Genomic DNA, 57,413 nt, shown 5'->3' with positions numbered 1-57,413 from the left:
GTCCTCCTCCAGGGCGTCCCCCACCCCTTGGCGCACGTACAGCACGAACCAGGGGAGCTGGGAGATGGCGAGCACCAGCGCGGGCAGCACGACGTGCCGCGCGACCTGGCCCGCCGTGGCGATCTCGCTGCCGGTGTCGGTGAGCCCGCCGGCCGGCAGCACCCCGAGCTTGAGCGCGAACAGCCACACGGCCAGCAGCCCGAGCCAGAACGGCGGCGCGGCCTCCAGGGTGTAGGCGGCGGAGGTGACGACGCGGTCGAGCCAGGAGCCGCGCCGCCGGGCCGCGAGGACGCCCAGCACCGTGCCGAGCAGCACGGCGACGACGAAGGCGAGCGTGCACAGCAGCACGGACCAGCCGACGCGTTCGCCGATGACCTGCGAGACCGGGGCGCGCAGCGACGCGGAGTCGCCGAGGTCGCCGGTGAGCGCGCCGGTCAGCCAGTGCCACCAGCGGGACAGCAGCGGCTGGTCGACGCCGAGGTTGTGCCGGATCTGGTCCAGGTTCTCCTGGGAGGCGGTCAGGCCCGCGGTGCCCGCGTAGGCCTTGACCGGGTCGAACGGCGAGGCGTCTGCGATGGCGAACACGCCGAGGGTGACGGCGAGCAGGACCGGCACGGCTAGCAGCGCCCGCCGTGCCGTCATCCGCGCCATCGGACCCCAGGGCAGGGAGGTCAGCGCACTCACTTCGCCGGCTGCCAGTCCTCTACGTTCCACCAGGGGCCGGAGGCGAGGCCGTGGTCGTGCGGCTCGACCTGGGTGGTGAGGTCCTTCCACTGGTCCTTGACCACGTACAGGTGGTCGATGTGGGTGAGGAAGACGTACGCCGGGTCCTTGACCAGTTCGCGCTGGACGGTGTTGTAGGCGTCCCGGCGCTTGGTCACGTCGTCGGTGCGACGGGCGTCGACCAGCGCCTTGTCGACGGTGTCGTTCTTGTAGCGCGACATGTTGTTGAACCCGTCGCCGGCGAGCGAGGAGTGCAGCAGCAGGTACTGGTCGAAGTCGGGGTCGGCCGGGCTGCCGCCGCCGGCGAGCACGGCGTCGTTCTTCATGTTCGGCTCGATGGCCTCCCAGGTGCCGGACTCGACCTTGGCCTCGATGCCGGCCTTCTTGGCGTCGGAGGCGAAGGCGAGCGCGTGCTCCTGGCGGAGCTTGTCGCCGGAGAGGTACCAGAGCGTGAAGGAGGCGCGCTGCCCGTCCTTGACGCGGACGCCGTCCGAGCCGGGCTTCCAGCCGGCGTCGTCCAGGATCTTCTTGGCCTTGTCCAGGTCGTGGGGGCGCTCGGTGCCCTTGGCGAACCAGGGGCTGTCGGTGGGCACCGGGCCGTAGGCGGGCTTGCCCGCACCGTCGAGGATGCCCTTGACCATGGCCTCGCGGTCCACGGCCAGGTCCAGCGCCTGGCGCACCGCGCGGTCGCCGGTGACCTTGTTGGCGGTGGGCAGGGTGACGTTGCGGTAGTCGAAGGTCTTGGCGGCCAGCGTCTTCTTGTCCTGGTCGGACTTGAAGGTGGCGGCGAGGTTGGGCGGCAGGATGGCGCCGTCGAGGTCGCCGGAGCGCAGCCGGGTGGCGCGCACGTCGTCGTCCTTGATGATCGCCATGGTGAAGTTCTTCACCTTGGGCGCGCCGCCCCAGTAGTGCGGGTTGGCCTTGAAGACGAGCTTCTCGCCCTTGGACCACTTGGTCAGGACGTACGGGCCGGTGCCGATCGGGTGCGTGGTGAACGGACCGCTGTTGACGTCCTGCTTCTCCGCGACGTGCTTCGGGGCGATGGGCAGGACGGTGCGCTCGGCGAACGGCGCGTAGGGGTACTTCAGGTGGAAGACGACGGTCCGCGCGTCCTTCTTCTCCACCTTGTCCAGGGCGTCCAGCTCGGCCTTGGAGGCGTTGTTGGTCTTCTCGTCGAGGATGGTCTCGTACGTGAAGACGACGTCGTCCGCGGTGAACGGCTTGCCGTCGGAGAAGGTCACGCCGTCGCGCAGGGTGTACGTGTAGGTCTTGCCGTCGGCGGAGACCTCGGGGAGCTTCGCCGCGAGCGCGGGGCGCAGCTTCATGCCGGCGTCGTGCGTGAGCAGCCCGTCGAAGATCTTCGAGTTGCCGTCCTTGCCGTAGCCCAGCAGCGGGCTGAGCGTCTCCGGCTCGTAGGCGATGCCGACGACGGCGGAGTCCTTGCCGCCCGCGGCGGTGCCGCCCTTGCCGTCGGAGGGCGTGGAGCAGCTCGCCACGGCCATCGCCATCGTCCCCGCCAGCGCCGCGGCGGCCACTCCCCGTATCGACCGGGCCGTCATGCCCACACCTCAATTGAAGATCGACTGTTGTTGCGAACAGATGGCAATTAAACAGCATGTCAACCCACACCCCCAGGAGACCCCGACCGGGCCGGGGCACGGCGGGTGGGGGCCTGGCGCGGAGGCGGCCGGTGCGGCCCGGCAGACGGCCGGTGCACCACGGGCGGAGCCCTGGCGGGGAGGCGGCCGGTGCACGGCGGGCGGGGCCCTGGCAGGGAGGCGACCGGTGCGGCCCGGCAGACGGCCGGTGCACCACGGGCGGAGCCTTGGCGGGGAGGCGGCCGGTGCGGCCCGGCTGACGGCCGGTGCACCACGGGCGGAGCCTTGGCGGGGAGGCGGCCGATACTCGGCAGGAGGGGCCCGGCCGGGCAGGCGGCCTGCGGACCACAGGCGGAGCCCCGCCGGAACGGGCGACCGGTCCACCACGCGCGGCGCCCCGCCCGGGTCGGCGCACCATGGAGGCATGGCCGCCGACGCGCTCTCCCACCTGCCCGCCGCCCTCCGGCACACCCCGTACGCGGGCGCCCGCCACCCGGGAACCGTCGTGGGCGCCGACGGCCCCTGGGACGCGGTGGCGTCCGCGGCCACCGGCGCGAACTGCCAGCTCTACGCCTACGCCGTCCTGGCCCACTTCGGGCACCGCCTGCCGCCCCTGCGCTCCGCCGAACTCTGGGCCGACACCACGGCCACCGCCCCCGTCCACCCCGCCCTCCCCCCGGACCTCGTCCCCCTCGACCTCGTCCTCTTCGACGGCGGCCCGGTGCCGGGGCGGCCGGACGGCTACGGCGCCCACGTCGGCGTCCACCTGGGACCGGACCGGGTCCTGCACCTGTGCCGGGAGGTGGGCCGCCCCGCCGTGTGGTCGTACGCGGACTTCTCGGCCCGCGCCCGCTACGCCCGCTTCCTGGGGGCGAAGCGGGCGCACCGAGCACGGCTCCCCGACCGGAACGGGCTCACCCCGCCCGGTTCACCACGATTCGGGTAGCGTCGTCAATATGAAGATCGCATTCCGCCGCGGGCTCCTGGGACCGGTGCTCGCCCTGTCGGTCGTCCTCTGGGCGCTGCTGGCCACGCTCGCCCCCGGCGCGCACGCGGCCGGCGGGCTCGACGAGGCCGCCGACGCGCTCCGCAAGGGCCCGGTCTACGTCGACCCGCGCGCCGCGAACCAGCTCTCGGCCGCCGACGCCGACAAGCTGGCCCAGAAGATCAAGGACGCCGGAAAGCCGGTCTTCGTCGCCGTGCTCCCCCGGAACGCGGACTACCCGCCGACGAACCTCCTTAAGGACCTGCGCTCCAAGGTCGGCGTCAGCGGCGTCTACGTCGTCCAGCTCGGCGACGGCTTCAACGCCGGCGCCGACCACCGCGTGATGTCCGTCAACGCCGTGCGCAACCTCGTCGGCGCCGTCAAGCGATCCGACTACCCGACCACCGACCAGCGGCTGACCAGCTTCGTGGACTCCGCCGTCCAGCAGGCGCGCGGGCACGCCCCCGACGCCTGGGGCGGCTCCTCGGACGGCGGACCGGGCGCCGGCGCCGCCATCGCCCTGGGCGCGGTCGTCGTGGCGGGCGGCGCGGGCGCCTACGCCGTCGTCCGCCGCAACCGGCGCAAGCGGGCCGAGGAGGAGCGGGCGGCGCTGGAGTCGCTGCGGGTCGTGGTGGACGAGGACATCACCGCGTTCGGCGAGGAACTGGACCGGCTCGACTTCCGCCCCGGCGAGCCCGGCGCCGACGACGCCATGCGCGCCGACTACAGCCACGCCCTGGACGCGTACGAGAGCGCCAAGTCGGCGATGGCCTCGGCCCAGCGCCCCGCCGACGTCCAGGCCGTCACCAAGGCCCTGGAAGACGGCCGGTTCTCCCTGGCCACGCTGGCCGCCCGGCGCGAGGGCCGGCCGCTGCCGGAACGCCGGCTGCCCTGCTTCTTCGACCCCCGGCACGGCCCCTCGGTCGCCGACGCCCAGTGGGCCCCGCCCGGCGGCGCGGCGCGCACCGTCCCGGTCTGCGCCGCGGACCTCACGCGCCTGGAGTCGGGCCAGGAACCGATGACCCGCACGGTCGACACCCTCGACGGCCGCCGCCCCTACTGGGACGCGGGCCCCGCCTACGGCCCCTGGGCGGGCGGCTACTTCGGCGGCGGCATGCTCCCCGGCCTCCTGATGGGCACCGTCCTCGGCACCATGATGACGAGCCCCGCCGCCTACGCCTCCGACTTCGGCGACGGCCTGGGCCCCGGCCCCGACGGCGGCGACATCACCGGCTCCGACTTCGACCCGGGCGACTTCGGGGGCGGATTCGGCGATGGTGGCGGATTCGGTGGGGATGGTGGGGGGTTCGGCAGCGGGGATTGGTGAGGGGGACTGCGTGGAGGTGAGGCGGGTTCGCGGTGGGCGTCCCGCCTCACAGGTTGTCGGGCAGGAGACGGAGGGCGGGGCGCCGGGTCGGCGGGCGCCCCGCCAACGCTCAGCCTGGTACTGACAGGAACAGGCTCCCCGGCCCGTCGTCCCGCACACTGAATGGCATGGACACACCCGCCGAGTTGGGACACTTCCTGCGCACCCGCCGCGCCCGGCTGCAACCGGAGGACGTCGGGCTGGTCTCCTATGGGACCCGTCGTCGCGTGCCCGGGCTGCGCCGGGAGGAGCTGGCGCAGTTGGCCGGTGTCAGCGTGGCGTACTACACGCGGCTGGAGCAGGGGCAGAGCCGCAACGCGTCGGACGGCGTGCTGGACGCGCTGGCCCGGGCGTTGCGGCTGAGTGAGGACGAGCGGGCGCACCTGCGCGCCCTCGCCCGTCCGGCGCCGGCCAAACGGCGGCCCGCCGCGCGCGCCGAGCACGCCCGGCCCGGCACCCGGCAGCTCGTGGCCGCGTTGGAGGGCGTGCCGGCGCTGGCGCTGGACCGCCGCTTCGACGTGCTGGCGTGGAACCGGTTGGGGCACGCCTTGTTCGCCGGGCACCTGGACTTCGCGAGCCCGGACCGTCCGGAGGAGCGCCCCAACACGCAGCGGCTGCTGTTCCTGGACCCGCACACCCGCGAGCTGTATCCGCGGCGGGAGGAGGAGACCCGGCGCGCCGTGTCCTCGCTGCGGCTGGCGGCCGGGCAGTACCCCGACGACCCGCGGCTGGCGGAGCTGATCGGGGAGCTGTCGATGAAGAGCGAGGAGTTCAGCGGGTTGTGGGCGCGGCACGCGGTGCGCGCCTGCGCGTACGGCGTCAAGGTGTTCCACCATCCGCTGGTGGGCCGCATGGAGCTGGACTTCGAGGTGGCGCGCACACCGGACGGTTCGGGGCACGGGCTGCTGATGCTCAGCGCGCGGCCGGGTTCGCCGTCCGAGGCGGCGCTACGGCTGCTGACGGCCGACCACACCGGCCCTTTGGATCGTGCGCCAGAACGCGGGGTCTTCGAACCCGAGCGCCCATAGGCCCGTGGCGCGGACGCGGTACTTCCTCAGTACCGGGATGTGGGCCGCGACCCCGCGGGCGTCCTGGTACCAGACCTCGTGGGTGGTCGTGCCCTCCCGGTAGGTGAAGTGCGGGGTGCGGGAGGCGGGGTCCAGGCCGTAGGGGGCCTTCACGCGTTTGCGCAGGGCCTCCGCCTGATGCCAGGTGAGGTGTTTCGCGGCGGACTTGGCGCCCTTCGTCCAGTCCCATCCGTAGCCGGGGAACGCCATCTCGATCTTGCGGACGGGGACGGTGGCGACGGCGTGCCGCAGCACCTTGCCGTACCAGGAGGGCGAGGAGAGCGGGCCGGGGGCGCCGCCCGACCAGTGCAGGTCGTAGCCCATCAGCCGCAGCCGGTCGGCGGCCCTGCCGAGCCGGGCGTAGTCGTGCACGCCGGTGTCGTCGGCGCGCGCCGTGGCGGTGATCACGCACTGCTTGCCCCGCGTGCGGAGCCTGGCGCACAGGTCGGCGACCAGCGCGGCGTAGCCGTCGCGCACCCGCCGGCGCTGGGTCGCGTCGCCGCCGTTGGCCATCGTCTCGTAGTCCAGGTCGAGGCCGTCGTACCCGCCGCCGGTCGCCAGGCGGACGAGCGCGGCCACGTGGGCGCGGCGCCGGGCGGGGTCCTGGAGGAGGGCGGCCATCGCGGGGGCGTTCAGGGTCTCGGTGACGGTGGGCACGACCTTGATGCCGACGGCGCGCAGCCCGTCGACGATCCGCCGGGCTCCCGCGCCCTTCTGGCGCTTGATCGCGGTGTCGGACGTCGTCTCGTACCAGAAGGGGCTGACGGTGTGCAGCTGCGCGGCGTGCCGGCGCGCGTCCTGGTAGGCGGCCTCGGTGTCGCCCCAGTACGGGAGCCAGGCCGATACGGCGCGGCGGGGTCTGGTGGCGGGAGCTTGCGGCGCCTGGGGGCCGCCGGTGGCCCCCTGCCCCGCGAGGGCGTCGTGCCGGAATCCCGGCGCCTCGTCGGGGGACGGAGTCCCCGACGCGCCCGCGGCGGATGTCGGGAGGCCGGTGAGCGCCGCCGCGGCCAGCACGAGCGCGAGGGCGCGGCGGGCGCGGAGCGGTGGTGGGAGATCCATGGCCCAAGCCTCACCCGAACCTGCGGGGCGCGGCGCGCCGGTTGCGCCGAATGGAGGTGTCCATGGCTGTCCGGCTCCCGCTGTCCCGGGACCCGCGCGCCGATCGCCCGGCTCGTCGATGCCGTCGAGCGCGCACCACGCCCCGGCCCCCAAGCCGCCCTACCGGACGGCCTCCAGCCTCCACCACTGCCCCGGAGTGTCGCGGTCCTCCCACTGCTGCACGTTCGCGCCGTGTTCCGGGCTGTCGTCGGCGACCTCCAGGAGCAGGCCGCTCGCGTAGTTGATCAGGGTGAAGGTGCCGGGCGCGTCGACGTGCTGTTCCAGGAGCCATTCCTGGGCGCCGTAGTTGTTGGCCTTCCACTGCTGGACGTTGGCGCCGTTCTCGGTGGAGGCGCCGGTGACGTCCAGGCGCTTGCCGCTGCCCACGTTGGTGACGTGCCGCAGCGCGCTGCCCGGGTGGACCTCGGTCACCCGCCACGCCTGGGCCGGGGAACCGTCCTCCTTGCCCTGCCGGACGTTGGCGCCGCTGCCCTTGCGCCCGCCCTCGACCTCCAGCAGCAGGCCGCTGCCCACGTTGCGCAGGAGGTAGGTGCCCTCCGTCACCGCCGCCAGACCGTCCGCCCCGCTCACGTCTCCGCCCTTCTTCCGCCCTGGCCCGTCGCGTTCCCATCAGGTCCACGACCGGGCGGGAAGTCGCTCAAGTGTACGAACACCTGGTGGGTGCTCCGTCCCCCTCCCCCGTCGACCGGCCCGGCGACCAGGCGTACTTGAGGACGCGACCGTCAGGGGATTAGGTGGAGTCCGGCAACCACTCCGCCACACCCGGAAAGAGGTCGGAGCCCATGCCCGGACCGGAAGCCATCACGGGCGCGAAACTGGAGGCCCACCTGCGCGGCATCTGCTTCAAGACAGGGCCGCCCCGGCGCATCGGAGTAGAGGTCGAATGGCTTCTGCACGACGCGCGTGAACCCCGATGTCCTCTCGAACCGGCTCGTCTGCACGACGCGGCCACCGCACTGCGGGACCTGCCCCTGCGGTCGGCCCTCACCTTCGAACCCGGCGGCCAGCTGGAGCTCAGCTCGCGGCCCGCCACCTCCCTCACCGACTGCGTGGAGTCCGTCCGCGCCGACCTCGCCCTCGTCCGCCCCGCCCTCCGGGCCCGGGGACTGGGCATGGCGGGTCACGGTCACAACCCCTGGCACCCCCCGCACCGCGTGCTGGCCAGTCCGCGCTACGACGCCATGGAGACGTACTTCGACCGCTGGGGCACGGCCGGGCGGGCGATGATGGGCAACACCGCCTCCGTCCAGGTCTGCGTGGACGCCGGGTACGAGGAGCCGGGGCCGCTCGGCCACGGACGCCGCTGGCGGCTGGCGCACCTGCTGGGCGCGGTGCTCGTCGCGGCCTTCGCCAACTCGCCGGTCAGCGAGGGGTGCCCGACGGGCCACCGCTCCACCCGCCAGCTCGTGTGGTCCCAGCTCGACCCGGCCCGCACGCTCGCCCCGCCGGAGGAGGCGGACCCGCGCGCCGCCTGGGCCGCGTACGTCCTGGACGCGCCCGTGATGTGCGTCCGGTCCGAGCGGGGCCCCTGGGACGCGCCGGCGGGGCTCACCTTCCGCGAGTGGGCGCGCACGGGCGTGCCCCGGCCCCCGACCCTGGAGGACCTCGACTACCACGTCACGACGCTCTTCCCACCGGTACGGCCGCGCGGCCATCTGGAACTGCGGATGATCGACGCGCAGCCGGGCGACGGCGGCTGGATCGTGCCGCTGGCCGTCACGGCGGCGCTGTTCGACGACCCGGAGGCCGCCGAGCGCGCCTACCGGATCGTCAAGCCGCTTGCCGAGACGGCCGGTGCCCGGCCCGCGCCCCGCAATCCCTTGTGGCGGCACGCCGCGCGCCGGGCGCTGGGCGACCCGGAGCTGCACGCCGCGGCGCTCGCCTGCTTCGAGACGGCCTTGGAGGCGCTGCCCCGGAGGGGCGCCTCCGCTGAGGTCACCGCCGCCGTGGCCGCGTACACCGAACGGTACGTGGCCCGCGGGCGATGTCCGGCCGACGACCTCCTCGACGCGGCGGACGACCCGCCCGGCGCCTCCAGCGGCAGCGCGGCCCCGCCCGCGCACGACCCCCGGACCACCTTTGGGAAGGACACCCCGTGGCATTCCTGACGGACGACCCCGAAACCCTCCGCGCCCGCGCGGCCGACGCGCTGCTCGCCGCCCGCGCCCGGACCGAACTGCTCACCTCCTGCGTCGAGGAGGACGACCTCACCGCCCAGCACTCGCCCCTGATGTCCCCGCTCGTGTGGGACCTGGCGCACATCGGCAACCAGGAGGAACTGTGGCTGTGGCGCGCCGTCGGCGGACATGACCCGCTCCGCCCGGAGATCGACTCCGTTTACGACGCCTTCCAGCATCCGCGCGCCGAGCGCCCGTCCCTGCCGCTGCTGGCGCCCACCGAGGCACGCGGTTACGTGGCCGACGTCCGGGGGCGGGTGCTGGACATCCTGGAACGCGCCGAGTTGCGCGGCGGGCCGCTGCTGGACTCCGGCTTCGCGTTCGGCATGATCGCGCAGCACGAGCAGCAGCACGACGAGACCATGCTGATCACCCATCAACTGCGCCGCGGGCCCGCCGTGCTCACCGCCCCCGACCCACCGGTGACCTCGGACGGGGTGCTGCCCCACGAGGTGCTGATACCGGCGGGCGCCTTCACGATGGGCACCTCCGCCGAACCGTGGGCCCTGGACAACGAACGGCCCGCGCACCGCCGCCTGGTCCCGGCGTTCCTCATCGACACCACCCCCGTCTCCAACGGGGCGTACCTGAACTTCATCGAGGACGGCGGGTACCACGACCCGCGCTGGTGGGCCGCCGAGGGCTGGGACCAGATCCGCCGGCACGGGCTCCAAGCCCCGCTGTTCTGGCGGCGGGAGGGCGGCCGGTGGCTGCGCCGCCGGTTCGGCGTCATCGAGCCGGTCCCGCTCGACGAACCGGTTCTGCACGTGAGTTGGTACGAGGCCGACGCGTACGCCCGCTGGGCCGGGCGCCGGCTGCCCAGCGAGGCCGAGTGGGAGAAGGCCGCCCGGCACGACCCGATCGCCGGCCGGTCGCTGCGCTATCCGTGGGGCGATCAGGACCCGACCCCGGACCGCGCCAACCTCGGCCAGCGGCACCTGCGCCCGGCCCCCGTCGGCAGCTACCCGGAGGGCGAGTCGCGCTACGGCGTGCGGCAGATGCTGGGGGACGTGTGGGAGTGGACATCCAGCGACTTCCTCCCCTACCCGGGCTTCAGGGCCTTCCCCTACCGGGAGTACTCGGAGGTGTTCTTCGGCGGCCCCTACAAGGTGCTGCGCGGCGGCTCGTTCGCCGTCGACCCGGTCGCCTGCCGGGGCACCTTCCGCAACTGGGACCTGCCGGTGCGCCGCCAGATCTTCTCCGGCTTCCGCACCGCCCGCGACGCCGAACCGGAGGCCTCGTGAGCGCCCCTGTCAGGCACCGCCCCACCGGGCGGTGCCCCTGATGTGCCGCCACCTCGCCTACGTCGGGGCGGACGTGCCCATCGGCGAGCTGATCGTCCGGCCGCCGCACGGGCTGTACCGGCAGTCCTGGGCACCCCGCCACCAGGCGCACGGCACCGTCAACGCCGACGGCTTCGGCATCGGCTGGTACGCGCCGGGCGACCCGGTGCCCGCCCGCTACCGCCGGGCCGGGCCCATCTGGGCCGACGGCTCGCTGCTCGACCTGGCCCGGGTGGTGCGCACCGGCGCGCTGCTCGCGGCCGTGCGCGACGCCACCGAGTCCGGCGCGGACGCCGAGGCGGCCACCGCGCCGTTCGCGGCCGGGCCCTGGCTGTTCAGCCACAACGGCGCGGTGCGCGGCTGGCCCCGGTCCCTGGCCCCGCTGGCGGCCGGGCTGCCGCCCGAGACGCTGCTGGGCCTCCAGGCCCGCTGCGACTCCGCGTTCGTGTGGGCGCTGGTGCACGGCCTGCTGGCGGACGGGCTGGACCCGTCCCAGGCGCTGGCCGAGACCGTCCGCCCGGTGGCCGCCGCGGCCCCCGGCTCACGGCTGAACCTGCTGCTCACCGACGGGACCACGATCACCGCCACCACCTGGGGCGACACCCTCTTCTACCGCCACGAGCCGGGGCGCGGCACCACCGTCGCCTCCGAGCCGTACGACGACGCGCCGCACTGGGTCGAGGTCCCCGACCGCACGCTGCTGGCCGCCACCCCCACCGACGTCCTCCTCACCCCGCTCAAGGAGCCCACCGCGTGAGCCTGACCGTCACCCGCGTCCTGCCCGCCGACGCCACCGCCGCCGCCCTGCGCGCGGACGTCACCGAGGGGCTGACGCGCACACCCAAGCACCTGCCGCCCAAGTGGTTCTACGACGCCCGCGGCAGCGCCCTGTTCGACCGGATCACCACGCTGCCGGAGTACTACCCCACCCGGGCCGAACGCGAGATCCTGCGCGCCCGCGCCGCCGAGATCGCCGCGGCGACCGGCGCCCGCACCCTCGTCGAGCTGGGTTCGGGGTCCTCCGACAAGACCCGCCACCTCATCCGCGCGCTGCCGACGCTGGAGACCTACCTCCCCGTCGACGTCAGCGAGACCGCCCTGACCGCCGCCGGCCGCGCCCTGCTGGCCGACCACCCCGGCCTGACCGTGCACGCCCTGGTGGCCGACTTCCAGCGGGGCCTCACCCTGCCGGCTGCCCCGGGGCCGCGGCTGCTGGCCTTCCTGGGCAGCACCATCGGCAACCTCCTGCCCGGGGAGCGGGCCGCGTTCCTGAAGTCCGTCCACGCCATGCTGTCCCCCGGCGACGCCCTGCTGCTCGGCACCGACCTCGTCAAGGACGAGAGGACGCTGCTCGCCGCGTACGACGACGCCGAGGGCGTGACCGCCGCCTTCGACAAGAACGTCCTGTCGGTCCTCAACCGCGAACTCGGCGCCGACTTCGACCCGTCGGCCTTCACCCACGTCGCCCTCTGGGACGCGGAGCGGGAGTGGATCGAGATGCGGCTGCGGGCCCGCAAGGAGCTGAGCGTCAAGATCCCCGCGCTCGACCTCGTGATCGGCTTCGAGGAGGGTGAGGAGATCCGGACGGAGGTCTCCGCCAAGTTCCGCGAGGAGGGCGTCCGCGCCGAACTCGCCGCCGCCGGGCTCACCTTGCACCGGTGGTGGACGGACACGGCGGGGCGGTTCGCGCTGTCGCTGTCGGTGCGGGAGGAGTAGGGGCGAGGGGGCGGGAGCAGGGGGCGCGGGTCGGCCTGGTGCCGTCCGCGCCCCCCTCCGGTCGCGCCACGGGGGCGTCCGCTTCCCCGTCCGGTCGCGGTCCGGCCCGGTGTCCCAACGGGCATCCGCCCCCGGTCCGGGTCAACGCCCCCTTCCGCCCGCCCGGACCGGCAGGTGCTTGAGCCCGTTCTGGAAGTTGGACACCAACCGGACCGGCTCACCCGCGAGTTCCAGGCCGGGCAGCAGGTCCAGGACGTGCCGCAGGACGGCGCGCATCTGGAGGCGGGCGAGCCGCGCGCCCAGGCAGAAGTGCGGGCCGTAGCCGAAACTCAGGTGGTCGTTGGGGGTGCGGGCGATGTCGAACCGGTCGGGGTCGGGGAAGACCGTCTCGTCCCGGTTGGCGGACGCGTGGTAGACGACGACCTTCTCGCCGCGCGCGATGCGCTGCCCGCCGAGTGTGGTGTCGGCGGTCGCGGTCCGCCGGAAGTTCATCACGGGCGGCCAGTACCGCAGCATCTCCTCGACGGCCGGGGCGATCAACTCGCGTTGCCTCTGGAGGCGCGCGAACGCGTCCGGGTGGCGGAGCAGGGTGAGGAGCCCGCCCGGGATGCCGTTGCGCAGCGTCTCGTTCCCGGCCACCGCGAAGAGGAAGAACATGTTCTCGAACTCCGCCCGGGACAGCCCGCCCTCCCGCATCCGCGCCATGATGCTGCCCGGCTCCGGCCGCTCGGCCAGCGCGTGGGCGTACGCGAACATGTCGGCCAGCGCTTCCCGGGAACGCGGGTTGACCGGCCGGCCGTCCGGACGGACCCCCAGGGCTGGGCGGTGCTCCAGGGCGAACCGGCCCAGCGGACTCAACAGCGCGGGGTCCGCGGTGCTCGCCGCGGCGTGGTCGGCGTCCTGGTAGCCGATGATCCGGTCCGCCCAGTCCTGGAGCAGCCGCCGGTCCTCTTCGGGGACGCCCATGACGCGGGCCAGCGTCCACACCGGGAGGTCCGCGGCGACCGCCACGAAGTCCGCCTCGCCCCGCTCGGCCACCTCTCCGACCAGCTCGCGCGCCCGCGCGTCGATGGCCGCCGCCAACTCCCCCAAGACGCGCGGCGTGAAGGCCGCGGCGACGACGCGGCGCGTCCGGCTGTGCTCGGGCGGGTCCTGGTTGAGCATCATCGAGCGGACGAACCGCAGGTCCCGCTCGGTGTCCGGGTCGCGTATCTGGGTCGCCCCCAGGTGCGAGGAGTACAGGTCGGGCGACCGCAGGACGTGCCGGACGTCCGCGTACCGCAGCACCGCCCAGTAACCGGGCCCGGCCGGCCAGCCGTCGACGGCCGGCTCGTCGATCCGGCACACGGGACGCGTCGCGCGCAGCTCGCGGAACAGCGCGTACGGCACGTCGGTGGCGTAGGTCCGCGGGGTGAACACCTCAACTACCGTCACACACGCGACCGTACGGGATGTCGCCCTTCGGGGGAATCGGCTGGCTGCGGAGGCTGGCCGCCGCCGGTCTCGCGCAGGATTTCGACGTGCATGTGCTTAACGGATCATCACGCGCCGGCCGCCACTCCCGGATGGCCGCCGCCGCGGCCGCCCTCGCGGTCCTGGCCCTGAGCGGCCCGGCGTACGCCGGGGACGACGGCGGCGGTGGCATCCCTCCCGAAGGGGCATGGGCCGGGGAGGGCAGGGGCGACGCCCTCGGCGCCCGGCCCGTACGGCCGTCCCCGCCGCCCACGAGCGGCGACGGACATGGCGGCAGCGGCGCCGACGACGGGCAGGGCAACTGCGCCTGGGCCGGGGCGCCGCCGCCCGACGAGGAGTCCTCCTGCTCCTCCCCGAGCCCGACTCCCCCACCTCCGTCGCCGCCTCCCTCTCCGTCGCCGCCTCCCTCTCCGTCTCCCCCGGCTCCGCCGAAGCCGCCTCCGCCTCCTCCCCCGTCCCCTACGCCCTCCCCGCCCGCGCCGCCGCCGTCCCCCACCGCACCCCCAGCCCGGCCCGCGCCTCCGCCGCCTCCGAAACCGCCCCGGCCGCCACGGCCCGCGCCTCCGGTGGCGCCCCGGCCGCCGTCGCCCGTTCCCGCCCGCCCGGTGCCGCCCACTCCACCGGCGCCACCCACCACTGCCCCGCCGTCGCCCTCGCCCCGTCCCCGGCCGCCGTACCACCGGCCGGCGAGCGCGGAGCCGGCGCACGGCGAGCAGTCGATGGTCACCAGCCTGCTGCTGATCACCGCTCCGGCCGTGCTGGCCGCGGTGGCCCTGCGGCCCCGTTCACGTTCCTCGTCCGGTTCCTCCGGACGCCGCTCCTCGTAAGGAGGTCCCCATGTCCGAATGGCTGGTGCTGAGCATCGCCATGGCCGCGGCGTGCGCCGTCGTCCTGATCATCATCGTCCTGCGGCAGCGCCGCATCGGTGAGGACGAGGACACGACGGAGACGCCCGACGTCATCGAGTACATGACGATGATGGTGGGCGTCGTGTACGCCATCGTCCTCGGGCTCGCCATCGCCGGCGTCTGGGAGGCCCGGGGCGCCGCCGAGGACACCGTCCGCAAGGAGGCCCAGGCGCTGCACGAGGTGAGCGAACGCGTCCGGGTATACCCGGCGCCGGTGCGCGACCACATCCGCGCCGACATCGACCGCTACGTCGCGCACGTCGTCCACCGCGAATGGCCGGTCATGGCCTCCCGGCAGCAGGTGACCCGGCAGGGCACGGTGCTGCTGGGCAAGGTGCGGGCGGACGTCACCGACCACCGGCCCGGCAACGACTTCGAGAGCGAGTCCTACCAGCCCCTGCTGGACCAGGTGGCGGCGGCGGACGACGCGCGCAACGCGCGCGCGGACAGTACGGGGGCGACCCTGCCGTCGGTGGTGTGGTTCGGCCTGATCATCGGGGCCGTGATCACGATGGGGATGCTGTTCGCCCTGCAGATCCGCCGGTCGGCGCGCGAGCTGGTGGTGGCAGGGGTGTTCAGCGCCCTGATCGCCTTCCTGCTCTTCCTCGTCTGGGACTTCGACGCCCCGTTCAGCCGCGGCATCGCGGCGACCACGGAACCGTTCACGGAGCTCTTCCCTCACCTGTGAGCGCGCCTTCCCGGCGCCGGGACCGCCGGACGGCATCGCGGCCCGCGAGGAAAGGGAATGCCCCGGCCGGCGGGGGGACCGGCCGGGGCGGCACAGGGGTGGCGGACGGGACGCCTCGCGTCATCCGCTCACTCGTTAAGTTTAACCATAAACCAGCGCACAACGGCGCACGCCCCCGCAGCACGGCGTACGTGCACAAACAACGGCGCTTTCTCCAGCGCCTCACGCCCCCACGGCACGCCATCGCAGGCCCCACATAGGGGCTTTTTTCTCTAAATCTCACATAATGGGAGAAAGGTACCGCGCCGTGTCCCGCACCTCCGCGTCACCGTCTCCAGTGACCCGGCGTGCCGGGTCGGCGAGAAGGCGGAGAGGCGGAACGCGATGTTTGCTGCGTGGACGACCTGCGGGGTGATCGCCGGGGCCGGCGGGGTGGCCACCGACGAGGTCGGTCTGATCAACGGCGATGTCACCGTGCACACCACTTGGACCGAGGGGCAGGCGCACCTCGCGGTGCAGTACACCGGGGCGCAGGACTGGTTCACGCTGCGCGGCAGCCCCGTCCCGGCGGCCTCCGAGGCGGAGAGCCGCGCGCTGCACCAGGCGACCGTGGACGCCGTGCGGGCGGGCGGCGGCGCCACCGCCCCGGCGGGATGCGTGACACCTGAGATGCGGTGATCCTGGAGAGGCGGGGGCGCCCCACACCGAAGGAGGACGACGATGTCGGTGATGGACAAGCTCAAGCAGATGCTCAAGGGCCACGAGGACCAGGCCGGCAAGGGCATCGACAAGGCGGGAGACGCCTTCGACGAGCGCACTCAGGGCAAGTACAGCGGTCAGGTCGACACCGCGCAGGACAAGCTCCGGGGCCAGTTCGGCGCCGGTGCCGGCGGAGACAGCGACCGCGACCGTTCGCAGGGTTGACGCCCACCCCGGCCGGCCACGTCGCGCGGGCGCGCTCGCTCGTCCGTGCGGCGGCCCGCCCCGTTCGGCGGAGTTGGCCGCGATCACTGCTCCGACCGGGTGAAACAGCCGTACGAAGGGCCGTGGCCGGCGGCTAGGGTGCCGGCCATGACCTCACCCCGGACCATCGGCGGCAGCGCCCAGCGGGGCCCCCTGGGCACCTTCCTGATGATCGCCTGGAGCGGCGAGCACTACTTGGACGGACGGGATGTCGCCTTCCTCCTGACGTACTCGCTGGGCGACGGGTGCGACGGCCCGGAGGCGGGCACGGCAGCGATGAAACGGCTGCTCGAACGGGCCAGGCTGCCGATCGGCGACGACGTCACGGACGGCTCGGAGGTGCCCGGCCTCCCGGTGACGCTGCTGGCGCAGGCCGACCGGGCGGTGCTGACGCTGCCGGGCACGACGTTGCAGTCCAAGGTGACGGCGGAGTGGCTGGCGGCGGTGCGGGCGCGCGGCCGGGCGTACGCCGTCTTCACGACCCGGCCGTGGCCGCAGGCGGTGCCGCGCCGGCCCGTCTCCGAAGAGGCGCTCAAGGCGTTCGCGACCGACGAGGAGATGCTGCGGACCAGCGCGCACTGCTGGCTGCCCCTGACGCGGCTGCGCGGCGCCGCCGCTTGCTGAACGGGCCGTCTCGGGCCGTCCGCGTTCGTTCGCGCCCCGTCCGCCTTCGCACGTTCCCGCCTCGCGGGTTCCCGTCCCGTCCGGACGACCGCGCCCCTTCCCGTCCCCCGCGCCCGCCCGATCACCGTCCCGCCCCCCGGTGTACGGTCTGGTGGTGACCGGCGCGGGCGCGCCGACGTGCGAGGACGTCCGGGAGACGGGCGGAGAGGCGAGGGTGGCGAGACGATGACCGGTCCGCGCGGAGCCGGTGCCGATGCCGGGAACCCCACCTTCACGGAGCGGGCCCGCCGGGAGCAGCTCGTGCAGTGCACCATCGACCTGATCTCCACCCGTGGCTACCCCGCCACCTCGCTGGCGGCCATCGCCGAGCGGGCCGGGATCTCCAAGGCCGCCGTGCTGTACCACTTCTCGTCCAAGGACAATCTGACCCGGGCGACGCTGGAACACGTGCTGGAGCGGTTCACCGCGCACGTCACCGAGCGGGTCGCGGCGGCGCCCGACCCGCTCGCCGCCGTCATCGCCTACGTCCGCGCGATGATCGGCTACCAGCAGGCCAACCGCCGCCACGTACGGGTCATCACCGAAATGCTGCTGGACGACGCCGGCGGCACGCGTCTGAAGACGCCGGGCTCCCACGACACCCACGACCGCTGGCAGGAGCTGGCCCGGCTGTTGGCGGCGGGCCAGGAGACCGGTCAGCTGCGGGACTTCGACACTCAGGCGGTGGCGCTGGCGATCGGCGGCGCCATCGACGGCGTGATCTCCCACTGGCTCGCGCACCCGGAACTGGACCTGGACGCGGCGGCCGACGAGCTGGAGACGTTCACGAGGTACGCGATCGAGCACCGGGGCGGTTGACAGGCGGGGCGGGGGCGCTGGTTCGTTCGGGACGCTTTCCGGCCTGGCCGGTCAGCCCGGCCGCCCCTCCCCCACTGTGAGCCGCCCCCGCCCGGCCCGCGTCACCTCCGGGCGAAGTCCGGCGCGTGCTCGGGGCGGATGCCGATGCCGCCGATGTAGCCCGTCACCGTCCGCAGTGCGGGGACCCGGCGCAGCAGTCGCAGGGGGGCCGGGAGGCGGTCGCCGCTCAGGGTGTCGTCGAGGGCCGGGCGCAGCAGCATCTCGTGTTCGCCGATCTGGGACTTCTGGGTCACCGCCATCGGGAGCCAGCGCCGCTTCTGCACCCGGGCCAGGTCCGCCGTGGTCACCCGTCCCCGGCGCAGCGGCCCGGCGAGGAGGCGGGCCGCCGCGACCGCGTCCTGGACGGCGAGGTTGACGCCGACGCCGCCGACCGGGGACATGGTGTGGGCCGCGTCCCCGATGCAGAGCAGGCCGGGCCGGTGCCACCGGGGCAGTCGGCCCATCGTCACCTCCAGCAGCTTGACCTCGTCCCAGGAGCCGATGGCGTTTGTCACATCGGGGCCCCAGTCGAACAGTTCGCCGAGCCGGTCCCGGAGCCACTGGATGTCGCGGGCGCGCAGTTCCCGGTCCCGGCCCTTCGGGATCAGGTAGGAGGTCTGGTAGTAGTCGCCCCGGTCCATGGTGACCGCCGCCTGGCCGCCGCCGAAGCGGGCGAAGACCTTGCCCTCCTTCCCGCTGTCGGGCTGGGCGGGTACCCGTACCTGCCAGACGTCCATCGGGACGTCGAAGCCGACCTGGCGGAGACCGGCCGCGCGGCGGACCAGCGAGTCGCGCCCGTCGCAGGCGACGGTCAGGTCGGCGGCGAGTTCCCCGGGCCGGCCCTCCTCGTCCACCAGGTGGACGCCGGTCACCCGGCCCGCCTCGGTGCGCAGGCCGGTGACGGCCGTGCTCATCCGCAGGGTGAAGGTCGGTTCCTCGGCCGCGGCGCTCGCCAGCAGATCGAGGAAGTCCCACTGCGGCACCATCGCGATGCAGCGGTGCCGTCCGGGGAGGCGGCGGAAGTCGGCCGCGACCACGGTGGTGTCGCCGATCCGCATGTACATCTCTTCGAGGTGGCGGGCCGGGAGCGCGGCGAACCGTTCGCCCAGGCCCAGTTCGTCCAGCAGCCGCAGGGTCGACGGGTGGACGGTGTCGCCGCGGAAGTCCCGCAGGAAGTCCTTGTGCTTCTCCAGAACCGTGACGTCCAGCCCCGCCCTGGCCAGCAGCAATCCGAGCATCATGCCCGCCGGGCCGCCGCCCACGACGCAAACGGTGGTGCGTTCCATGCCACAACTCCCCTCGTAGGTGCGATCACTCTAACCGATCGGTCAGTTAACTGACCGATCGGTTAGTGAGTCGCCGATCACGGCGGTCGTCGGCCGGGCGGCCGGGCGATGTGTCCGAGTCGCGGGGCCTTTTCGTCCGCCGTGGAGTAACGCGAAATGTTTACGGCATGAGCATGACAAGAACGGGGTGGAGAGCCCCCCCACGCCGCAGCAACCGTCAGGCACGCCCGCGACCGCGCCCGTGTGGGCAGCCCGCCGCGCAAGGGCCGCCCACACGGGATGAAACTGACTCAGGCCCCCCGCGCCACCACGGTCTTCAGGACCTGCGGCAGCGGGTACCAGTCGGCGGTCGCGATGCTGGCGTGTCCCTTGGCCATCAGGTCGACGCGGGCCTTGGCCTCGGCCTCGGTGGGCTTGGTGCCGTCGATGGCCGGGGGCACCTTGTGCGCGTCGGTCATGATCACCAGGTAGTGGCGGCGGTCGTACCAGGACGTGTCGATGGTGCCGCCCAGGTACGTCGCCGCGTCACCGTCGAAGACCACGAACCAGGGGCGCAGCGCGGCGTCCGTGTAGCGGGTGCGCGGGTCGCCGGCCGCCGCGCCGTGCACCGCCGGGAAGGCGGTGGCCTGCGCGAGCTTGCCCTGCTTGGCGAGGGAGTCGAGGTGGATGGCGTACTCGCGGTCGGTCCACAGCTTGTCGAGCGGGTTGCCCTCCTCGACCGTGCCGGGGATCAGCTCGAACAGGAACTTCCCGGCGAGCGCGGACCGGGTGGGCCAGCCGTTCGCCTGGACGGCCTGGTCGAGTCCGGCGTGCTTGCCGATCAGGTCGCCGGGCCCGTAGACAGCGTCACCCAGGTGCTTGCGGACCAGGGCGTCGAACTCGGCCGGGCCGCGCTGGGCCCGGCCGTTGAAGCCGTCCTTCATCTCGACCTTGACCATGATCGGCCGGTGGCCGGGGTTGGCGTCGTGCCACGCCTTCATGTCGGCCAGGCAGCCGCCGAGGTCCTGGTCGCGCTTGTTGGCGCGCAGTTCGGCGGAGGTGCCGGCGGCGGCGCAGTTGTTGTTGTTCCCCAGCGGGTTGCTGTGCGAGACCCGCCAGGAGCGGCCCAGGCTGTTGGTCCACACGTCCAGCTCCAGGAGCGAGGCTCCGGAGTCCAACGCGTCGGCGAAGTAGGGGTACTTGTTCTTCTCGTAGGCGTTGTGGACGCCCACCGACGTGGTGGCGCCGTAGGACCCGGCGGGCTGCGCCTCCGCCGGGGCCGCCGCCGCGACCATCGCCATCAGTGCCGCGATCGCCGTCCCCGCACGTCGTATTCGGTACTTGTGCACGGTCCCCCGCGCTCCCCTCGTTATCGCTGTGACCGGCCGGTCGGTCCGGTCAGCGCGATCGCCGCGGCCCCGGGGCGCGCGGCGATCGATCGGGGAGCAGGGTACGGGAGGGGCCGCTGCGGCGGTGCGGCGGGGGCGGGCATACGGGAGCGGGCGGGCGTTCCCTTCCGGAACTCCCGCCCGCTGTTGACGGTGCGTCAGTTGGTGACGAGCCCTCAGGTTGTCGTCGTCGGGGTCACCAGGCCCCGGGCCGTGGCCGCGATGGCCTCCGCGTCGATGCCCGCGGCGCGCAGTTGTTCGGCGGCGGTCGCGGAGCCGGGCATGGTGCGCACGGCCAGCCGGGCCAGTTGCGGGACCGGGCGGCCGTCGCTGAACGCCTCCATGACCGCGTCGCCCAGGCCGCCTTCGGGGCGGTGGTCCTCGACGGTGATCAGGCGGCGGGTGGCCTGGGCCGCCTCGCGCAGCGCCCGGGTGTCCACCGGTTTGACGGAGTACAGGTCGATGACCCGGGCGGCCAGGCCCTCGCCGGCCAGTACGTCGGCGGCCTTCAGCGCCTCGTGCACGCTGCCGCCCGCGGCCACGATGGTGACCTGGTCCTCGTCGCTGGCCCGCAGCGTCTTGCTGCCGCCGATCGGGAAGGTCTCCTGCGGGCCGTAGACGACCGGCGAGTTGCCGCGCATGGTCCGCAGGTAGCGGATGCCGCGCGACTCGGCCATGGCGGCGACCAGCCGGGCCGTCTGGTTGGCGTCGCACGGGCACAGGACGGTGCTGCCGTGCACGGCGCGGAAGGCCGCCAGGTCCTCCAGCCCCATCTGGGAGGGGCCGTCCTCCCCGATGGCGACCCCGGCGTGCGAGCCGACCAGGCAGATGTCCGCCCGGCTGATCGCCGCCATCCGGATGAAGTCGTACGCGCGGGTGAAGAAGGCGGCGAAGGTGGCCGCGAACGGCACCCAGCCCCGTACCTGCAGGCCGATGGCCGCGGCCACCATCTGCTGCTCGGCGATGTAGCACTCGAAGAACCGCTCGGGGTGCTCGTCGGCGAAGAACTGGGCACGGGTGGAGTCGGCGACCTCGCCGTCCAGGGCCACCACGTCGCCGCGCGCGGTGCCCAGCGCCGCCAGCGCCTCGCCGAACGCGGTGCGGGTGGCGACCGCGTCACCGACCTTGTACTGGGGGAGGTCGGGATCGCCCCGGCCGGTGCGCAGCCGCCGTTCGGTGTCCAGGGGCGGGCTCACCTCGATCCGCAGGTCCTCCTTCCGGCCGCCCAGCTCGGCGATGGCGTCCTGGGCGTCGGGCACCGGCTTGCCGTGCGCGCCTTCCTTGTCGTCCACCGCGGACACGCCGTAGCCCTTGTGGGTGCGGGCGATGATCGCGGTGGGCTGGCCGGTGGTGGACGCGGCCTCGGCGTAGGCGCGGTCGACGGCCTCCGTGTCGTGGCCGTCGATCTCGATCGCGTGCCAGCCGAAGGCGCGGATGCGGCGGGCGTACGCCTCCAGGTCCCAGCCGTGGCGGGTGGGGCCGCGCTGGCCCAGGCGGTTGACGTCGATGATGGCGGTGAGGTTCGCCAGCCGTTCGTACCCGGCGTGTTCGAACGCCTCCCACATCGAGCCCTCGGCCATCTCGCTGTCGCCGCACAGCACCCAGACCCGGTAGGGCACCTGGTCCAGGCGCTGCCCGGCCAGGGCCACGCCCACGCCGACGGGCAGCCCCTGGCCGAGGGAGCCGGTGGCGATGTCCACCCATGGGATGCGCGGGGTGGGGTGGCCCTCCAGGATGCTGCCGTGCTTGCGGTAGGTGAGCAGTTGCTCGTCACTGATCGCGCCGGCGGCCTTGCCCAGGGAGTACAGGAGGGGCGAGGCGTGGCCCTTGGAGAAGATCAGGTGGTCGTTGCCGGGGTTCTCGGGCGCGTTGAAGTCGTACCGCAGGTGCCCGGCGAGCAGCACCGCCATCAGGTCGGCGGCGGACAGGGAGGAGGTGGGGTGCCCGGAGCCCGCGGTGTCCGCGGCGCGTACGGAGTCCACGCGCAGCTGCCGGGCCAGCTCGCGCATCCGGTCGTGGCGGGCGCGGCCCTCGGGGCCGGCCGGGTCGTGGGGGTGGGTGCTCATGCTCGTCCTCCGTGGTGGGGCGGCCCCCCGGTCCGCTGCTGTGTGACGGGTGGCTGGGGTGTGGACGGTGTGGACGTCCCGGGGCGGTGGGGCTCCTCCGGTCGCGGTGCGTCCTGCGACCGCGGTAAGTCCTGCGGTGTGTCCTGTGATTCCTGTGGGGTCTGCGGGTGGTTCGGGGGTTCTGGCCGGTGCGGGGCGTTCGGGTCGGTGGCCTGGGCGGACGGGGGTTCCCCGGGCGGCCGGGTCGCCTCCGCGGACGGGGGCGTGGCGGCCGGTCCGGAGCGCGCGGCGCGCGGGGGCTCCCCGTCCGGACGGCGGCCGTGGCCCTCGTCCGGGCGGCGGCCCGCGTCCTGGCGGCGCTCCCCGTCCTGATGATGGTCCCCGCTCTCCTCCGGTCCGCCCGGTACCCGGGCGAGTTCCGGCGTGGCGGTGTCCAGCGGCACCGACCAGGAGCGCACCAGCCCGAGCTGGACGCCCTGGCGCGGCAGCAGCGCGTCCAGCGTCCAGTCGGCGGCGACCCGGACGCGGTTGCCGGGCATCGCCAGGAGGTGGTAGCCGCGGGTCACGACGTTGGCGACGGGGCCCGACAGCGGAACGTGCAGCGGGTTCGCGGCGGCCTGGATGCCCCCGAGGTCGACCATGAAGCCCAGGTCGTGGTGGGCGTACGGGCGCGGCGTGCCCCGCCCGAAGGACGCGGCGACGTTCTCGGCGGCGACCCGGCCCTGACGCTGGGCGTGCTGGGCCGTCATCGGCGTGAGCTGACCGGGACGGGTCAGGTCGGGGACGGCGGCGGCGTCGCCGCAGGCCCACACGTCGGTGCAGCCGGGCACCGCCAGGTACTCGTCCACGCACAGCCGGCCGCGTTCGGTCGGCAGGCCCATCGAGGCGACCAACGGGTCGGGGCGCACCCCGACGCACCAGATCAGGGACCGGCTGGCGACGAACGACCCGTCGTCCAGCAGCACGCCGTCCGACGTGGCCTCCTTGACGGAGGTGCCGGTGCGGACCTCCACCCCGCGCTTGCGCAGCACCCGGTGGGCGGTGTGGGAGAGCCGCGGGTCCAGTTCGGGCAGGATGCGGTCGGCGAGGTCCAGCAGCATCCAGCGGGGGCGGCGGTCGCCGCGCAGCCCGGCGTTCTGCCGGGCGAGCGCGTCGGTGAACAGCACGCCGTGGGCGGCCACCTCCGTGCCCGTGTACCCCGCGCCGACCACGACGAAGGTGGTCCGCGCGGTCCGCTCGGCGGGGTCGCGGGCGGCCCCCGCCAGCTCGATCTGCCGGGTGACGTGGTCGCGCAGGTACAGGGCCTCGGGCATCCCCCGGAAACCGTGCGCGTGTTCGGTGACGCCCGGGATGGGGAGCAGCTTGTTGACGCTGCCGACGGTCAGCACCAGCCGGTCGTACCCGAGGGTGCCGGTGTTCGCCTCCGGATCGGTGTACGTCACGCGACGGCTCGTCAGGTCCACGCCGGTCACCTGGCCGAGGACGAGACGGACGCCCGGCAGCGTGCCGGTCAGGGACACCGACACCCGGCGCGGCTCCAGCACGCCGGCCGCGACCTCGGGCAGCAGGGGCAGGTAGAGGAAGTAGTCGTTGGGGTTGACCAGCACGATCTCCACGGCGCCGCGTGCCTTCTTGGCGAGCGTACGGGCGCACTGGTACCCCGCGAACCCGGCCCCGACGATCACGACGCGGGGGCGGCCCGCCCGGTCGGGTGTCTCGGCGGGCCGGTCGGAACGCGCGGGGCCGGCGGGTGTGCTCTGGGTCATCGGGCCTCCAGGCGGTGGGGAACTCTGCTTCGGGTGGGTCCTGGGGGTGGATCGGGTGGGGGTGCTGTCCGGGGCGGTCCCGGAGGGACGGGCGGCTCCCGGCGACGGGCCCTGGCGCGGGGCGGGCCTTGGCGTCCGGGGGCGGGCCCCGGCGTCCGGGCCGGGAGCGGCCTACTTCTCCCCGGCCCTGCGCATCGCGTCCTTCACCCGGTCGGCGACGGCGGCGAACGGCCCGGCCGCGAGGTTCTTGGCCGCGGACTCGGTGCCGGAGTGCGGGTGCGTGGGGGCGACCGCCTCCGCCGCGCGGACCGCCGCGGCCAGGCCGCGCAGCTTGGTCGCGTCCTTCACCGCCCGCAGGTGGCCGAACTCCTCGCGCTCCTCCGCGTCGGCGTGCGCCTCCACGTCCCGGCGCAGTGCCTGGAGCTGCGGCAGGAACCCGGCGTCGTCCGGGTCGAGGTGCTCCAGACGGGCGAGCGCCTCCTTGGCCTTCTTCTCCTCCAGCAGCCGCTCGTTCACGACCTCCTCGCCGCCGCCGAAGGCGTGGCGCGCGTACGGGTGGACGACCTCCTCCTCGGCGGTCTCGTGCACCGCCAGCAGGTGGACCAGCCGCCGGAAGGCGTCCCGCCGGGCCTCGTCCTTGGCCGTCTCCACCTCGTGGAAGAGGTGACGGATCTCTTCGTGCTGCCGCATCAGCAGGGCCACCACGTCCTGTTCGCCGGTGGCCGGTCCGGTGGTGCGCGGCTCGCTCATGACGGACTCCTCTCGGGTGCGTCGTGCGTGGTGCGTCACTGGTCGGGCGTCACTGCGTCGGGCGTCACTGCTTCGGGCGTCGGGCGGTCGGGCGTCACTTCGTCGTGCGTCGCCGCCTCGCGCCTTGGTACGTCGCGGCGTCGCGCGTGATGCGTGGTGCGTGGTGCGTCGTATCGGTGCCTCGCCGCGTCGTCCGTACGTCGTTGTCTCGTCCATGCGTCGTCGGTGCGTCGTTACCTCGTCGCTACGTCGTCCGGTGCGGAACCGGGTTGCGTCCGGTGTGCTGCGGGTGCCCGGAAACCGTCCCGGTATGTCGCCCCGCGCCGCGGAACCGGACCGGCGGCGAGGCGCCGCGCCCGTCCGGCACGCGCCCGGCAGCCGCCCCACGGCGGCCCGGCACCCGCCCAGCGGCGGTCCGGCACCCGTCCGCCCCCGCGTGTTCCCCGGGAACGAGGCCCGTCCCGGGCGACCATGCGTACGCCGGGCCGCGCGATCGGCACCGGCCGCGTCCCCGTGACGACACATCAGCAGCCCCACGGCGGGCACCGGAGAGCACATGCACCACCTGACCCGTACGATCACCGGCGCGGCGCGCGCCGAGTGCGCCGCCGTCCTGCGGTCCGCGCGCCAGGCGTGTGCCGGGCCCGGCCGCGAACGCGACCTGGTCGCGCAGTCGCTGAAGGCCGCCCTCGCCGCGGTCGCCGCCTGGACGCTGTCCTCGCACTGGCTGCCCGGTCCCCCGGCGCTCATGGCGCCCTGGGTGGCGGTGGTCCTCGTCCAGGCCACCGTCTACCGCTCGTTCGCCAAGGGCCTCCAGCAGACCTCCGCCATCGCCGTCGGCGCGCTGATCGCGACGGGCGCGGCGCTGCTGCTGGGCACCACCGCGGCGGCCATGGCGCTGGCGCTGCCCGTCACCCTCCTGGTGGGCAACTGGCCGCGACTGGGCGACCAGGGGATCTACAGCGCCACGTCCGCGCTGTTCATGCTCGTCGGCGGCCCGGTGACGCTGTCCGTCGCGGCGGACCGGGTGCTGGCCGCCCTGCTGGGCGCGGCGCTGGGCATCGGCGTCAACGCCCTCATCAGGCCGCCGACCCTGCTCCGCAGCGCCCGCCAGGCCGTGGGGGACACCGTCCGCGAGTGCGTGCAGATCCTGGAGGCCGTGGCGGACGGGCTCGCGGAGCCGTGGACGCCCCGGCGGGTGCGCGGCTGGTGGGAACGCGCCCGCAGGCTGCCGCGCCTGCTGACCCAGGTCCGCGCCGCCCTGGAGTGGAGCGAGGAGAGCGCCCGGCTGAATCCGGACCTCCGCCGCCGGGCCGAGCTCCTGAGCGCCCGTTCCCGCTTCGAGAGCGCCCTGGACGACCTGGAACAAGTGGCGGAGCACCTCCAGGGCCTGACGCGCACCCTCCTGGACGCCGCCGACGCGGTGGAGCCGGAGGAAGACGACGCGGTGGAGCCCGAGGAAGACGACGCGGCCACGTCCTCGAACGCCTCCGTCGGCGCCGACCCTCAGGGTTCCACCGCCGAGGGCGCGACCGCCCACCGCATCCCCAAGCCGGACGACGACGCGGTGGCCGCGTACGCCGACTTCCTCCGTCAGGTGGCCGCCGCGACCGCCACCTACGGGCGCACCGTCACCGGCCCGGACGGGTCCGAGGCCCGCGCCGAGCACACCCGGGCGGTGTACGAGGCGGAGCGGACCCATGAACTCCTCCGGTCCCGGCTGGCCGACCGGGCGCCCGCCGATCCGGAGGCGCTGGCCCTGTTCGGGTCCCTGCTGGCACAGGCCCGGCGGCTGATCCGCCAGCTCGGCTCGTGAGCGGCGGACGGACGCGCCCGGGCACACCACGGCGCCCGCCCCTGCCCGTCCGGGCCCCGGCCCGCCCTCACCCTCCCCACCCACCAAAATTCCTTGGATTTTCCACCGATATGCCGTAATGATTCGCCCATGTCACGCAGCTTTGACGATCTGGTGGACGAGGCCGACGCGGCGCCCGTGGAGGGGTGGGACTTCTCCTGGCTGGACGGCCGGGCCACCGAGGCGCGCCCCTCGTGGGGGTACCAGCGGCTGATGAGCGAGCGGCTGGCCGCCGCGTCGGCCGCGCTGGACGTCCAGACCGGTGGCGGCGAGGTGCTGGCCGAGGCCGCCGAGCTGCCGCCCACCATGGTCGCCACGGAGTCCTGGCCGCCGAACGTCGCCAAGGCCACCGCGCTGCTGCACCCCCGGGGCGCGGTGGTGGTCGCCGATCCGGACGAGCCTCCGCTGCCGTTCGCCGGCGCCGCGTTCGACCTGGTGACCAGCCGTCACCCGGCGACGGTGTGGTGGTCGGAGATCGCCCGGGTGCTCGCGCCGGGCGGGACGTACTTCGCCCAGCACGTCGGTCCGGCGTCCGTCTTCGAGCTGGTGGAGTTCTTCCTCGGGCCGCAGCCCGAGGCCCGCCGGGCGCGCCACCCGGACGACGAGAGCGCCGGGGCGCGGGCCGCAGGGCTGGAGGTGGTGGAGGTGCGCACCGAGCGGCTGCGGACGGAGTTCTTCGACGTCGGCGCGGTCGTCTATTTCCTGCGCAAGGTGATCTGGATGGTCCCCGGCTTCACCGTGGAGCGCTACCGCGACCGGCTGCGGGAGCTGCACGACCGGATCACGGCCGAGGGCCCGTTCGTGGCGTACGCGTCCCGCACCCTGATCGAGGCCCGCAAGCCGGAACGCGCCTGAGGCACCCGTCGGCCGCCCCCACGGACGAGACCCGCGAGCCGGAACGCGTCCGAGACGAACCACACGACGCGCCCGGAAGCCAAAAAGCGTCTGAGCGAACCGCATGACCGCGCCCGCAAAGCGAGACCGCCCCCTCACCCCACCCCCACCACCACCCGCCCGCCCCCACTCCCCCGCTCCACGGCTTCATGCGCCGCCGCGATGTCCCCGAGGGGGAAGACGGAGGCCACCGGATAGCGGAGGTCCCCGGCGGAGGCGGCGGCGGTGACGGCCGCGATGCCGGCGCGGACCGCCTCGCGGGGGAAGTCGTCGTAGCCCAGGAAGCGCACGGTGGCGTTCCTGAAGGCGAGCGGCCAGAAGGGCAGCACGGGTTCGGGCGCACCGGTGGCGTAGGTGGCGAGGGTGCCGCCGGGGGCGAGCAGGCGCGCGTCGGCCCGGATGTTGGCGTCGAAGGCGGTCTCTACGACCCGGTCGGCGCCGTGTCCGCGTGAGAGCTCCAGGACCGCGTCGGCCAGGTCGGGCCCGGTGACCAGGGCGTGCTGGGCGCCCAGGTCGCGTACCCGGTCGAGGTGTTCGGCGCGGGTGACGGTGCCGATCACCCGGGCGCCGCCGCGCCGGGCCAGGACCAGCGCGGCCCGCCCGACGCCGCCCAGCGCCCCGGCGACCACGACCGTGCGTCCGGCCACCGGCCCGTCGGCGAACACCGCGCGGTGCGCGGTGATGCCCGGGATGCCCAGGCAGGCGCCCTGTTCGGGCGGCACCCCGTCGGGCAGCGGGCCCACGCACGCCAGCGGCACGACCGTGTACGCGGCGGCGGTGCCGTGCGGCCGGTAGCTCTGCGCGTACGAGCACCACACCCGCCGCCCGGTCCAGGACCGCTCCACGCCGGGGCCGACCGCCTCCACCACGCCCGCGCCGTCGTTGTGCGGCACGATGCGCGGGAATTCCATCGGGGCGTCCTGCCATCCCTGGCGTTTCTTCACGTCGCCGGGATTGATCCCGGAGCATTCCACGCGCAGGCGCAGTTCTTCCGGTCCCGGTTCGGGAATCGGGAGTTCCCCGGTGCGCAGGACCTCGCGTGCCGGTCCCCTGCTTTCGTACCACGCGGCTCGCATACCCCGCACCATACGGCTCCCGCGCCCGCCGTGGACAACACCCGCGGCGGGCAATACTTTCGTTGGCACCTCAAGACCTCTCGGGGGTGCGCGGTGAAGATCGAGGTCGTAGAGAAAGACGATCAGTACATCCTGAATCACTGCACCAAATACCTCGCCCGGGAAAGCACCGACCCGCGGCACGATTTCGGGCAGTACCCGCCGGGGGACGGCCGGGCGGCGATCTGCGAGGCGTGGCGGTTCCCGGTGGTCGACGCGCACTGGGACCGGGTGTCCGCGGAGACCTCCTACCGCTACAACGACGTGACGTTCGTGTACGACGGGCGGCGGAATCCGGCCGAGTCGGTGGCGGTCCTGGGCACGTTCGGGCCGCTGCACGCGCCGGTCCCGATGCGCCCGCTGCTGTTCGCCGACGAGCCGACCGGGTTCCACGCCACGACGGTGCGCGTCCCGAAGGCGCAGGTGCACGCCTACAAGTACGCGGTGGACGGGGCCTACGTCCTGGACCCGGTCAACCCGCAGCGCACCGTGCTGGACAACGGCGAGGCGTGGTCGCGCTTCTTCACCGACGGGTGCGGGGTGCCGCTGGTGTTCAGCCATGTGGAGCGCGATCTGCTGGGGCGCCTGGTGCGGCACCTGCTGCCGTTCCGCCTCGACGAGAACCGGCGCTTCGTGCGGCAGGTGTACGAGACGCTGGACCGCGCGAGCCGGGACGAGGAATTCCCGCTGGCCTATCAACTGGACGACGAGGTCGGCACCGTCAATTACATCGACAAACTCGTGGCCCGCCAGGAACAGCACCACGCCGACGATTACCACATCTGCCTCTCCCTCATCGGCGACATCCTCCGCTTCCGTTTCGGCGGTCTCGATCCGGCGAGCGCGCCGCCGGAGATGTACGCGGATCTCTATCGCGAGATGGAGACGGAAAAGGTGGACGGCTGGGATTACTCCCGTTACGGAAGTCCCCGGTTCTTCCTGCTGCTGCTCCGCCGGCACGCGATGACCGGCGCTTTCGTCCATCCCAAGTACGGCGGGAATTCCGGTGCGGCCGGCTGGATGTATCTGGAGAGCCGTTTCCGGGATTCCGCGGACCGGACGCTCTTCGACTGGCGGCAGGCCCTGGAGTCGCCGCTGGGCCACAACACCGACTACCGCGGCTGAGGGGGAGAGATGGCGGACGAGAGTGCCGAGATCGTCGTCATCGGCAGCGGCGCGGGCGGCTCGCCGCTCACCCACACGCTCGTGCGGGCCGGTCACCGCGTGGTGATGCTGGAGAAGGGCCCGCTGCTGCGCACGCAGGCGCAGAGCCCGTCCGGCCTGTCCGACTTCAAGCGGGACGAGTCCTTCGCCACCGGTTCGGAGAAGCGCATCACCGTCCAGGGCGTGGCCAACACCGGCGAGTCCTACTTCTCCAGCCACGTCGAGCCGGACCTCAACGACGAGCCGCACGTCTACCGGGACAGCGACGGGCGGGACCGCGTCACCATCGAGGGCTACACGGCGCAGGTGGTGGGCGGCGGCACCCAGCTCTACGGCGGGGTGTCGCCCCGCTTCACGCCCGAGGACCTGCGGCTGGCCACGTTCAACGCCTCCCGCACCGACCTGCGCGGCGATCCGGGCGGCGACGTGCGGCGCGAGGCGCGGGACTGGCCGCTGGACTACGCGACGCTGGAGCCGTACTACGCCCGGGCCGAGGAACTGATCGGCGTCAACGGCACCTGGGACGGCCAGGCCAAGGTGCCCTCGGTCGACCGCTACCAGCCGCCGCTGGAGCCCAACCCCATCAGCGCGTTCGCCGCGGCCGGGATGGACCGCCTGGGAATGCGCCGCTACCGCACCCCGCTCGCGGTCATCACCCGGGACCACGCGCCGAGCGGCCGGACCGTCCCCACGGACCCGGAGACCATCAAGACCGCGTTCGTCAACCGCTACGGCGACCCGCTGGGCCTGAAGTCCAACACCTGGGTCTCGCTGCTCGCGCCGCTGCGCGCCAACGGCACCGGCGCCTTCGACCTGCGGGCCAACTGCGTCGTCACCCACCTGGAGGCGGACGGCCCCCGGGTGACGAAGGTCCACTACCGCGACCCCGGCGGCCGGCCACGGGTGATCAACGCGGGCACCGTCGTGGTGGCGTGCTCGGCCATCGAGTCGGTCCGCCTGCTCAAGCTCTCCGGCCTGCTGGACCCGGCGTTCGACAAGCGGATCAACCCCAACGGCCTGCTGGGCGCGTACTTCCTGACGCACTGCTTCGGCGGCGCGCAGTGCATCGTGCCGGTCCGCGCCGACAAGTCCAAGACGCTGGACTCCGACTGGGCCACCGACCACTGCGCGCGCCCGGAGTGGATCCGCGAGCAGGGCCTGTGGGCGGGCGGGGTGATCTACAACAACACCTCGGACGGGGCGCTGCCCATCTCGCTGGCCCGCACCTGGCACGCGATGGACATGGACAACATGTGGAAGGGCTACCTCTACGACACCGGCATCCTCGGCGACGGGTTCGAGGACTACCTGGAGGACAGCTTCGGCCGCCGGCTCTCGGTGGCGTTCATGGCCAACCAGGTGCCGCAGCGCTCCAACCGGATCGAGCTGCACCCCACCGTCAAGGACAAGTGGGGCCGCCCGGTCGCGTACATCATCAAGACCTGGCACTCCCACGACCAGGCGCTGATGGACACCCTCGCCGACCAGTGCCGGCGCATCCTGGAGGCGGGCGGCGACGTGCGCGACGTCAGCTCGGGGTCGGTGGGCGGCTCGGTGGTGCGCATCGCCAACCACGTACTGGGCGGGGCGCGGTTCGGCTCCGACGCCTCGGACTCCGTGCTGGATCCGGACTGCCGGGCCTGGAACTTCGACAACCTCTACGTCACCGACGGTGCCTTCATGCCGACGTCCGGCAGCGCCAACCCGACGCTGACCATCGAGGCGAACTCCTTCCGCGTCGGCGACGCGCTGCTCGACCGGCTCGGGAAGCCCTGAGCCCCGCCGCCCGGGCGTCGCGGGTCCCCGGGCCCGGGACGCCCGCGCACCGCGCCTTGTGCCAGGTCCGAGGAGGCAGGAGGCTCCCATGGACAGCCGTTTCGACCAGGTCTACACCCACCCGGAAAACGAGATCTTCCGCGTCGTCTTCTATCCCGACCGCATTTACCACGCGCGCTATCTGAACGCGACCCGTTCCTCCCGTTACCGCTATTACGTCGCCGAGGTGCGCGGCTCGGCGGACGGCACCGCCATCAAGGGCGATGTGTTCCTGGCCGGAGCCAAGTTCTGTTCCATGCTGCGCATCGAGTACTCGGGCATCCGGCTGGTGGAGCAGGCCCGCGAGTTCAACCGGCGGCTGGGCCCTCGTACGAAGGCGTGGCTGAAGGTGACCGGCGAGGACCCGTCCCGGTCCGCCGAGGCGATCGTCACGCTGCACTGGGACCCGGTGATCGGCGCGTACGCGGCGGAGATCTGGGAGACCCTGGAGCCCCCCGACGGCACCGCCCACGACCACCGGGTGCTGCCGCTGATGGGCCACAACGCGCCGATCACGGCGGTGCCGCAGCTCTCGCCGCTGCTGGGCTCGGTGACGGAGGTCGCGATGGCCTTCCGCGAGGACGGGGTGCTCTACCCGACGGGCCAGCGGCTGGGCAACCCGCAGTGGGACAACGCCTATCTGCGCTCGCACCAGGAGCCGCGCACCCAGGAGCCCAGTTCCCCGCAGAACACCGTCTCCGACAGCAACTACCTGCTGGACTTCCAGCGCGGTTTCTACATCCCCGACGCCTCGAAGATCGTGCCGGTCAACTACCGCAACGCGATGTCCGACGAGGGCAACCCGGAGCGGCGGGACGACAACATCGTCCAGATGCGCTGGCTGTTCCAACGCGAACTCGGCAGCGACCTCGTCTTCTTCCACGAGGTGACGGTGCCGCCGAACGCCGTCGAGGGCACCCACCGGCACATCGGCTCCGAGGAGCTGTACTACGTCGTCGCCGGCACCGGCATCGCGTACATGAGCGACGGCGACGACCCGACCACCGCGAACTACCCGCTGGTGGAACGGCCGGTGTTCGGGGTCGGCCCGGTCAAGTGCCGGGAGCTGCCGGTGAAGCCGGGCAGCGTGATCTACACCAAGAGCGGCGGGGTGCACGGCATCCGCAACCCGAACTCCGAGCCGCTGAAGTTCGTCGCGTTCCTCTACCACACCACCTGAGGCGGTCCACCGATGCCCAAGATCGTGCACGGCGACGCGGTCTTCCGCGTCGACCCGGCGAAGCCACCGGACTACGCGGCCGACAACCCCTTGCTCAAACTCCTCACCCTGGTCGAGCGCACCCGCCTGGCCGCCGAGCGCGAGCTGTACGAACCGTCCTCGCTCCAGCACCTGTTCCCCTTGCGCTGGCTGGAGCTGTACGGTCCCGCGTCCCCCAACCAGGACCAGCTCGACCCGGAGCGGCAGGACGAGAAGACCGACTTCCAGAAGCAGAACGTCCGCGACTTCCGGCTCGGCGACACCCGCGCGGTACGCGGCTGGGCCGAGGTCGGCGACTGGCGCGGCCCGTTCCTCCAGCTCTCCTACCGGGGCGGCCCGGACTCCGCGCTGTGGCGCGAGGCGGGCCAGCTCGGCGACGCCATCGGGTGCGTGGTCTCCGTGCAGGGCGGCCCGCCGATGCCCGTGCGGGTGCCGTACGACGAGGAGACCGACTTCTACACCGTCGAACTGTGGGGCCGGGTCGGGGACGGGCTCCGCGACCTGCTCGGCGAGCGGGGCCGGGCCGCGCTGGACAGCGGCCTGCTCCAGCCGCGCCCCGACATCGTCACCGGCCTCGGCCAGGACTTCCTGCGCGACCAGCTCAGCAACCAGGACCTGCGGCTGGTCGCGCCCCGGCACGCCATGCACCCGGTGCTGCCCTGCTACCTCGACATCCGCTGGACCGCCAACCCCGACGGCGGCGGCGCCGCGGACCCGCCGCAGGGATCGGTGCGCCACGGCTTCGAGATGCGGGTGCGCGGCTGGGACCACTACCTCAGCGTCGGCACCAGCCCCAACCCGCACGGCGGCGTCGGCTTCCTGGAGTACCGCACGCTCTTCAGCGACTACGGCCGCTGGTCGGGCAGCAACGAGCTGCGCCGGGTCCTGGAGCCGTACAACCTGGACGCGTACGGCCACAAGGGCCACGCGAGCGGCGACGTGGAGCCGTTCTTCGCCGTCAACTACATGGACCTGCACGTCCTGGACCCGGCGTGCGGCATCGGCCTGCACCGGCACCGGGACAACCAGGAGGTCTTCCTGATGCTGGAGGGCGACGGGCTGATGGTGATCGGCGACTGGGCCGACTCCGGAAGCCGCGCCCGCGCCTTGGAGGTCCGCCGCCTGCTCCCCGGCCACCTCGCCTTCCTCAAGGGCGGCAACCTGCACGGGCTGCTCAACCCGGCCGACCAGCGGGCGTCGCTGTTCATGTTCGGGGGCTACGACTGAGGCCGGGCGGCCCGGTCGCGGCCCGTCCCGGTCGTGCCCCGGCCCGGTCACGGCCTACCCCGGTCGTGCCCCATCCCGGTCACGACCCGTCCCGGGAGCCGGCCGGCCGTCCCCGCCGCCCGGCTCCCCGCCCGCGCCCCGCCGCCGAAGCGCCTCGGCGGCAGGGCCGTCCCGCCCGCCCCACTCCGACGACCGACACCCGGCGGTTACCGCGATGACGACCACTCCCCCGACCGCACCCCGGCCCGGCGACCCCTACCGGCTCGGCGCCCACTGGGACGGCGAGGGCACGTCCTTCGCCGTGTACTCCTCCGCCGGCGCCTACGGCGGCCAGGTCCAGTTGTGCCTGCGGGACCAGGACGGCGAGCGGCGCGTCCCGATGGCGGTGGACTGCGACATCTGGCACACCCACGTGCCCGGCGTCCGCCCCGGCCAGGCGTACGGCTACCGCGCCGACGGCCCCTTCGAGCCCGCCCGGGGCCTGCGCTTCGACGCCTCCACGCTGCTCCTGGACCCCTACGCCAAGGCCATGAAGCCGCTCGGCCCCCGCGAGCTGGTCTCCCTCGTCGCCGACACCGCCTTCGACTGGGGCGACGACGCCCCGCCCCGCCACCCGTGGCCGCACACCGTCCTGTACGAGACCCACGTCAAGGGACTGACCGCCACCCACCCCGAGGTCCCGCCGTCCCTGCGCGGCACGTACGCGGGCGTGGCGCACCCCGCCGTGCTGCGCCACCTGACCGAACTGGGCGTCACCGCCGTCGAGCTCCTCCCGGTCCACCAGTTCCTCTCCGAGAAGTTCGTCCTCGACCGCGGCCTGACCAACTACTGGGGCTACTCCACCATCGGCTTCCTCGCCCCGCACGCCGCGTACAGCTCGTCCGGCCAGGACGGCGCCCAGATCACCGAGTTCAAGTCGATGGTCCGCGCCCTGCACGCCGCCGGCATCGAGGTCGTCCTCGACGTCGTCTACAACCACACCGCCGAAGGCCCCCCGGACGACCCCACCCTCTCCTTCCGCGGCCTGGCCAACGAGATCTACTACCGCCTGGACCCCAACGACCGCTCCCGCTACGTCGACACCACCGGCACCCGCAACACCCTCAACGCCGGGCGCCCCGAAGTCCTGCGCCTGATCATGGACTCGGTGCGCTACTGGGTCACCGAGATGCACGTCGACGGCTTCCGCTTCGACCTCGCCGCCACCCTGGCCCGCCAGTACGGCTATGTGGACCGGCTCTCCGCCTTCTTCGGCATGCTCTACCAGGACCCCGTCCTCAACCGCGTCAAGCTCATCGCCGAGCCCTGGGACGTGGGCGCCCCCGACAGCTACCAGGTGGGCCGCTTCCCGCCCGGCTGGAACGAGTGGAACGACCGCTACCGCGACACGGTGCGCGACTTCTGGCGCGGACGCCCCGCCGTCGGCGCCCTCGCCAGCCGCCTGGCCGGCTCCTCCGACATGTACGCGCCCGAGCGCCGCGGCCCGGACGCCTCCATCAACTTCGTCACCTGCCACGACGGGATGACCCTCACCGACCTCGTCTCCTACGAGCGCAAGCACAACGAGGCCAACCGCGAGGACAACCGCGACGGCACCAACGACGACCACAGCGCCAACTACGGCGTCGAAGGCCCCACCACCGACCCCGCCATCACGGCCGTCCGCGAACGCCAGCGCCGCAACATGCTGCTGACCCTCCTCGTCTCCCAGGGCTGCGCCATGCTCTACGGCGGCGACGAACTCGGCCGCACCCAGCGCGGCAACAACAACGCGTACTGCCAGGACAACGCCATCAGCTGGTACGACTGGTCGGCGCCCGACACTCCCCTGACCGCCTTCGTCCGCCGCGTCGTGGCCCTCCAGCGCGACCACCCGGCCCTGAAGCGCACGACCTTCCTCACCGGCACCGGCACGCCCCCCGACATCACCTGGTACGACCGCGACGGCCGCCCCATGACCCCGGCCCGCTGGCAGGACCCGAACACCCGCTTCCTGGCCTACTGGCTCGCCGGCGACCGCGCCGACCGCCCGGACGCGGACCTCCTGGTCCTGCTCAACGCCGACACCGCCCCGGTCGACTTCCCCGTCCCCGGCCGCGAGGGCGCCGTCTACACCCTCGCGGTGGACACCGGTACTCCCGACGGCGCCCCGGCCCCGTCGGCGACCCTCAAGACCGGCGACGTGTGCGTGGTCCCGGCCCGGACGGCGATGGTGGCGGTGTCACCGGTGAGGTGATCCTGACGACCTTGGCGGCTGTGGTCGCCTTGACGGCGGTGCCGATGTCGGACAGCCGTGGCGATCTTGGCCACCACACCGATCAGATGAGCGATACGCGATGAGAGAAGCGAGTTGAGGGGTACGACTCCGGCGTAACCCACGACACCGGGACCCGCCGCCGGAGGCCGAAGTGATCCGACGCACCACCGCCACCACCATCGCCCCGCGCCCCGCCCTCACCCTCGCGGCGACCCTCCTCACCGCCACGGTCGCCCTCTACATGGCCCTCGTCGCCTTCGGCAACATCACCGACTTCGACACCAACCGCGCCTTCGTCCGCCACGTCCTGGCCATGGACACCACCTTCAAGGACCCCGACCTGATGTGGCGGGCCATCGAGTCCACCACGGTCCAGGACATCGCCTACCTCCTGATCATCGCCTGGGAGACCGTGACGGCCCTCGTCCTCATCGTCGCCACGGCCCTGTGGCTCCCGGCTCTCCGCCACCCCGACCGCCTCGCCCCCGCCCGCCGCCTGAGCACCGTGGGCCTGCTCCTGGTCCTGCTCCTGTTCGGCGCGGGCTTCCTGGCGGTGGGCGGCGAGTGGTTCGCCATGTGGCAGTCCCGGGCCTGGAACGGCCTGGAGGCGGCGACGCGGAACTTCGTGGTGGCGGGGGTGGTGCTGGTGGTGGTGTCGCTGGTGGGGCGGGACGGTGCGGCGGAACGGTGAGGGCGGGGCGGGGCGGGCCCCGGCCGCCTCCCTCAGTCGAACCGGATGTGCTTGACCCCCGTCCACGCCCGCCGCACCCGTCCCCGCAGCGGACCGTCCGTGTTCGGGGTGAGCGTGAGGCCGCAGGAGGCGGCGATGTGGTCGGCGACCTGGGGGACGGTGAGGTGGTCGGTCCACAGGTGTTCGGCGAATTCGGGGGCGCGGAGGCGGTCCAGGCACAGGTCGAGTTTGCGGACGGCGAAGGTCTCGCGGCGCAGGGCGGCGTTCTTCCCGGCGACGAACTGGATCGCGCGGCCGAAGGCGCGTTCGCGCAGGCGGTTCAGGACGGTTTCGCGGTGGGCCAGGAGGGAGAAGTGGCGCACGTCGTGGCCGTCGTCCCGCAGCCGGCCGATGATGTCGTCGAAATAGGCGGGTTCGACGAGCGTCATGGGGGCGATGACCGTGCCGGGGTGTTTGGTGAGCACCAGGTCCAGGACCTCGTAGACGCCCTGGCGCCAGGCCGGGAGGTCCTGGAAGTCGCCGCGCAGGGGCCGGGGCGTCATCCGGTGCAGGCCGAAGCCGACGAGTTCGGGGTCGCAGATGACGCTGCCGGCGAGCCGTCGCTGGATCTCGTGCGCGGTCTGCGTCTTGCCGCCGCCGAAGGGGCCGTTGATCCACAGGAGCATGCATAGGACCCTACGTCAGGGCACGGGGCGCTCGCCCCCGGCGCGGGGTTCCGCGTCGTAGCGCGCCGTCAGCGCCGCCAGCGCCCGGCGGACGGCCTCCCGGAGGCCCGGCGGGCCGAGCACCTCCGCTTCCGTGGTCAGGGACAGCAGGTCGCCGACCGCGACGGCCTCGGTCTCGACGGGGAGGTCCAGTTCGACCCAGCCGTCCTCGTCCGCGGGTCCGGCCTCCGCGAGCGCGCGGGCGCCCGCCGTGCCGAACTTCGCGGGGAGCAACCGCTGCCCGGCCGGTGAGACACGGAGCCGGGCCGTCGTCTTGTGGCGGGCCGCGTCCATGCGCCGGACGGACGCCTCCCAGTAGGCGGCGAGGTCGAAGTCCGCCGGGGCCTCGAACGGCTCCCCCGTCTCCTCCACGGCCAGGAAGCGCGCGACGCGGTAGGTGCGGATCGCTTCCCCGTCCGCCCGCGCCACCACGTACCAGATGCCGCCCTTGAGGACGATGCCCAGCGGCTCCAGGGTGCGGTGCGCCTCCCCGGCCCAGGCGCGGTAGTGGACGCGCAGTGCGCGCCGGTCCCAGACGGCCCGGGCGATGGGCGCGAGGAACGGGACGGGTTCGGCGTCGCGGAACCAGGCCGGGGCGTCGAGGTGGAAGCGGTCCTCTATGCGCCGGGTGCGCCGGGCCAGGTCGGCGGGGAGCGCGGCCTGGAGTTTGAGCCGGGCGGTGGTCAGGACGGCGCCCAGGCCCAGGTCGCGGGCCGCGTCGGGGACGCCGGTCAGGAAGAGGCTGTCGGCCTCGGCGTCGGTGAAGCCGGTCAGGCGGGTGCGGTAGCCGTCCATGAGGCGGTAGCCGCCGGCCGGTCCGCGTTCGGCCACGACCGGGACGCCGGACGCGCCGAGCGCCTCGATGTCCCGGTAGACGGTGCGCAGGGACACCTCCAACTCGGCGGCGAGTTCCGGCGCGGTCATCCGGCCGCGGTTCTGGAGCAGCAGGAGGAGGGAGAGGAGGCGGTCGGCACGCATGGCTCCCATTGTTCCGGCGCTTCGGGGTTCCTGACAGAAGGTGACAGGTATGGGGGCGAGAGTGGTCTCGCGCCGCGCGGCGGGACCGCGCGGCGGTCGCACCACATCCGCGGGCAGGGGCCGTTCGTGCGACGGCCACGCCGACGCGGTGCCGGGCGACCGGCCAGGACGAGAGAAGAGAACGGAACGAGGACGGCCATGAGCACCGAGACCAACGGGCACTTCACCTACCGCGATTGGAAGGAGCGGGTCGTCAGCGAGGAGGGCGCGGCCGGGCCCAGGCTCGCGCACGCCTCGGTGACCAACGCCTTCACCGGCGGCATCGTGGCCGAGCCGACCACCTGCGACTACAGCATCGTGTACCTGACGGAGAAGACCGGCGCGTTCGCCGGCCTGGAGGTGCTGGCGGGGTCGCTCGACGGGCGGACGGGCGGCTTCGCGCTGGAGGAGCGGGGAACCTTCGAGCCGGACGGCAGCGTGCGCTGCTCCTTCGAGGTCGTGCCCGGGTCGGGGACCGGCGAGCTGGCCGGGCTGCGCGGCAGCGGGTCGTTCACGGCCCGGCACGGCGAGTCGTCGGTGCCGTACACCTTCACGTACGAACTGGGCTGAGACCGGGGGCGCGGGGGACGGAGGCGGGGGGCACGGGGGCGGAGGAGGCCGGGGCGGGCGCGCGGGGGCGGAGGAGGCCGAGGCGGGCGCACGGGGGTGGCGCCCGCCCTGGCCTCACCACTCGATGCGGTAGCCGGTGAGCCAGTCGTCGGCGCCCGTGCCGCCCCGGTCCATGCGGCGGGTCAGCACCATGTCGCGCACCGCCCGGCGCACCGGGCCGGGCTCCGTGTGCCGGGCCATCCCGGCGCTGAGGGCGACGACCCGCTCGACCCGTTCGCGGCGCAGCTTCTCGAACGCGACGAAGGCGTGCCAGGGGCTCGGCTCGTCCCGCAGGCACTTGGCGAGCACGATGCCGTCCTCGATGGCCATCGACGCGCCCTGGGCGGCGTTGGGCGCGGTGGCGTGCGCCGCGTCGCCGACGATGACCATGCTGTCGGTGAACCAGGTGGGCGTGGAGGCGATGTCGTACGCGTTGGAGCCGACGATGCTCTCGCCGGTGGCCCGCACGATGTCGGCGACCGGCGTGCGGTCCTGCGCGAAGAGTTCGGCGACCCGCTCGCGCCACTGCGCCGGGGTGGTGGCGGCGAGTTCGCGCCGGCTGCGTTCGGGGCCCGGCGCGTTGGCGAACCACCACACCTCGCCGTCCGGGGAGAGCGTGCAGCCGAAGAAGGCGCGTTTGCCGTAGATCATGGTGTACGCGTCGGCGGCGGGCGGCACGTTGACGTCGCGGGTGTAGCCGCAGACGGTGTTCTGGCCGGTGTAGCGGGGGGTGGGCGCGTCCGGGTCGATGAGGGTGCGGGTGACGGAGTGGATGCCGTCCGCGCCGATCAGGAAGTCGCCCTCGGCACGGGTCCCGTCCTCGAACGACGCCACCACCCGGCCGTCTTCCTTCGTCTCCGCGCCGACCAGCCGCTTGCCGTGCCGGATGGGGATGCCGCGGCGGCGCGCCTCGTCGTGCAGCACCCGGTACAGGACGGCGCGTTGCATCGTGCGCGGGCCCAGCCCGTTGCCGTTGCCACCGGTGCCCGCGATGGGGCGGTCGCCCAGCCGCTTGCCGGTGCTACTGAAGAACTCGACCCGCTCGGCGGGGAAGGAGTGCTCCACCACCGGCCGGTACGCGTCGATCACGCGCAGCGCCTCCAGCCCGTTGGCGAACACGACGAGGAACGCCCCCACGTCGTCCGCGCCGGTGGGGTACGCCTCGAACACCTCCGAGCGGATCCCGGCCTTGCGCAAGGCCATCGCGGCCACCGGACCCGCGATGCCGCCACCGATGATCAGGGCACGGACCATGACGCTTCCCCCAGTTCATGACGTCGACCGGTTACGGGGCACGACTCCCGCAGCCGCGCCTCCTTCCACCTTGACGCCGGTCGGCGGCAGGATCCAGACCTTGTGCCGGGCGAGTGGGGCGCGCGGGGCGGGTGCCGCGTGCGGGCCCCGGGGCATGCTTGCCGGGGCCCGCGTGCCCGGGGGATCGCGAGAGATTCGGTGGGGCACGCCGGAGCCACTTGCTCAAGCCATAAGATCGAACTGCTTGGGCCATTTCGGGTTGCAGATCGTAGCTACTTGGTCGCCGCAGAGCATCACCACATACAGGGCGAAGCTGAACGGATCGCCTCCAGAGCGCTCGACTGCTTCGCTGAGAGTTACATTCGGCGCGTCACGATGGCCGATGAGACCCGCTGTGTCGAGAAGGTGATCTTGCTTGATGTCCAGACTGTCGGAGACCCACGTGACGGCGTTGCGCGTCTGCTCTTTTGTGACGTGCTTTCGTGCCGAGACAAGCCAGTGCATCAGACCGCCCGCACCATGGTGGGAGGGTAAAAGGTGCTCACCTTCCATAAACGATGACTCCGGCCCCTGGTAAGGGTTCTGCATCTACGGCTGCGTCCGCACTCAGACGCCTCTGGGCCCAAACCCAGGGACCGAGCGTGCCCCCGACTCGGCTAGAGAGAAGGGAACAATCGAAAATGTAGGGCTTCCTTGGTGACGCAACCGTGCCGCCGAAGCACGAGCCCGTTGACCCGTTATTGCGGCGGCCGTGTCTCGATACGCCGCTGTCCCTGCGAGGAACGCCCAGGAATAAATCCTCAACGAGATCAGCAAGCGCCCCAGGAACTTGGCACAGTTTCATCTCTTGAGTGCAATTAAGCGCTTGGAGTTGCGGAATCGAGCGTGCGCCTTGCGGCGATCGTGAACCGATCGCGGATCCCTGCACGGGCCTCCTGATTACGCTTCAGTTCATCGACTACAACCGTCGCTTGATCAAGGAATGCAGACATCTCGTCGCCATCCTCATTCGCACGATCGATTGCAGCTTCGGCAAGTTCCTGTGCTTGTGCGAAGCTCTCAAATAGCGCTTCCACCCGCGGGTCCTCATGGAGCATCCGACCGCTGTCGTTGGCTCCTGCCATGAGTTCTTGCATCTGTCTTGACGTCTCCTGCATGGCCTCCGTAGCGGCTGTCATTGCCGGCGCTGTCTCATTGGTTATGCGTTCAGTTGCTGCCGGAACCATCGACTCTGTCAGTTGCTTCAACTTGGTGGCGATGTCCACGTCACGTCGCATGCTGTCTGCGAGCTCTTCCGCTGCCAGTGCCACTTCGGCCGGACCTAAGATGTCGATCCTTCGAGCACGCTCTGTCATACGACCGGCGGCTTCCTTCAGAGGGTTGGTTCCAGACGACCCGTAGTCTCCCGGCAGCCCTACGGAGTCAACAAGGCGAAGGCACTCATCCCAGGCCGCCAAGAAACCTTCATATGCTTGAAGTCTCTGTTGTCGCAGCCAGTGGGATTGATCGACTGCGCCTTGGTCGCGGACTTGCTGCAGGGCTGCTTGAGCACTGAGCGAGGCCCCTTTCTTCGCGGCTCGCGCCGAAAGAGCTGCACCGACGACTGTACCTGCCAGACCAAACGCTGCGGCCACTAGAGCGACGATAAATTCCTTCATGGCAACACATCATCACTGAGGTAACGACCTAGCGGAATGGGACGCCCCATAAGCCTGGTTACACCGCCCCGGGACTCGGCGACACCGTTCGACGACGGAGTGATCGGGCTCGCATACTGCAGCGGCTCGACTTCTTCTGGCGGGTGTCGTGTTCAACGCTACGCCAACGGGTGTCGACGGTTCGTGTATATGAACAGGCAGTGCGACAGGACGCCTCATGGAGCAGCGAATGCATCCTATTCCTCCGATCAGATAATCCTTGTCCGGAAGCTTCGCTCGGAACCATCATCCCCACCTGGCCAGGATATCCATGCCCATACCCATCAGTTCGTGGACCTTATATCCACCTTTGATCAGGCGGGCGGAGGAGTAGCAGGTGGCGCCTGCTCCGTAGGCTGATCCAGTTGTTGCTGACGCCGACGTTGCTCGTTACGCAAGTCCTCGACACGTTGTGTGAACAACTTGAGGGATTCCTGCTCCTGCGCTGGCTCGAACTCGCTATAGGGACCGATCCCGAGAGCGACCGCATTGGCCTCCTTTTCAATGTCGTCGGCGGTCTGCTGCAAGAAGAAGCTGCGCTCGCGGTACTTGTAGTAACCCGTGAACGCCGCTGCGAGCGTAATTGCGAAACTGATGCCGGTAAGCGAAACGCTCTGCCAGGTCAACTCCTTGCCTGTGTCCAGGGCAGCGATGGTCGTGGTTGCAGCGGAACCGATGATGATGAGGGATTGCAGGATGTTGTGAACGCGACGGTACTTGCGACTGTCGGACTGATACTGCTCGATGACCCCGGTTATGTCCTCACGGTAGAGCAGGCGCCGCTCGGACAGCGGAGGGTGTTCATGAGCATTCAGTCGGCGCAGCGACTCCCGAGTCTCCTCCAACGCGGCTTCCAGTTCGCGCCTGCTCTTCAGGGAACTGTCTCTGACTGCCACGATGGCTGCAGTGCATAGTGCGACCACTGCGCCGCAGATAATGTTGCCTTTGACGAATCGAGACGTCTCCCATGTCAGCGCAGTGCCGCAGGTGGCAGTCAGGATGGCCGCCACTCCGATCGCCAGAGCGACGCGCTGAGCGCGGTTGATCATGATGCGTCGAAAAAGTCTGGTTTCAGCAGTCCTCGCCTCGTTGCGAGTGTCGAACAGTAGACGTCGACTAGCTCCCTCCAGGCGGCTGGGAGCACCGTCGTTCAAGTTGCGCGCCACGGATTGGGCACCCTTCCCGGTCGTCCCCATGACTGCTTGGTCGGTGGAACGGACCTCGCCTGGCGCCGTCCCATACTCACTCCGCCAAGCAGCCCAGATCACTACCGACACTGCCACGAAGGCTATGGAGATGTCAGACAGAAAGGCGGAAAAGTACTGGTCACCTGAATTTCGCGGGCGAGTGGATGGAGCATAGGAGAGAATATAGAGCAGATTGAGGATTATTCCCCATGTATCCGACCAGGTCGTCTCAGACGCCAAAGTCCACGCGAAACCATCCAACGCCCGATCATCGTTCTCGCTTTTTCAGTGGGACGCTCGCGGTATGAAAGCCGTGGATAAAGCGGTGAGGAGGTCTGTGAGAAGCCGGTAACAGCGCGGAGCCCCGGCAACGAGCTGGCTGCCGGGGCCCCGCGTCCTCTGCGAACGGACGGAGACGGCTCACCCCGCCGCGTACACGTCCTCCACATAGCGCCCCGCCGCGGTCAGGTCCCGCAGCCAGGCTTCGGCCTCCTCGACCGAGGCGCCGGTGCGTTCGGCGTACAGGGTGCGGAAGGCGTCGCGGACGCCGGGGGCCATGCGGCTGCCGTCGCCGCAGACGTGGACCCGGGCCCCGGCCTCCAGCAAGGTCCAGACCTCGTCGGCCTCGGCGGCGACGCGGTGCTGGACGTAGCGGCGGCCGTCCTGCGGGCGGGCGCTGAAGGCGGGGCGGACGGAGACGGCGCCGGCGGCTTCGGCGGCGGCCAGTTCGGCGGCGTGCAGGAAGTCCGCGTCCGGGGCATCGCAGCCGAAGTAGAGCAGGGCCGGGGCGAGGGCCTTGCCGGAACGTGCCAGGGCCAGGCGGTCGGTGACGGCGCCGCGGAAGGGGGCCAGGCCGGTACCGGCCGCGATCATGATGACCGGGGACGGGTCGGCGGGGTCGAGGCGGAACGCCTCCCGGCACGGCTGGAGGCGGGCCAGGACGGTGTCACCGGGCCGCAGCGCGTGCAGGTGCTCCGAGCCGGTGCCGCCGGGCAGCAGGGAGACCATCAGGTCCACGTGCCGGGGGTCGGCGGCGGGCGAGGAGGACACCGAGTAGTGCCGGATGCGCAGCGCCGGCAGCAGGTCGAGTACGACCGGCCAGGGCAGCGCGCCGCGCAGCGCCGGATGGTCGGCGATCAGGTCGAGCAGGGTGCGCGGGTCCTCGGGGGTCCAGGCCTCCAGGGCGGCGCGCTCGGGCGGGCACGGGTTGTGCGCGGCGAGCACGGCGACCTGGTCCGGGGTCGGGCGGGCGCCGAGCTCCAGGTGGTGGGCGAGGAGTTCGCGGACGGTCAGCGGGCGGTCGACGGGCAGCGTGTCGCGGCCGGGGCGGCGGGCGCGCAGCGCGAGGACGGTGTCCGGGTCGGCGCCGAGGGCGGCTGCCGCGCGGGCCACCTTCTCGGGGGCGTTGACCGGGAGGACGGCGATGTGGTCGGCGGTGCGGTAGGTGACGCCCTCGGGCAGCGCCAGGCGCAGGAAGCGCTTGCGGCGCGGGTGGCCGGGGGCGGTGAGGTCGTGGGCCTCGGTGACGGTCATGGGGGCCAGGCCGTGCCGGGCGGCGAGGGCGTCCAGCGGGCCGCCGGCGACCTCGGTGACCTCGTACCCCGCCGGGGCGTCGTCCGCGGTCGCTCCGACGGTGTCGGGGTCGCCGTAGCGCGCCAGCAGGGCGGTGCGCAGCGCGGCGCTGAAGGGGCGGACGGTCCCGGACAGGTCGCCGGAGGCGTCGGCCTCGGCGCGCGGCAGCAGCCGGTCGCCGCCGAGGGCCGCCAGCCGCTCGTCCAGCAGGGTCGGGACGCGCTGGTAGGTGGCGGCCCAGTTGCGGTCGCCGACGCCCAGGACGGCGAACGGGACGCCCGCGGCGGCGCCGTCGTCCGCACCCTCGGCCCAGCGGACGAAGCCGGCCGCGTCGTCGGTGGGCTGCCCGTTGTAGGAGGCGGCGACGAGGACGACGGGGCGGTCGGCGGGCAGCGCGCCCGCGTACGCGTCCAGCGGGGCGACCTCGGTGGCGCAGCCCAGGGCGGCGGCCTCGTCGGCGAGCCGCTCGGCGAACTCGCGGCAGGTCCCGTAGTTGGTGCCGTGCAGGAGCAGCAGGCCGGTGCCCTGCCGCACGCGGGTGGGCAGGCCGTCGTCCTCGGCGGTACCGGCGGCGGACTCGGCGGACTCGGTGCCGCCCGGGAGCACGGACAGCGCGGCGCGCAGCGCGGCCCGGTCGGCGGGGGTGCGGGGCGCCAGGGTGAGCGTGAAGCCGTCCGGCTTGAGGGTCAGCGTCTCCTTGACGTTCAGCCGGTAGTCGGCGTGGTCGATCAGCCGGTAGCGGTGCACCAGGAGGGCGAGCAGCATGGTGGCCTCGTGCAGCGCGAACTGCCGCCCGATGCAGGCGCGCTCGCCCGTGCCGAAGGGCTTGTACGCGTGCGGGGAGCGGGCCGCCTCCGCCTCCGGCGCGAACCGGGTGGGGTCGAACAGCTCGGGGTTGTCGCCCCAGACCGGGTCCCGGTGCAGCATCGGCGTCAGGACGCTGATCAGCTGCCCGGCGCGGACCGGGTAGCGCCCGCCGAGCAGGGTGTCCTGGCGGGCCTGCCGGGTGAAGGCGGCGGCGGTGGGCCACAGCCGCAGCGCCTCGTTGAGGACCTGGCGGGTGAAGGGCAGCCGGGCGATGTCGTCGAAGGACGGGTCCGGGTCCTCCTCGTCGCCCCAGAGCGCGTCGGCCTCGCGCTGGGCCAGGCGGAGCGCGACCGGGTCCTTCAGCAGGTGGTAGAGGGCGAAGGACAGGGCGCCGGAGGTCGTCTCGTGGCCGGCGATCAGGAAGGTGATGACCTGGTTGCGGATGTTGGCGAGGTCGAGGGTGGGGCGGCCGTCACCGGCGCCGTCGTCACCCGTGCCGTCGTCGTCCCCGGCAGCGCCGCCCTCCGGCGCGGCGGCGCCGAGCATCAGGCCCAGCAGGTCGTCCTCGGAGGTGTCGCCGCTCTCCCGGCGGGCGGCGATGACCTCGTCCACGACGGAGGCGAGGTAGTCGGCGTCGGCCCGGAAGGCCTCGTCCCGCTCGGAGTAGTCCACGCCGGGCGTGCGGGCCAGGCGCGTCATGCTCCATTCCAGGCAGCGGACCATCGCGTCCACGAAGGGGTGCGGGGTGTCCCGCCCGAAGGACTCGAAGTCGAAGCCGAACCCGGCGAGCCCGATGGTGTCCAGCGTCATCCGCGTCATGTCCTCGGGCACGTCCACGGGCGTGCCGTCGGCCGCCCGGCGGTCCCAGCTCTCGATCACGCGCCGGGCCACCCGCAGCATCACCGGGTGGTAGGTGCGCATCGAGCCGAGCGCGAAGGCCGGCATGAGCAGTTCGTGCGCCTTCGCCCAGTTCGGCTCGTCGTTGTAGGCGGTGAACAGGCCGTCGCCGGCGAACTCCCGCACGTTGTCCAGCACGGGCGAGACGCCCTTGGCGAACCGCTCCTCGTCCGCGACCTCGGTGACCAGCTCCAGCGACGAGACGAACAGCGCGTCCCGCCCGTGCAGCCGGCGCCGGAAGACCGGGCCGTACCGGCGGGTGAGGTCCATGACCTGCTGGAGGGGCGTGCGGCTGAGGCCGACCGGGGTGATGTCGACGACGAGCAGGCCGTCGGGGCCGGTCTCGACGTGTTCGCGAGCGGGGTCCGAGGCGAGAGGGGCGGACGCGGTGGCGTGCTCCGGCTCGGGGAGGCGGATCGTGTCGGTCATTCCTCCAGCCTGACCGGCCCGGTGCGCCATCCCCGGCGCGGCACCTGCATGATTGTGCAGTGGTTTTTCGCCACGTCCTCTTGCGCGTGGACGGGAAAGGTTTTATGGGCCCGCGTCGCGCGCTTCCGGGACGGGAGACGCGGCGGGGAACGCAAACGGTGTGAGAGAGACAGGAAAGGGAGTGAAAGGGACACCATGGAATCCGATGGGCCTCCGATCCCCCTCTCCGGCAAGGCGCCTGACGATCCGTCGGGCGGCATTCCAGAGGGTCTCGAAGCCCCGCATCCCGAATGCCTCGCCGGTGTGGTGACGGCGGCGCCGTCCCCGTCCCGGGACGCCTGGCGCGACTACTTCCTCATCCTCCTGGACCGCATCCCCACGCCGATCGCGGTGTGCCGGGCGGACGGCGGGATTCTGATCGCGAACCCGGCGATGGCCGCCGAGTGGGGCACCGTCCCCGGCCGGCTGACCGGCCGCAACCTGCTGGACCTGTTCCGGCCGCGCTCGACGGCCCAGCTCAAGCGGGTGGCGGAGGCGCTGCGGCTGGGTCACAGGTCGCGGTATCCGGTGGAGGTCCACTGGCGGCCCGGCACCGACGGGGTCGAGCGGGAAGGGGAACTGACGGTCGATCCGGTGGGCGACCCCTCCCTCGACCCTCCGGCGCTGCTCGCCCTGCTGCGGGTCCGCCGGGAGGCGCCTCCTCCCGCTCGCGCGCGGACCAGCCCGGTCGAGGCCCGCATCCTCGCGCTCGCCGCGTCCGGCGCGACGACCGCCGCCGTCGGCAAGGCGCTGGGGCTGACCGTAGACGGTGTCAACTACCACCTCACCCGCCTGGCCCGCCGCTGGCGGGTGCGCGGCCGGACGGCCCTGGTCGCGAAGGCGTACGCGCTGGGGGTCCTGGCCCCGGGGGTCTGGCCGCCGGAGCCCGCCGCGTGAGGACGGACGGGGGCGCGACCCCCTGACGACGGCCCGCGCCACCCTATGAGGGCGGACGGCGCCGCGGGCCGAGAACGGACCGGGCCGCCACACGGGAACGGGACGAATCGGCCCCCGCGTGCGCACGAACGCCGCACCACCCCACCAGAACGCCCCCGCGTGCGCACGAGTGCCCCCACCACCCCACCAGAACGCCCCCGTAGATCCACAATTCCGCCCGAAACCACCCCTGTCAGGGGACCGGCCGGGGCGGGTAGCGTCGGGCGCCCTTCTTCCGTTCGGAGGGTGCTCAGCCATGGCCGACACCGTGAACTACGTGCAGTACGAGACGTACGAAGGCGGCAGTCCCGAAGCCGAACGGCTGGTCTTCGAGGAGCTCGCGCGCCAACTGATGCAGGTGCAGCTGAAGAACAAGAAGGCCAGTGGCGCGGCGGGCGTGGCCCGTGCCTTCCACGCCAAGGCCGCGCTCGGTGTGGAGAACGCCCGGCTGCGCTTCGACGACGACCTGCCGGCGGCCCTGACCGTGGGGTTCGCCCAGCCCGGGGCCGAGTACCCGGCGCAGGTCCGGCTGTCCAACGCGAGCGGGACGGCGCAGGCGGACAGCTCGCCGGACCTGCGGGGCATCGCCGTGCGGGTGGAGGTCTCCGGCGAGGAGGCGCACGACCTGCTGGCGACCAACTTCCCCGTGTCGCACGCGGCCAACGCCCGGGAGTTCGTGGCGTTCGCCAAGGCGATGGCGGGCGCGGGCAACCCGCTCCAGAAGGCGTTCGGGCTGCTGGTGAAGCTGCCGCTGGCGGTGGGCTGGAACACGGCCACCCGGATGCGCCGCAACGTGCAGGCGGCGGCGCGGCACACGGTGGGTTCGCTGGCCCGCGAGACGTACTGGAGCCGGGGCGCGATCCTGTGGGGCGAGGCGGGCCCGGTGCGCTACCAGTTCCGCCCGGCGCCCGGCGGGACGCCGGCCCCGCGCCCGGACCGGCACGACCCCGACCACCTGCGGCACGAGCTGGTGTCGCGGCTGTCCGTGTCGGACGTCGAGTTCGAGCTGTGCGTCCAGCGGTTCGTGGACGAGAAGCGGACGCCGGTGGAGAACGGCGCGACGGACTGGAAGGAGTCGGACGCGCCGGTGGTGCCCATCGCCCGGCTGACCGTGCCGCGCCAGGATCTGAGCAGCGCCGAGGCCGGTTCCGCCGAGCGCCGGGTGGAGCAGCTGTCGTTCAACCCGTGGCACACCACCGAGGAGTTCCGCCCGCTGGGCAACCTCAACCGGGCGCGCAAGGTCGCGTACCAGGCGAGCGCCGCGCACCGGCTGGGCACCCGCTTCCGCACCGAGGAGCCGCTGCGCAACACGGTGCTGGGCATCCCCGTCCGCGCCACGTTCCGGATCGTCAACCGGTACGTGCCCTGGCACCGGCTGCCGCTGCAACTGAGCCTGCTCAACCTGGTCGCCCTGCGGCAGGCGCTGCGCCGGTTCAACCTCATCGACACCGACATCCCGGAGGCGCCGCCGGCCGTGGTGCCGGTGCCAGAGAAGATCAACGAGGAGGCGCGGACGGCCCGTACGTACGACGGTTCGTCCACCGACCTGTCCGCGCCGAAGATGGGCGCGGTGGGCGCGACCTTCGGGCGGAACCTCAAGCCGGTCTACCGGCCGGACCTCTTCGACATCCCGAACCCGGTCACGACCGCCCGCCGGCTGCTGCACCGGGACGCGTTCCTGCCCGCGACCTCGCTGAACGTCCTGGCGGCGGCCTGGATCCAGTTCCAGGTGCACGACTGGGTCAACCACCAGCGCCACCCGGTCGGCGGCCGGTCCGTGGAGGTGCCGCTGCCTCCCGGTGAGAGCTGGTACAACACCCCGGGCGGCCCGCCGGAGAACCTGATGCGGTTCACCGACAACGTCGGCATCGAGCAGCCCGGCAAGCCGCCACTGCTGTTCGGCAACACCGCCACGCCGTGGTGGGACGGCTCCGAGGTGTACGGCGGTGACGAGCACACGGCGCGTTCGCTGCGCGAGCCGGACGGCGGCGCCAAGCTGCGGCTGGAGGACGGCCACCTGCCCGTCGGCTCCAACGGCATCCCGCTCACCGGCTTCAACGAGAACTGGTGGCTGGGCCTGAGCGTGATGCACACCCTCTTCGCCCGCGAGCACAACGCGCTGTGTGACGCGCTGCGCGCCGAGTACCCCCGGATGAGCGAGGACCGGATCTACCACACCGCGCGCCTGGTGGTCTCCGCGCTGATCGCGAAGATCCACACGGTGGAGTGGACCCCGGCGATCCTGGCCACCGAGGCCATCGACATCGGCCTGCGCACCAACTGGGAGGGCCCGCCGAACAACTGGCTCAACAAGCTGGGCCTGTGGCTGTTCGAGGAGCACGCGCTCAAGGGCATCCCCAAGACGCTGCCCGACCACCACAAGGTGCCGTACTCCCTGACGGAGGACTTCGTCACCGTCTACCGGATGCACCCGCTGATCCCGGACGAGTACGAGCTGCGCGAGCACCGCTTCGGGCAGCGGCTGGAGACGCTGGCCTTCCACGACGTCCAGGGCACCGCGGCCGAGGGCGTGGCCCGCAAGACCGGGCTCACCGACACGCTGTACTCCCTCGGCATCGCCCACCCGGGCGCCATCACGCTGCACAACTACCCTCGGGCGCTCACCCACTTCGAGCGCGACGGGGAGATCATCGATCTGTCGGTGGTCGACCTCGTACGGACCCGGCGGCGCGGCGTGCCGCGGTACAACGACTTCCGCGCCGGGCTGCACAAGCAGCGCGTCACCCGCTTCGAGGACATCAACCCCGATCCGGAGATCGCGGCCCAGCTCAAGGAGGTCTACCGGAACGTCGACGAGGTCGACACCATGGTCGGCCTGTTCGCCGAGAACCCGCCCAAGGGCTTCGGCTTCAGCGACACCGCCTTCCGGATCTTCATCCTGATGGCGACCCGGCGCATCCAGTCCGACCGCTTCCTGACGGTGGACTTCCGGCCCGAGCTCTACACGCCGCTGGGCATGGACTGGGTCGCCAAGGGCGGCATGAACTCGATCATCCTGCGGCACTGCCCGGAGCTGGCCGCGATGCTGCCGCGCGGCGCGAGCGCCTTCGCGCCGTGGCGGCCGGTGATCCCGGAGCGCGGCCCCGGCTCGGGCGTGTGAGGGACCACGGCCGACCGGGCCCCGTACGGCCGCGGCGGTGAGTGCCGCCGCGGCCCCGGGAGAGCTGGGGGCGCGGGCCGTTCCCTTCCTACGGGGAGGGGGCGGCCCGCGCCTTTCGCGGACGGTGCGCTTTGCCTGGGGCCGTGCGCTTTACGGGCCGTGCCTTTCGCGGGCTGCGCCCTCTGCGGCCCGCGCCTTGTCCAGGGCTGTGGGCTTCGAGGCGCGGGCCGTTCGTCGCGGGTCGCCCGTTCGCGGCTTGTGCCTCGTCGGGCACCGTGCCCTTTTGAGGCGCGGGCCGTTCGTGGCCCGCGCCTCTCGTTGGTCGTTTCGTGGCCCGCGCCATTCGCGGGTCGTCCGCTGTGCGGCTTGCGCCTTGGTGAGGACCGTGCGCTTGACGAGGCCCGAGCCGTTCGCGGCCCGAGCCGTTCGTCACCCGGTCTCAGGCGCCGTCCTCCAGCCGGAAGCCGACCTTCAGGCCCACCTGGTAGTGACCGATCTCCCCGTCCACCAGATGGCCGCGTACCTGGGTTACCTCGAACCAATCAAGGCCGCGGAGCGTCTGCGACGCCCGCTTGATGCCGTTGCGGATCGCTTCGTCCACGCCGTTCGGCGAGGTGCCGACGATCTCCGTCACCCGGTACGTGTGCTCGCTCATGGGCGCCTCCCAATCGGTAGGGCGGTCGGACATTTCACCGTTTCCCTCCCACGGTGCCTCACGGCGTCCCCCCGCGCGACCCGGCCGCCGGGCGGCGTCCCGCGCGGGCGCTTACCGTCGCCCCATGGACTTCGACATCACGGCGGAGGAGGAGGCGCTCGCGCTCCGGATCGCGGAGCGCGTCGGGGCGGGCGACACGCCCTCCGAGGACGACCTGGCCGAGGAACTGGGTGACGAGGTGCGCCCGCAGGTCCGCTCCCTGCTCGCCAAGGGCTGGCTGGTGTGCTCCTGCGGCTGCCTGGACCTGTCCCGGATGGCCCGGATGGCGCTCTCCAGCCGCCGGGACGTGGGCGGCGCCCCGCAGGCCTGACCCGCCGGGCCGCGCCCCCATCGCGCGTCCCTTGGCCCGTCCCCTCGGCGCGCCCCCGCCGCTCCCCGCCGCTCCCCCCGGGACGCCTTCCGCCGCCGCTCGCGAGGGTCCATGATGATCCGCCGGAACCGAACACGACAAAGAGCGGGGGCACGGGCATGGCTCTGCGCGCGGGTCGAGGGGTACTGCGGCGGAAACCGATCGCACTGATACAGGAGAGCGAGGGCGGAGCGGGCCAACAGCTGCAGCGCGCCCTGGGGTTGTGGCAGCTGACGGCCATCGGCGTGGGCGGCATCATCGGCGCGGGGATCTTCACGCTGGCCGGCACGGTCGCCAACGGCAAGGCGGGGCCCGCCGTTCTGGTCTCGTTCCTCATCGCGGGGGTGGCCAGCGCCGCCGCGGCGTTCTCGTACGCGGAGTTCGCCGGGCTCATCCCGAAGGCGGGGTCGGCCTACACGTACGGGTACGCGGTCCTGGGCGAGTTGGCGGGCTGGTTCATCGGCTGGGACCTGCTGCTGGAGTACACCGCGATCGTCGCCGTCGTGGCGATCGGCATCTCCGGCTACTTCGGCTTCCTGCTCGGCGAGATGGGCGTCGAACTGCCCGCCTGGATGCTGGGCGCGCCGGGCACGGGCGACGGCCACCGGGTGGACCTGTTCGCGGCGGCGCTGTGCCTGCTGATCGCCTACCTGCTGACGCTGGGCATCAAGAACGCGGCGCGGTTCGAGACGGTCGTGGTGGGCCTGAAGGTCCTGGTCGTGCTGCTGGTCATCGGGGTGGGGTTCTTCCACGTGCGGACCGGCAACTACACGCCGTTCTTCCCGTTCGGCGTGAGCGGCGCGTTCACCGGTGCGGCCACCGTCTTCTTCGCCGTCTTCGGCTACGACGCCATGTCCACGGCGGCCGAGGAGTCCAAGGACGCCCAGCGGCACATGCCGAAGGCGATCCTGTACTCGCTGGCGATCTCGATGGTGCTGTACGTCCTGGCGTGCCTGGTACTGACGGGCATGCAGGACTACCGGGCCATCGACCCGGAGAGCGGGTTCTCCTCGGCGTTCAAGGCGGTGGGGCTGACCGGGCTGGCGGACGTGATCGCGGTGGGCGCGATCATCGGCATCCTCACGGTCATGTTCACGTTCATGTTGGGAGTCACCCGTGTGTGGTTCTCCATGAGCCGGGACGGGCTGCTGCCCAAGTGGTTCGCGCACACGCACCCGCGGCGGCAGGTGCCGACCCGGGTGACCTGGATCGTGGGCATCGCCTCGGCCGCCATCGCCGGGTTCCTGCCGATCGGCGAGGCCGCGGAGCTGACGAACATCGGCATCCTGCTCGCGTTCGTCGTCGTGTGCACCGCGGTGATCGTGCTCCGCTACAAGCGGCCCGACCTGCCGCGCACGTTCCGCACGCCCGGCATGCCGGTGGTGCCGGCGCTCGGCGTCGTCTTCTCGATCTGGCTGATCACGTTCCTGGAGTGGCAGACCTGGGTCCGCTTCGCGGTGTGGTTCGTGATCGGGCTGGTCGTGTACTTCGCGTACTCCTACCGCCGCTCGGAGATGGCGAAGGCGGAGCGGGAGGTCGCGGCGCTGGAGGACGGGGACGGTTCCTGAGGTTCTCCGGTGGGCTACCTCGCCCACCTCCGACGCCCCGCCTCCCCGCCGTACGCGGTCCCGTCCCCCGCCGTACGAAGTCCCCCGCCGTCACGGTCGCGGACGGCGAGGCCGGACGGCGGAGGGACCGGCCCGTCGTCCGGGCGGGGGCGGGGACGAGAGGGCCGGGGCGTCAGTCCTGGAGCGCCTGCCAGAACTCCTCGAAGGAGAGCAGGCCGTCCTTGTTGGTGTCCTTGGAGCGTATGACGGCCTCGGCGACCGGTCCGGTGACGTACGGGTCACCCATCTCGGCCATCGCCCGCTTGAACTCCTCCGCGGTGACCAGGCCGTCCCCGTTCGCGTCGAACCGCTCGAACGCCGCCTTGGCCGTCTCGATGTCTGCCACGAGAAATGCCCCCTTCGTATCGCTTGGTCGCCGTGCCGGGGACACCGGCAACACCGACAAATCTCCATGCCGACACATCGCCGGATTGACCTGGGTACATTAACCGACCGGCCCGCCCGCTCCGCCCCGGCCCCGCGCCGCCGGCCGGCGTCTCCGCACCGCCTCGGGCCCCGCCGCCGGCCGACGCTCCCGGTCCGCCCGCCGCCTCACCCGGCCGCCGCCGGACCGCGCCCGGCGAGCCGTCGCGCCAGGTAGGGCGCGGTGCGGCTCCGCGCGCACTCCGCCACCTCGTCCGGCGTCCCCGCGGCCACGATCCGGCCGCCGTCCGCGCCCCCGCCCGGCCCCAGGTCGATGACGTGGTCGGCGCCCGCGACCACGGCCATGTCGTGCTCCACGACCACCACGGTGTGACCGGCGTCCACCAGGCCGTGCAGTTGCCGCAGCAGCACCTCGGTGTCCGCCGGGTGGAGCCCGGTGGTGGGTTCGTCCAGCAGGTAGAGGGTGTGGCCGCGGTGCGCGCGCTGGAGTTCGGTGGCGAGCTTGATGCGCTGGGCCTCGCCGCCCGACAACTCGGTCGCGGGCTGCCCCAGCCGCAGGTAGCCCAGGCCCACTTCGCGCAGCGTGCGCAGGCCCCGGGCGGCGGCGGGGACGTCGGCGAGGAACCCGGCCGCCGCGTCCACGGTCATGCCCAGGACGTCGGCGATGGTGCGGCCCCGGTAGGTGATCTCCAGCGTCTCCGGGTTGTATCGGGCCCCGTGGCAGGCGGCGCACGGGGCGTACGTCCCGGGCAGGAAGAGCAGTTCGACGGCGACGAACCCCTCGCCCTGGCACGTCTCGCAGCGGCCCGCCGGGACGTTGAAGGAGAACCGGCCCGCGCCGTACCCCCGCGCCCGCGCCTCGTCGGTGGCCGCGAACACCTTGCGCACCGCGTCGAACAGCCCCGTGTACGTGGCCAGGTTGGAGCGCGGCGTCCGGCCGATGGGCTTCTGGTCGACCCGTACGAGGCGGCCGATCGCGTCCAGCCCCTTGGCGTACGCCCACCGCGCGACCGGCGCGTCCCCGGCGTCCTCATCCGCGTCCCCCTCCGGCGCCGGGCCCTCCCCCGCGCCCAGGTGCCCGGCCACCGCCTCCGCCAGGACGCGCGAGACGAGCGTGGACTTGCCGGAACCGGAGACGCCGGTGACGGCGGTGAACGCGCCCAGGGGCACGGAGACGTCCAGGTCCCGGAGGTTGTGCAGGGTGACGCCGCCGAGGGTGAGCCGGCCGGAGGGGTGGCGGGGGGTGCGCGGGGTCGTTCCCGGCGATTCCGAACCCTCCCGGACTGCCGGTGCATCGGCGTTCGGCGTCTCCGCGTCCGGCCTGTCCGCGTCCGGGGCCTCCGCGTCCGGGGCCTCGGCGTCCCCGAAGAGGAAGCGGCGGGTGGCCGACGCGGTGACCTCCGCCAGGCCGTCCACGGGCCCGCTGTAGAGCACCTGACCGCCGTGCTCCCCGGCGCGCGGGCCGACGTCCACGATCCAGTCGGCGTGCCGCACCACGTCCATGTCGTGTTCGACGACGAACAGCGAGTTCCCGGCCTCCTTGAGCCGGTGCAGGACGGTGAGCAGCGCCTCCGTGTCGGCCGGGTGCAGGCCCGCCGACGGCTCGTCCAGGACGTAGACGACGCCGAAGAGGCCCGACCGGAGCTGGGTCGCCAGGCGCAGCCGCTGGAGTTCGCCCGAGGAGAGGGTGGGCGAGGGGCGGTCCACGCTCAGGTAGCCGAGGCCCAGTTCGGTGAGCACCTCGATGCGGGCGAGCAGGTCCCGGGCCAGGACGGTGGCGACGTCGTCCCCCGGTTCGGCGGACGCGGACGGGACGGGTTCCGAGACCGCGGAGGGTGCCGCCCCTTCCTCGGGCGAGCCGGCCGCGTCCCCGGCCTCCGCCACCGGGCGCAGCACGTCCGCCAGCGCGGTCAGCGGCAGCGCCGCCAGGGTGGCGATGTCCCGGCCCCGGAAGGTGACGGCCAGCGCCTCGGCGCGCAGCCGCCGTCCGTCGCAGGCCGGGCAGGGCGCGAAGTCCAGGTAGCGCCGCACGCGGGTGCGCAGCGTCTCGCTCTTGGAGTCGGCGAAGGTGTGCAGGACGTAGCGCTCGGCGCTCATGTACCGGCCCTGGTACGGGCGCTGGATGCGTCCCGCCTCGCGCTCGGGATGCACAGTGACGACCGGCTGTTCGTCCGTGAACAGGATCCACTCGCGGTCGGCGGCGGGCAGCTCGCGCCACGGCCGGTCGATGTCGTACCCGAGGGTGGCGAGGATGTCGCGGAGGTTCTTGCCCTGCCAGGCCCCGGGCCAGGCGGCGATGGCACCGTCCCGGATGGAGAGGGACGGGTCGGGCACCAGCGACGCCTCGGTCACCCGGTGGACCCGTCCCAGTCCGTGGCACTCGGGGCAGGCCCCGGCGGCGGTGTTCGGCGAGAAGGCGTCGGAGTCCAGCCGCGCGGCGCCCTCGGGGTAGGTGCCGGCGCGCGAGAAGAGCATCCGCAGGGTGTTGGACAGGGTGGTGACGGTGCCGACGGAGGAGCGGGAGGTGGGGGCGGAGCGCCGCTGCTCCAGGGCCACGGCGGGCGGCAGCCCCGTGACGGCGTCCACCTTGGGCGCGCCGACCTGGTGGATCAGGCGCCGGGCGTACGGCGCCACCGACTCGAAGTAGCGCCGCTGCGCCTCGGCGTACAGGGTGCCGAAGGCGAGCGAGGACTTCCCCGACCCGGAGACCCCGGTGAACGCGACCAGCGCGTCCCTGGGGATGTCCACGTCGACGGAACGGAGGTTGTGCTCCCGGGCGCCGCGCACCCGTACGTACGAGTCGGTCATACCCTCCATGATCGGACATGGCGGCCGAGCGGGTGGGGCGGGGGATCGGGCCGTGTGGGTGGGCCGGGGCGAGCCACGTGGGTGGGCCGGGCCGTCACGGGCTCCCGTTCCGGCCGGGCGCGCGGGCGGGGGCGGGGCGAGTGGGTGGGTTGGGGCCGACCGCCACGCGCCCGCTCCGGCCGACCGCCACGCGCCCCCGCTCCGGCCGGGCGCTCTGGTGGC

Annotated in this window: 46 protein-coding genes (1 of these 46 running past the window's edge); 25 read left to right on the top strand and 21 right to left on the bottom strand. The window is 72.9% G+C overall.

Annotation, left to right across the window (positions count from 1 at the left end; genetic code table 11):
• Both ABZX96_RS18800 and ABZX96_RS18795 read right to left on the bottom strand, forming a co-directional pair.
• Positions 1-642, bottom strand: the 5' portion of a protein-coding gene (locus tag ABZX96_RS18800) for an ABC transporter permease (protein ID WP_355545686.1). 315 nt of this gene lie to the left of the window's left edge; the window shows 642 of its 957 coding nt (coding positions 1-642); it begins with the start codon at positions 640-642; its stop codon lies beyond the left edge, outside the window.
• A gap of 38 nt (positions 643-680) precedes the next feature.
• Positions 681-2,282: an ABC transporter substrate-binding protein gene (locus tag ABZX96_RS18795; protein WP_355545684.1), complete on the bottom strand. Its 1,602-nt coding sequence runs from the start codon at positions 2,280-2,282 to the stop codon at positions 681-683.
• 463 nt (positions 2,283-2,745) lie between these two features.
• Here ABZX96_RS18795 and ABZX96_RS18790 point away from each other — a divergent pair, with 463 nt between their 5' ends.
• The 3 genes from ABZX96_RS18790 to ABZX96_RS18780 all read left to right on the top strand — a co-directional run bounded on the left by ABZX96_RS18790 (position 2,746) and on the right by ABZX96_RS18780 (position 5,700).
• On the top strand, positions 2,746-3,267 hold the full coding sequence (locus ABZX96_RS18790; RefSeq protein WP_355545682.1) for a cell wall hydrolase: 522 nt from the start codon (positions 2,746-2,748) through the stop codon (positions 3,265-3,267).
• A 10-nt stretch (positions 3,268-3,277) separates the two neighbouring features.
• A complete protein-coding gene (locus ABZX96_RS18785) occupies positions 3,278-4,633 on the top strand; it encodes a hypothetical protein (RefSeq protein ID WP_355545680.1) in 1,356 nt (451 codons plus the stop codon).
• A gap of 167 nt (positions 4,634-4,800) precedes the next feature.
• Positions 4,801-5,700 (top strand): helix-turn-helix transcriptional regulator, encoded by a 900-nt coding sequence (locus ABZX96_RS18780; protein ID WP_355545678.1) that lies wholly within the window; start codon positions 4,801-4,803, stop codon positions 5,698-5,700.
• On the opposite strand, the gene ABZX96_RS18775 is transcribed toward ABZX96_RS18780, so the two are convergent.
• Together ABZX96_RS18775 and ABZX96_RS18770 are read right to left on the bottom strand one after the other, a co-directional pair.
• Positions 5,620-6,798 (bottom strand): glycosyl hydrolase family 18 protein, encoded by a 1,179-nt coding sequence (locus tag ABZX96_RS18775; RefSeq protein ID WP_355545676.1) that lies wholly within the window; start codon positions 6,796-6,798, stop codon positions 5,620-5,622. The genes ABZX96_RS18780 and ABZX96_RS18775 overlap by 81 nt on opposite strands.
• 159 nt (positions 6,799-6,957) lie before the next feature.
• Entirely contained in the window at positions 6,958-7,428 is a 471-nt protein-coding gene (locus ABZX96_RS18770) for an RICIN domain-containing protein (protein WP_355545674.1), read from the bottom strand.
• Between the two features lie 212 nt (positions 7,429-7,640).
• On the opposite strand from ABZX96_RS18770, the gene egtA reads away from it, so the two are divergent.
• From egtA to egtD, 4 genes are read left to right on the top strand one after another with little or no spacing between them, the layout of a single operon-like run.
• On the top strand, positions 7,641-8,966 hold the full coding sequence (gene egtA, locus ABZX96_RS18765) for an ergothioneine biosynthesis glutamate--cysteine ligase EgtA (RefSeq protein WP_355545672.1): 1,326 nt from the start codon (positions 7,641-7,643) through the stop codon (positions 8,964-8,966).
• Complete coding sequence (egtB, locus tag ABZX96_RS18760; RefSeq protein ID WP_355545754.1) at positions 8,963-10,279, top strand: ergothioneine biosynthesis protein EgtB; 1,317 nt, start codon at positions 8,963-8,965, stop codon at positions 10,277-10,279. Before egtA ends, egtB begins: the two co-directional genes overlap by 4 nt.
• Before the next feature lie 40 nt (positions 10,280-10,319).
• The gene (egtC, locus tag ABZX96_RS18755; protein WP_355545670.1) at positions 10,320-11,075 is read left to right on the top strand and encodes an ergothioneine biosynthesis protein EgtC; all 756 of its coding nucleotides are present in this window, start codon (positions 10,320-10,322) and stop codon (positions 11,073-11,075) included.
• Positions 11,072-12,034: an L-histidine N(alpha)-methyltransferase gene (egtD, locus tag ABZX96_RS18750; RefSeq protein WP_355545668.1), complete on the top strand. Its 963-nt coding sequence runs from the start codon at positions 11,072-11,074 to the stop codon at positions 12,032-12,034. The genes egtC and egtD overlap by 4 nt, the downstream gene beginning before the upstream one ends.
• A 141-nt stretch (positions 12,035-12,175) precedes the next feature.
• Here the strand turns inward: egtD and ABZX96_RS18745 are convergent, their stop codons facing one another.
• Positions 12,176-13,468 carry a cytochrome P450 gene (locus ABZX96_RS18745; protein ID WP_355545666.1) on the bottom strand — a complete coding sequence of 431 codons (1,293 nt, stop codon included), beginning with the start codon at positions 13,466-13,468 and terminating at the stop codon, positions 12,176-12,178.
• Between the two features lie 876 nt (positions 13,469-14,344).
• On the opposite strand from ABZX96_RS18745, the gene ABZX96_RS18740 reads away from it, so the two are divergent.
• The 5 genes from ABZX96_RS18740 to ABZX96_RS18720 all read left to right on the top strand — a co-directional run bounded on the left by ABZX96_RS18740 (position 14,345) and on the right by ABZX96_RS18720 (position 17,548).
• Positions 14,345-15,103, top strand: a complete 759-nt coding sequence (locus ABZX96_RS18740) for a hypothetical protein (protein WP_355545664.1) — start codon at positions 14,345-14,347, stop codon at positions 15,101-15,103.
• A 384-nt stretch (positions 15,104-15,487) separates the two neighbouring features.
• Positions 15,488-15,781: a hypothetical protein gene (locus ABZX96_RS18735; RefSeq protein WP_355545662.1), complete on the top strand. Its 294-nt coding sequence runs from the start codon at positions 15,488-15,490 to the stop codon at positions 15,779-15,781.
• A gap of 42 nt (positions 15,782-15,823) precedes the next feature.
• Positions 15,824-16,027, top strand: coding sequence for an antitoxin (locus tag ABZX96_RS18730; RefSeq protein WP_355545660.1), 204 nt, complete (start codon positions 15,824-15,826; stop codon positions 16,025-16,027).
• A gap of 147 nt (positions 16,028-16,174) precedes the next feature.
• Complete coding sequence (locus tag ABZX96_RS18725; RefSeq protein ID WP_355545658.1) at positions 16,175-16,690, top strand: DUF5949 family protein; 516 nt, start codon at positions 16,175-16,177, stop codon at positions 16,688-16,690.
• Positions 16,691-16,915: 225 nt separating this feature from the next.
• Positions 16,916-17,548 carry a TetR/AcrR family transcriptional regulator gene (locus ABZX96_RS18720; RefSeq protein WP_355545656.1) on the top strand — a complete coding sequence of 211 codons (633 nt, stop codon included), beginning with the start codon at positions 16,916-16,918 and terminating at the stop codon, positions 17,546-17,548.
• A gap of 101 nt (positions 17,549-17,649) precedes the next feature.
• Here the strand turns inward: ABZX96_RS18720 and ABZX96_RS18715 are convergent, their stop codons facing one another.
• From ABZX96_RS18715 to ABZX96_RS18695, 5 genes are all read right to left on the bottom strand, one after another.
• Positions 17,650-18,873: an FAD-dependent oxidoreductase gene (locus ABZX96_RS18715; protein WP_355545654.1), complete on the bottom strand. Its 1,224-nt coding sequence runs from the start codon at positions 18,871-18,873 to the stop codon at positions 17,650-17,652.
• A 290-nt stretch (positions 18,874-19,163) separates the two neighbouring features.
• Positions 19,164-20,153, bottom strand: coding sequence for a phosphatidylinositol-specific phospholipase C domain-containing protein (locus tag ABZX96_RS18710; RefSeq protein WP_355545752.1), 990 nt, complete (start codon positions 20,151-20,153; stop codon positions 19,164-19,166).
• Positions 20,154-20,416: 263 nt separating this feature from the next.
• Positions 20,417-22,306 (bottom strand): transketolase, encoded by a 1,890-nt coding sequence (locus tag ABZX96_RS18705; protein WP_355545652.1) that lies wholly within the window; start codon positions 22,304-22,306, stop codon positions 20,417-20,419.
• A complete protein-coding gene (locus tag ABZX96_RS18700; RefSeq protein WP_355545750.1) occupies positions 22,303-23,991 on the bottom strand; it encodes an FAD-dependent oxidoreductase in 1,689 nt (562 codons plus the stop codon). Before ABZX96_RS18700 ends, ABZX96_RS18705 begins: the two co-directional genes overlap by 4 nt.
• Before the next feature lie 252 nt (positions 23,992-24,243).
• Complete coding sequence (locus ABZX96_RS18695; RefSeq protein WP_355545650.1) at positions 24,244-24,822, bottom strand: hemerythrin domain-containing protein; 579 nt, start codon at positions 24,820-24,822, stop codon at positions 24,244-24,246.
• A 556-nt stretch (positions 24,823-25,378) separates the two neighbouring features.
• Between ABZX96_RS18695 and ABZX96_RS18690 the strand changes: the two genes are divergently transcribed.
• Both ABZX96_RS18690 and ABZX96_RS18685 read left to right on the top strand, forming a co-directional pair.
• Positions 25,379-26,638, top strand: coding sequence for an aromatic acid exporter family protein (locus tag ABZX96_RS18690; RefSeq protein WP_355545648.1), 1,260 nt, complete (start codon positions 25,379-25,381; stop codon positions 26,636-26,638).
• A gap of 129 nt (positions 26,639-26,767) precedes the next feature.
• Positions 26,768-27,532: a class I SAM-dependent methyltransferase gene (locus ABZX96_RS18685; protein ID WP_355545646.1), complete on the top strand. Its 765-nt coding sequence runs from the start codon at positions 26,768-26,770 to the stop codon at positions 27,530-27,532.
• A 134-nt stretch (positions 27,533-27,666) separates the two neighbouring features.
• On the opposite strand, the gene ABZX96_RS18680 is transcribed toward ABZX96_RS18685, so the two are convergent.
• Positions 27,667-28,647, bottom strand: a complete 981-nt coding sequence (locus ABZX96_RS18680) for an NADPH:quinone reductase (RefSeq protein ID WP_355545644.1) — start codon at positions 28,645-28,647, stop codon at positions 27,667-27,669.
• 93 nt (positions 28,648-28,740) lie between these two features.
• Here ABZX96_RS18680 and ABZX96_RS18675 point away from each other — a divergent pair, with 93 nt between their 5' ends.
• The 6 genes from ABZX96_RS18675 to ABZX96_RS18650 all read left to right on the top strand — a co-directional run bounded on the left by ABZX96_RS18675 (position 28,741) and on the right by ABZX96_RS18650 (position 37,059).
• Positions 28,741-29,811, top strand: a complete 1,071-nt coding sequence (locus ABZX96_RS18675) for a gluconate 2-dehydrogenase subunit 3 family protein (RefSeq protein WP_355545642.1) — start codon at positions 28,741-28,743, stop codon at positions 29,809-29,811.
• A gap of 9 nt (positions 29,812-29,820) precedes the next feature.
• Positions 29,821-31,626, top strand: a complete 1,806-nt coding sequence (locus ABZX96_RS18670) for a GMC family oxidoreductase (RefSeq protein WP_355545640.1) — start codon at positions 29,821-29,823, stop codon at positions 31,624-31,626.
• Between the two features lie 88 nt (positions 31,627-31,714).
• Positions 31,715-32,845 carry a cupin domain-containing protein gene (locus ABZX96_RS18665; RefSeq protein ID WP_355545638.1) on the top strand — a complete coding sequence of 377 codons (1,131 nt, stop codon included), beginning with the start codon at positions 31,715-31,717 and terminating at the stop codon, positions 32,843-32,845.
• 12 nt (positions 32,846-32,857) lie between these two features.
• Positions 32,858-34,111 (top strand): hypothetical protein, encoded by a 1,254-nt coding sequence (locus tag ABZX96_RS18660; protein ID WP_355545636.1) that lies wholly within the window; start codon positions 32,858-32,860, stop codon positions 34,109-34,111.
• 214 nt (positions 34,112-34,325) lie between these two features.
• On the top strand, positions 34,326-36,347 hold the full coding sequence (gene glgX / locus ABZX96_RS18655; RefSeq protein WP_355545634.1) for a glycogen debranching protein GlgX: 2,022 nt from the start codon (positions 34,326-34,328) through the stop codon (positions 36,345-36,347).
• A gap of 172 nt (positions 36,348-36,519) precedes the next feature.
• Complete coding sequence (locus ABZX96_RS18650) at positions 36,520-37,059, top strand: DUF2165 domain-containing protein (protein WP_355545632.1); 540 nt, start codon at positions 36,520-36,522, stop codon at positions 37,057-37,059.
• Positions 37,060-37,091: 32 nt separating this feature from the next.
• Here ABZX96_RS18650 and ABZX96_RS18645 read toward each other — a convergent pair whose 3' ends face one another.
• The gene (locus ABZX96_RS18645; RefSeq protein ID WP_355545630.1) at positions 37,092-37,724 is read right to left on the bottom strand and encodes an AAA family ATPase; all 633 of its coding nucleotides are present in this window, start codon (positions 37,722-37,724) and stop codon (positions 37,092-37,094) included.
• A 15-nt stretch (positions 37,725-37,739) separates the two neighbouring features.
• Positions 37,740-38,741, bottom strand: a complete 1,002-nt coding sequence (locus ABZX96_RS18640; protein ID WP_355545628.1) for a WYL domain-containing protein — start codon at positions 38,739-38,741, stop codon at positions 37,740-37,742.
• Between the two features lie 198 nt (positions 38,742-38,939).
• Between ABZX96_RS18640 and ABZX96_RS18635 the strand changes: the two genes are divergently transcribed.
• Entirely contained in the window at positions 38,940-39,350 is a 411-nt protein-coding gene (locus ABZX96_RS18635; protein WP_355545626.1) for a DUF3224 domain-containing protein, read from the top strand.
• A gap of 114 nt (positions 39,351-39,464) precedes the next feature.
• Here the strand turns inward: ABZX96_RS18635 and ABZX96_RS18630 are convergent, their stop codons facing one another.
• From ABZX96_RS18630 to ABZX96_RS18610, 5 genes are all read right to left on the bottom strand, one after another.
• Positions 39,465-40,643, bottom strand: a complete 1,179-nt coding sequence (locus ABZX96_RS18630) for an FAD-dependent monooxygenase (RefSeq protein ID WP_355545624.1) — start codon at positions 40,641-40,643, stop codon at positions 39,465-39,467.
• A gap of 222 nt (positions 40,644-40,865) precedes the next feature.
• Complete coding sequence (locus tag ABZX96_RS18625) at positions 40,866-41,231, bottom strand: hypothetical protein (protein ID WP_355545622.1); 366 nt, start codon at positions 41,229-41,231, stop codon at positions 40,866-40,868.
• 269 nt (positions 41,232-41,500) lie between these two features.
• On the bottom strand, positions 41,501-42,301 hold the full coding sequence (locus ABZX96_RS18620) for a hypothetical protein (protein WP_355545620.1): 801 nt from the start codon (positions 42,299-42,301) through the stop codon (positions 41,501-41,503).
• A gap of 353 nt (positions 42,302-42,654) precedes the next feature.
• Positions 42,655-43,506, bottom strand: a complete 852-nt coding sequence (locus ABZX96_RS18615) for a DUF4231 domain-containing protein (protein WP_355545618.1) — start codon at positions 43,504-43,506, stop codon at positions 42,655-42,657.
• Between the two features lie 441 nt (positions 43,507-43,947).
• Positions 43,948-47,232, bottom strand: a complete 3,285-nt coding sequence (locus ABZX96_RS18610; protein ID WP_355545616.1) for a cytochrome P450 — start codon at positions 47,230-47,232, stop codon at positions 43,948-43,950.
• 195 nt (positions 47,233-47,427) lie between these two features.
• Here ABZX96_RS18610 and ABZX96_RS18605 point away from each other — a divergent pair, with 195 nt between their 5' ends.
• Complete coding sequence (locus ABZX96_RS18605; protein WP_355545614.1) at positions 47,428-48,168, top strand: PAS domain-containing protein; 741 nt, start codon at positions 47,428-47,430, stop codon at positions 48,166-48,168.
• Between the two features lie 295 nt (positions 48,169-48,463).
• Positions 48,464-51,328 (top strand): peroxidase family protein, encoded by a 2,865-nt coding sequence (locus tag ABZX96_RS18600; protein ID WP_355545612.1) that lies wholly within the window; start codon positions 48,464-48,466, stop codon positions 51,326-51,328.
• Positions 51,329-51,767: 439 nt separating this feature from the next.
• Here the strand turns inward: ABZX96_RS18600 and ABZX96_RS18595 are convergent, their stop codons facing one another.
• On the bottom strand, positions 51,768-51,983 hold the full coding sequence (locus ABZX96_RS18595) for a dodecin (RefSeq protein WP_355545610.1): 216 nt from the start codon (positions 51,981-51,983) through the stop codon (positions 51,768-51,770).
• Positions 51,984-52,107: 124 nt separating this feature from the next.
• On the opposite strand from ABZX96_RS18595, the gene ABZX96_RS18590 reads away from it, so the two are divergent.
• On the top strand, positions 52,108-52,353 hold the full coding sequence (locus ABZX96_RS18590) for a hypothetical protein (RefSeq protein ID WP_355545608.1): 246 nt from the start codon (positions 52,108-52,110) through the stop codon (positions 52,351-52,353).
• Positions 52,354-52,511: 158 nt separating this feature from the next.
• The gene (locus ABZX96_RS18585; RefSeq protein ID WP_355545606.1) at positions 52,512-53,960 is read left to right on the top strand and encodes an amino acid permease; all 1,449 of its coding nucleotides are present in this window, start codon (positions 52,512-52,514) and stop codon (positions 53,958-53,960) included.
• 172 nt (positions 53,961-54,132) lie between these two features.
• Here the strand turns inward: ABZX96_RS18585 and ABZX96_RS18580 are convergent, their stop codons facing one another.
• Positions 54,133-54,345 (bottom strand): EF-hand domain-containing protein, encoded by a 213-nt coding sequence (locus ABZX96_RS18580; RefSeq protein WP_355545604.1) that lies wholly within the window; start codon positions 54,343-54,345, stop codon positions 54,133-54,135.
• Positions 54,346-54,551: 206 nt separating this feature from the next.
• The gene (locus tag ABZX96_RS18575) at positions 54,552-57,191 is read right to left on the bottom strand and encodes an excinuclease ABC subunit UvrA (RefSeq protein ID WP_355545602.1); all 2,640 of its coding nucleotides are present in this window, start codon (positions 57,189-57,191) and stop codon (positions 54,552-54,554) included.
• Between the last annotated feature and the right edge of the window lie 222 nt (positions 57,192-57,413).

Origin of the sequence: Streptomyces sp. NPDC003077 (assembly GCF_040611095.1) — a bacterium.
GTDB lineage: Bacteria > Actinomycetota > Actinomycetes > Streptomycetales > Streptomycetaceae > Streptomyces.
This window is presented reverse-complemented; position numbering and strand designations above follow the sequence as displayed.

What these genes read in the sequence shown, in the direction of transcription:
- ABZX96_RS18790 (WP_355545682.1), top strand. Translation starts at nt 2,746, where the DNA reads ATGGCCGCCGACGCGCTCTCCCACCTGCCCGCCGCCCTCCGGCACACC.
- glgX (WP_355545634.1), top strand. Translation starts at nt 34,326, where the DNA reads ATGACGACCACTCCCCCGACCGCACCCCGGCCCGGCGACCCCTACCGG.
- egtA (WP_355545672.1), top strand. Translation starts at nt 7,641, where the DNA reads ATGCCCGGACCGGAAGCCATCACGGGCGCGAAACTGGAGGCCCACCTG.
- ABZX96_RS18645 (WP_355545630.1), bottom strand. Translation starts at nt 37,724, where the DNA reads ATGCTCCTGTGGATCAACGGCCCCTTCGGCGGCGGCAAGACGCAGACC.
- ABZX96_RS18705 (WP_355545652.1), bottom strand. Translation starts at nt 22,306, where the DNA reads ATGAGCACCCACCCCCACGACCCGGCCGGCCCCGAGGGCCGCGCCCGC.
- ABZX96_RS18665 (WP_355545638.1), top strand. Translation starts at nt 31,715, where the DNA reads ATGGACAGCCGTTTCGACCAGGTCTACACCCACCCGGAAAACGAGATC.
- ABZX96_RS18695 (WP_355545650.1), bottom strand. Translation starts at nt 24,822, where the DNA reads ATGAGCGAGCCGCGCACCACCGGACCGGCCACCGGCGAACAGGACGTG.
- ABZX96_RS18670 (WP_355545640.1), top strand. Translation starts at nt 29,821, where the DNA reads ATGGCGGACGAGAGTGCCGAGATCGTCGTCATCGGCAGCGGCGCGGGC.
- ABZX96_RS18575 (WP_355545602.1), bottom strand. Translation starts at nt 57,191, where the DNA reads ATGACCGACTCGTACGTACGGGTGCGCGGCGCCCGGGAGCACAACCTC.
- ABZX96_RS18735 (WP_355545662.1), top strand. Translation starts at nt 15,488, where the DNA reads ATGTTTGCTGCGTGGACGACCTGCGGGGTGATCGCCGGGGCCGGCGGG.
- ABZX96_RS18605 (WP_355545614.1), top strand. Translation starts at nt 47,428, where the DNA reads ATGGAATCCGATGGGCCTCCGATCCCCCTCTCCGGCAAGGCGCCTGAC.
- ABZX96_RS18785 (WP_355545680.1), top strand. Translation starts at nt 3,278, where the DNA reads ATGAAGATCGCATTCCGCCGCGGGCTCCTGGGACCGGTGCTCGCCCTG.
- ABZX96_RS18690 (WP_355545648.1), top strand. Translation starts at nt 25,379, where the DNA reads ATGCACCACCTGACCCGTACGATCACCGGCGCGGCGCGCGCCGAGTGC.
- ABZX96_RS18585 (WP_355545606.1), top strand. Translation starts at nt 52,512, where the DNA reads ATGGCTCTGCGCGCGGGTCGAGGGGTACTGCGGCGGAAACCGATCGCA.
- ABZX96_RS18610 (WP_355545616.1), bottom strand. Translation starts at nt 47,232, where the DNA reads ATGACCGACACGATCCGCCTCCCCGAGCCGGAGCACGCCACCGCGTCC.
- ABZX96_RS18630 (WP_355545624.1), bottom strand. Translation starts at nt 40,643, where the DNA reads ATGGTCCGTGCCCTGATCATCGGTGGCGGCATCGCGGGTCCGGTGGCC.
- ABZX96_RS18725 (WP_355545658.1), top strand. Translation starts at nt 16,175, where the DNA reads ATGACCTCACCCCGGACCATCGGCGGCAGCGCCCAGCGGGGCCCCCTG.
- ABZX96_RS18715 (WP_355545654.1), bottom strand. Translation starts at nt 18,873, where the DNA reads ATGGAACGCACCACCGTTTGCGTCGTGGGCGGCGGCCCGGCGGGCATG.
- ABZX96_RS18635 (WP_355545626.1), top strand. Translation starts at nt 38,940, where the DNA reads ATGAGCACCGAGACCAACGGGCACTTCACCTACCGCGATTGGAAGGAG.
- ABZX96_RS18710 (WP_355545752.1), bottom strand. Translation starts at nt 20,153, where the DNA reads ATGGCGATGGTCGCGGCGGCGGCCCCGGCGGAGGCGCAGCCCGCCGGG.
- ABZX96_RS18620 (WP_355545620.1), bottom strand. Translation starts at nt 42,301, where the DNA reads ATGAAGGAATTTATCGTCGCTCTAGTGGCCGCAGCGTTTGGTCTGGCA.
- ABZX96_RS18780 (WP_355545678.1), top strand. Translation starts at nt 4,801, where the DNA reads ATGGACACACCCGCCGAGTTGGGACACTTCCTGCGCACCCGCCGCGCC.
- ABZX96_RS18600 (WP_355545612.1), top strand. Translation starts at nt 48,464, where the DNA reads ATGGCCGACACCGTGAACTACGTGCAGTACGAGACGTACGAAGGCGGC.
- ABZX96_RS18595 (WP_355545610.1), bottom strand. Translation starts at nt 51,983, where the DNA reads ATGAGCGAGCACACGTACCGGGTGACGGAGATCGTCGGCACCTCGCCG.
- ABZX96_RS18730 (WP_355545660.1), top strand. Translation starts at nt 15,824, where the DNA reads ATGTCGGTGATGGACAAGCTCAAGCAGATGCTCAAGGGCCACGAGGAC.
- ABZX96_RS18740 (WP_355545664.1), top strand. Translation starts at nt 14,345, where the DNA reads ATGTCCGAATGGCTGGTGCTGAGCATCGCCATGGCCGCGGCGTGCGCC.
- ABZX96_RS18660 (WP_355545636.1), top strand. Translation starts at nt 32,858, where the DNA reads ATGCCCAAGATCGTGCACGGCGACGCGGTCTTCCGCGTCGACCCGGCG.
- egtC (WP_355545670.1), top strand. Translation starts at nt 10,320, where the DNA reads ATGTGCCGCCACCTCGCCTACGTCGGGGCGGACGTGCCCATCGGCGAG.
- ABZX96_RS18625 (WP_355545622.1), bottom strand. Translation starts at nt 41,231, where the DNA reads ATGCAGAACCCTTACCAGGGGCCGGAGTCATCGTTTATGGAAGGTGAG.
- ABZX96_RS18795 (WP_355545684.1), bottom strand. Translation starts at nt 2,282, where the DNA reads ATGACGGCCCGGTCGATACGGGGAGTGGCCGCCGCGGCGCTGGCGGGG.
- ABZX96_RS18685 (WP_355545646.1), top strand. Translation starts at nt 26,768, where the DNA reads ATGTCACGCAGCTTTGACGATCTGGTGGACGAGGCCGACGCGGCGCCC.
- ABZX96_RS18590 (WP_355545608.1), top strand. Translation starts at nt 52,108, where the DNA reads ATGGACTTCGACATCACGGCGGAGGAGGAGGCGCTCGCGCTCCGGATC.
- ABZX96_RS18720 (WP_355545656.1), top strand. Translation starts at nt 16,916, where the DNA reads ATGACCGGTCCGCGCGGAGCCGGTGCCGATGCCGGGAACCCCACCTTC.
- ABZX96_RS18640 (WP_355545628.1), bottom strand. Translation starts at nt 38,741, where the DNA reads ATGCGTGCCGACCGCCTCCTCTCCCTCCTCCTGCTGCTCCAGAACCGC.
- ABZX96_RS18680 (WP_355545644.1), bottom strand. Translation starts at nt 28,647, where the DNA reads ATGCGAGCCGCGTGGTACGAAAGCAGGGGACCGGCACGCGAGGTCCTG.
- ABZX96_RS18775 (WP_355545676.1), bottom strand. Translation starts at nt 6,798, where the DNA reads ATGGATCTCCCACCACCGCTCCGCGCCCGCCGCGCCCTCGCGCTCGTG.